Source organism: Ruegeria sp. BHSC223, assembly GCF_059613025.1.
This window is the reverse complement of record NZ_JBXWRR010000007.1, coordinates 56044-113714: the sequence shown is the minus strand read 5'-3', so window position 1 is coordinate 113714 and position 57671 is coordinate 56044. Positions and strand designations below refer to the sequence as shown.

General features: G+C 63.8%; 51 protein-coding genes (2 of these 51 only partly in view). 30 read left to right on the top strand and 21 right to left on the bottom strand.

Annotated features, from left to right (window positions below):
* Both AC2FNY_RS12980 and AC2FNY_RS12975 read left to right on the top strand, forming a co-directional pair.
* Positions 1–538, top strand: partial view of an ABC transporter permease gene (locus AC2FNY_RS12980; RefSeq protein ID WP_496802765.1) — the 3' portion only. The gene continues 404 nt to the left of window position 1, outside the view; the window shows 538 of its 942 coding nt (coding positions 405–942); the start codon falls outside the window, past its left edge; its stop codon occupies positions 536–538.
* Between the two features lie 9 nt (positions 539–547).
* Entirely contained in the window at positions 548–1840 is a 1293-nt protein-coding gene (locus tag AC2FNY_RS12975; protein ID WP_496802715.1) for an amidohydrolase family protein, read from the top strand.
* A 63-nt stretch (positions 1841–1903) separates the two neighbouring features.
* Here the strand turns inward: AC2FNY_RS12975 and AC2FNY_RS12970 are convergent, their stop codons facing one another.
* From AC2FNY_RS12970 to AC2FNY_RS12945, 6 genes are all read right to left on the bottom strand, one after another.
* Positions 1904–3067: a M20 aminoacylase family protein gene (locus tag AC2FNY_RS12970; protein ID WP_234138945.1), complete on the bottom strand. Its 1164-nt coding sequence runs from the start codon at positions 3065–3067 to the stop codon at positions 1904–1906.
* A 21-nt stretch (positions 3068–3088) separates the two neighbouring features.
* Positions 3089–4258 (bottom strand): amidohydrolase, encoded by a 1170-nt coding sequence (locus AC2FNY_RS12965; RefSeq protein ID WP_496802714.1) that lies wholly within the window; start codon positions 4256–4258, stop codon positions 3089–3091.
* Between the two features lie 14 nt (positions 4259–4272).
* On the bottom strand, positions 4273–5436 hold the full coding sequence (locus AC2FNY_RS12960; protein ID WP_496802713.1) for a M20 aminoacylase family protein: 1164 nt from the start codon (positions 5434–5436) through the stop codon (positions 4273–4275).
* 30 nt (positions 5437–5466) lie between these two features.
* The gene (locus tag AC2FNY_RS12955; protein ID WP_496802712.1) at positions 5467–6633 is read right to left on the bottom strand and encodes a M20 aminoacylase family protein; all 1167 of its coding nucleotides are present in this window, start codon (positions 6631–6633) and stop codon (positions 5467–5469) included.
* Between the two features lie 164 nt (positions 6634–6797).
* Positions 6798–7964, bottom strand: coding sequence for an acetylornithine deacetylase (gene argE, locus AC2FNY_RS12950; protein WP_496802711.1), 1167 nt, complete (start codon positions 7962–7964; stop codon positions 6798–6800).
* Positions 7965–7967: 3 nt separating this feature from the next.
* Positions 7968–9851, bottom strand: a complete 1884-nt coding sequence (locus tag AC2FNY_RS12945; protein ID WP_496802710.1) for an ABC transporter ATP-binding protein — start codon at positions 9849–9851, stop codon at positions 7968–7970.
* A 286-nt stretch (positions 9852–10137) separates the two neighbouring features.
* Here AC2FNY_RS12945 and AC2FNY_RS12940 point away from each other — a divergent pair, with 286 nt between their 5' ends.
* The 4 genes from AC2FNY_RS12940 to AC2FNY_RS12925 all read left to right on the top strand — a co-directional run bounded on the left by AC2FNY_RS12940 (position 10138) and on the right by AC2FNY_RS12925 (position 15130).
* Positions 10138–11838, top strand: coding sequence for a peptide ABC transporter substrate-binding protein (locus tag AC2FNY_RS12940; RefSeq protein WP_234138939.1), 1701 nt, complete (start codon positions 10138–10140; stop codon positions 11836–11838).
* 96 nt (positions 11839–11934) lie between these two features.
* Positions 11935–12942 (top strand): ABC transporter permease, encoded by a 1008-nt coding sequence (locus AC2FNY_RS12935; protein ID WP_234138938.1) that lies wholly within the window; start codon positions 11935–11937, stop codon positions 12940–12942.
* Positions 12935–13846 (top strand): ABC transporter permease, encoded by a 912-nt coding sequence (locus AC2FNY_RS12930; RefSeq protein ID WP_234138937.1) that lies wholly within the window; start codon positions 12935–12937, stop codon positions 13844–13846. Before AC2FNY_RS12935 ends, AC2FNY_RS12930 begins: the two co-directional genes overlap by 8 nt.
* A gap of 210 nt (positions 13847–14056) precedes the next feature.
* On the top strand, positions 14057–15130 hold the full coding sequence (locus tag AC2FNY_RS12925) for a YeeE/YedE family protein (RefSeq protein WP_496802709.1): 1074 nt from the start codon (positions 14057–14059) through the stop codon (positions 15128–15130).
* Here the strand turns inward: AC2FNY_RS12925 and AC2FNY_RS12920 are convergent.
* The 5 genes from AC2FNY_RS12920 to AC2FNY_RS12900 all read right to left on the bottom strand — a co-directional run bounded on the left by AC2FNY_RS12920 (position 15066) and on the right by AC2FNY_RS12900 (position 21272).
* Positions 15066–16346, bottom strand: coding sequence for a DUF3422 family protein (locus AC2FNY_RS12920; protein ID WP_234138935.1), 1281 nt, complete (start codon positions 16344–16346; stop codon positions 15066–15068). The two genes, AC2FNY_RS12925 and AC2FNY_RS12920, sit on opposite strands and share 65 nt — an antisense overlap.
* A 190-nt stretch (positions 16347–16536) precedes the next feature.
* Complete coding sequence (locus AC2FNY_RS12915; RefSeq protein WP_234138934.1) at positions 16537–17970, bottom strand: NAD(P)(+) transhydrogenase (Re/Si-specific) subunit beta; 1434 nt, start codon at positions 17968–17970, stop codon at positions 16537–16539.
* A gap of 14 nt (positions 17971–17984) precedes the next feature.
* Positions 17985–19556, bottom strand: coding sequence for a Re/Si-specific NAD(P)(+) transhydrogenase subunit alpha (locus AC2FNY_RS12910; RefSeq protein ID WP_234138933.1), 1572 nt, complete (start codon positions 19554–19556; stop codon positions 17985–17987).
* Between the two features lie 130 nt (positions 19557–19686).
* On the bottom strand, positions 19687–20136 hold the full coding sequence (locus AC2FNY_RS12905; protein ID WP_234138932.1) for a methyltransferase family protein: 450 nt from the start codon (positions 20134–20136) through the stop codon (positions 19687–19689).
* Between the two features lie 188 nt (positions 20137–20324).
* Entirely contained in the window at positions 20325–21272 is a 948-nt protein-coding gene (locus AC2FNY_RS12900) for an MBL fold metallo-hydrolase (RefSeq protein ID WP_496802708.1), read from the bottom strand.
* Positions 21273–21392: 120 nt separating this feature from the next.
* On the opposite strand from AC2FNY_RS12900, the gene AC2FNY_RS12895 reads away from it, so the two are divergent.
* Both AC2FNY_RS12895 and kynU read left to right on the top strand, forming a co-directional pair.
* Positions 21393–22145 (top strand): SDR family NAD(P)-dependent oxidoreductase, encoded by a 753-nt coding sequence (locus AC2FNY_RS12895; RefSeq protein WP_234143471.1) that lies wholly within the window; start codon positions 21393–21395, stop codon positions 22143–22145.
* Between the two features lie 227 nt (positions 22146–22372).
* The gene (gene kynU, locus AC2FNY_RS12890; RefSeq protein ID WP_496802707.1) at positions 22373–23566 is read left to right on the top strand and encodes a kynureninase; all 1194 of its coding nucleotides are present in this window, start codon (positions 22373–22375) and stop codon (positions 23564–23566) included.
* Positions 23567–23573: 7 nt separating this feature from the next.
* Here the strand turns inward: kynU and AC2FNY_RS12885 are convergent, their stop codons facing one another.
* The gene (locus AC2FNY_RS12885; RefSeq protein WP_496802706.1) at positions 23574–24152 is read right to left on the bottom strand and encodes a TetR/AcrR family transcriptional regulator; all 579 of its coding nucleotides are present in this window, start codon (positions 24150–24152) and stop codon (positions 23574–23576) included.
* A 112-nt stretch (positions 24153–24264) separates the two neighbouring features.
* Here AC2FNY_RS12885 and AC2FNY_RS12880 point away from each other — a divergent pair, with 112 nt between their 5' ends.
* From AC2FNY_RS12880 to AC2FNY_RS12870, 3 genes are all read left to right on the top strand, one after another.
* Positions 24265–24729, top strand: a complete 465-nt coding sequence (locus tag AC2FNY_RS12880) for a (2Fe-2S)-binding protein (RefSeq protein ID WP_496802705.1) — start codon at positions 24265–24267, stop codon at positions 24727–24729.
* A 3-nt stretch (positions 24730–24732) separates the two neighbouring features.
* On the top strand, positions 24733–26973 hold the full coding sequence (locus AC2FNY_RS12875; protein ID WP_496802704.1) for a xanthine dehydrogenase family protein molybdopterin-binding subunit: 2241 nt from the start codon (positions 24733–24735) through the stop codon (positions 26971–26973).
* 199 nt (positions 26974–27172) lie between these two features.
* On the top strand, positions 27173–29251 hold the full coding sequence (locus AC2FNY_RS12870; protein ID WP_496802703.1) for a Hint domain-containing protein: 2079 nt from the start codon (positions 27173–27175) through the stop codon (positions 29249–29251).
* 34 nt (positions 29252–29285) lie between these two features.
* On the opposite strand, the gene AC2FNY_RS12865 is transcribed toward AC2FNY_RS12870, so the two are convergent.
* Positions 29286–29609, bottom strand: coding sequence for a hypothetical protein (locus tag AC2FNY_RS12865; RefSeq protein WP_496802766.1), 324 nt, complete (start codon positions 29607–29609; stop codon positions 29286–29288).
* Between the two features lie 184 nt (positions 29610–29793).
* Positions 29794–30435: a TetR/AcrR family transcriptional regulator gene (locus AC2FNY_RS12860; RefSeq protein ID WP_234138924.1), complete on the bottom strand. Its 642-nt coding sequence runs from the start codon at positions 30433–30435 to the stop codon at positions 29794–29796.
* A 137-nt stretch (positions 30436–30572) separates the two neighbouring features.
* Between AC2FNY_RS12860 and dctP the strand changes: the two genes are divergently transcribed.
* From dctP to AC2FNY_RS12830, 6 genes are all read left to right on the top strand, one after another.
* Positions 30573–31559, top strand: a complete 987-nt coding sequence (gene dctP / locus AC2FNY_RS12855) for a TRAP transporter substrate-binding protein DctP (protein WP_234138923.1) — start codon at positions 30573–30575, stop codon at positions 31557–31559.
* Positions 31560–31634: 75 nt separating this feature from the next.
* The gene (locus AC2FNY_RS12850) at positions 31635–32153 is read left to right on the top strand and encodes a TRAP transporter small permease (RefSeq protein ID WP_496802702.1); all 519 of its coding nucleotides are present in this window, start codon (positions 31635–31637) and stop codon (positions 32151–32153) included.
* Positions 32154–32156: 3 nt separating this feature from the next.
* Positions 32157–33461, top strand: coding sequence for a TRAP transporter large permease (locus tag AC2FNY_RS12845; RefSeq protein ID WP_234138921.1), 1305 nt, complete (start codon positions 32157–32159; stop codon positions 33459–33461).
* A gap of 15 nt (positions 33462–33476) precedes the next feature.
* A complete protein-coding gene (locus AC2FNY_RS12840; RefSeq protein ID WP_496802701.1) occupies positions 33477–34286 on the top strand; it encodes a nitrilase-related carbon-nitrogen hydrolase in 810 nt (269 codons plus the stop codon).
* Positions 34287–34313: 27 nt separating this feature from the next.
* Positions 34314–35657: an NAD(P)/FAD-dependent oxidoreductase gene (locus AC2FNY_RS12835; protein ID WP_496802700.1), complete on the top strand. Its 1344-nt coding sequence runs from the start codon at positions 34314–34316 to the stop codon at positions 35655–35657.
* A gap of 27 nt (positions 35658–35684) precedes the next feature.
* The gene (locus AC2FNY_RS12830) at positions 35685–36095 is read left to right on the top strand and encodes a RidA family protein (RefSeq protein WP_234138918.1); all 411 of its coding nucleotides are present in this window, start codon (positions 35685–35687) and stop codon (positions 36093–36095) included.
* Between the two features lie 163 nt (positions 36096–36258).
* Here AC2FNY_RS12830 and AC2FNY_RS12825 read toward each other — a convergent pair whose 3' ends face one another.
* On the bottom strand, positions 36259–37038 hold the full coding sequence (locus AC2FNY_RS12825; protein WP_234138917.1) for a gamma-glutamyl-gamma-aminobutyrate hydrolase family protein: 780 nt from the start codon (positions 37036–37038) through the stop codon (positions 36259–36261).
* 134 nt (positions 37039–37172) lie between these two features.
* Positions 37173–39320 (bottom strand): malate synthase G, encoded by a 2148-nt coding sequence (locus AC2FNY_RS12820; RefSeq protein WP_496802699.1) that lies wholly within the window; start codon positions 39318–39320, stop codon positions 37173–37175.
* Positions 39321–39540: 220 nt separating this feature from the next.
* On the opposite strand from AC2FNY_RS12820, the gene pepN reads away from it, so the two are divergent.
* The 4 genes from pepN (at position 39541) to AC2FNY_RS12800 (ending at position 44685) form a co-directional block, all read left to right on the top strand.
* Complete coding sequence (gene pepN / locus AC2FNY_RS12815) at positions 39541–42093, top strand: aminopeptidase N (RefSeq protein WP_496802698.1); 2553 nt, start codon at positions 39541–39543, stop codon at positions 42091–42093.
* Between the two features lie 3 nt (positions 42094–42096).
* A complete protein-coding gene (locus AC2FNY_RS12810; RefSeq protein ID WP_496802697.1) occupies positions 42097–42837 on the top strand; it encodes an SDR family oxidoreductase in 741 nt (246 codons plus the stop codon).
* Between the two features lie 8 nt (positions 42838–42845).
* Positions 42846–43277 carry a hypothetical protein gene (locus AC2FNY_RS12805; RefSeq protein ID WP_234138913.1) on the top strand — a complete coding sequence of 144 codons (432 nt, stop codon included), beginning with the start codon at positions 42846–42848 and terminating at the stop codon, positions 43275–43277.
* Between the two features lie 142 nt (positions 43278–43419).
* The gene (locus tag AC2FNY_RS12800; RefSeq protein ID WP_496802696.1) at positions 43420–44685 is read left to right on the top strand and encodes a hypothetical protein; all 1266 of its coding nucleotides are present in this window, start codon (positions 43420–43422) and stop codon (positions 44683–44685) included.
* Here the strand turns inward: AC2FNY_RS12800 and AC2FNY_RS12795 are convergent.
* On the bottom strand, positions 44667–45530 hold the full coding sequence (locus AC2FNY_RS12795) for an NAD-dependent epimerase/dehydratase family protein (protein ID WP_496802695.1): 864 nt from the start codon (positions 45528–45530) through the stop codon (positions 44667–44669). The two genes, AC2FNY_RS12800 and AC2FNY_RS12795, sit on opposite strands and share 19 nt — an antisense overlap.
* A 141-nt stretch (positions 45531–45671) precedes the next feature.
* Here AC2FNY_RS12795 and gatB point away from each other — a divergent pair, with 141 nt between their 5' ends.
* Positions 45672–47183: an Asp-tRNA(Asn)/Glu-tRNA(Gln) amidotransferase subunit GatB gene (gene gatB / locus AC2FNY_RS12790; RefSeq protein ID WP_496802694.1), complete on the top strand. Its 1512-nt coding sequence runs from the start codon at positions 45672–45674 to the stop codon at positions 47181–47183.
* 220 nt (positions 47184–47403) lie between these two features.
* Here gatB and AC2FNY_RS12785 read toward each other — a convergent pair whose 3' ends face one another.
* Positions 47404–48312, bottom strand: a complete 909-nt coding sequence (locus AC2FNY_RS12785; protein ID WP_496802693.1) for a LysR family transcriptional regulator — start codon at positions 48310–48312, stop codon at positions 47404–47406.
* Between the two features lie 117 nt (positions 48313–48429).
* Here AC2FNY_RS12785 and AC2FNY_RS12780 point away from each other — a divergent pair, with 117 nt between their 5' ends.
* Together AC2FNY_RS12780 and AC2FNY_RS12775 are read left to right on the top strand one after the other, a co-directional pair.
* Positions 48430–48981 carry a DUF4142 domain-containing protein gene (locus tag AC2FNY_RS12780; RefSeq protein WP_496802692.1) on the top strand — a complete coding sequence of 184 codons (552 nt, stop codon included), beginning with the start codon at positions 48430–48432 and terminating at the stop codon, positions 48979–48981.
* Between the two features lie 128 nt (positions 48982–49109).
* Positions 49110–49577 carry a DUF4177 domain-containing protein gene (locus AC2FNY_RS12775; RefSeq protein ID WP_234166043.1) on the top strand — a complete coding sequence of 156 codons (468 nt, stop codon included), beginning with the start codon at positions 49110–49112 and terminating at the stop codon, positions 49575–49577.
* On the opposite strand, the gene AC2FNY_RS12770 is transcribed toward AC2FNY_RS12775, so the two are convergent.
* Positions 49574–49828, bottom strand: a complete 255-nt coding sequence (locus tag AC2FNY_RS12770) for a BolA family protein (RefSeq protein WP_496802691.1) — start codon at positions 49826–49828, stop codon at positions 49574–49576. The two genes, AC2FNY_RS12775 and AC2FNY_RS12770, sit on opposite strands and share 4 nt — an antisense overlap.
* Positions 49829–49971: 143 nt before the next feature.
* Here AC2FNY_RS12770 and AC2FNY_RS12765 point away from each other — a divergent pair, with 143 nt between their 5' ends.
* The 3 genes from AC2FNY_RS12765 to cobT all read left to right on the top strand — a co-directional run bounded on the left by AC2FNY_RS12765 (position 49972) and on the right by cobT (position 53784).
* Positions 49972–50592, top strand: coding sequence for a J domain-containing protein (locus AC2FNY_RS12765; protein ID WP_234138905.1), 621 nt, complete (start codon positions 49972–49974; stop codon positions 50590–50592).
* 255 nt (positions 50593–50847) lie between these two features.
* A complete protein-coding gene (cobS, locus tag AC2FNY_RS12760; RefSeq protein ID WP_496802690.1) occupies positions 50848–51834 on the top strand; it encodes a cobaltochelatase subunit CobS in 987 nt (328 codons plus the stop codon).
* A gap of 72 nt (positions 51835–51906) precedes the next feature.
* The gene (gene cobT / locus AC2FNY_RS12755) at positions 51907–53784 is read left to right on the top strand and encodes a cobaltochelatase subunit CobT (RefSeq protein ID WP_234219374.1); all 1878 of its coding nucleotides are present in this window, start codon (positions 51907–51909) and stop codon (positions 53782–53784) included.
* A 95-nt stretch (positions 53785–53879) separates the two neighbouring features.
* Here cobT and AC2FNY_RS12750 read toward each other — a convergent pair whose 3' ends face one another.
* Positions 53880–54056 carry a hypothetical protein gene (locus AC2FNY_RS12750; RefSeq protein WP_496802689.1) on the bottom strand — a complete coding sequence of 59 codons (177 nt, stop codon included), beginning with the start codon at positions 54054–54056 and terminating at the stop codon, positions 53880–53882.
* 139 nt (positions 54057–54195) lie between these two features.
* On the opposite strand from AC2FNY_RS12750, the gene AC2FNY_RS12745 reads away from it, so the two are divergent.
* Positions 54196–55386, top strand: a complete 1191-nt coding sequence (locus AC2FNY_RS12745) for an alpha/beta hydrolase (protein WP_496802688.1) — start codon at positions 54196–54198, stop codon at positions 55384–55386.
* 6 nt (positions 55387–55392) lie between these two features.
* Complete coding sequence (locus tag AC2FNY_RS12740) at positions 55393–56604, top strand: alpha/beta hydrolase (RefSeq protein ID WP_496802687.1); 1212 nt, start codon at positions 55393–55395, stop codon at positions 56602–56604.
* Here the strand turns inward: AC2FNY_RS12740 and AC2FNY_RS12735 are convergent.
* Positions 56582–56950 (bottom strand): hypothetical protein, encoded by a 369-nt coding sequence (locus AC2FNY_RS12735; protein WP_234143444.1) that lies wholly within the window; start codon positions 56948–56950, stop codon positions 56582–56584. The genes AC2FNY_RS12740 and AC2FNY_RS12735 overlap by 23 nt on opposite strands.
* Positions 56951–57059: 109 nt before the next feature.
* Here AC2FNY_RS12735 and AC2FNY_RS12730 point away from each other — a divergent pair, with 109 nt between their 5' ends.
* On the top strand, positions 57060–57671 hold the beginning of the coding sequence (locus AC2FNY_RS12730) for an aminopeptidase P family protein (protein ID WP_496802686.1). The gene runs 1179 nt beyond the window's last position; 612 of the gene's 1791 nt are visible here — the first part of the coding sequence; the start codon lies at positions 57060–57062; its stop codon lies off the right edge, out of view.

Below are 57671 nucleotides of genomic sequence, written 5' to 3'. Positions count from 1 at the left end.
GCTGTCCGATCTGCCCTTCCTCGGGCCGGTCCTGTTTCAGCAGACGGCGCTGACCTGGCTGGCACTGATGATGGTTGGGCTGGTCTGGTATGTGCTGAACCGCACCGCGCTGGGGGTGGCCATTCAGGCGGTGGGCGACAATCCCGACAGTGTCGATGCGCAGGGCCTGTCGGTCTATGGGCTGCGGATCGGCGCCATCGTGGCGGGGTCGGCGCTGATGGCGCTTGGCGGCGCCTTCCTGACGATGAGCGCGTTTGACGCCTTCTTTTTCGGCATGGTCAACGGACGCGGCTGGGTCTGTATCGCGCTGGTGATCTTTGCCAGCTGGCGACCGGGCAAGGCGCTGTTCGGGGCGCTGTTGTTTGGCGCCTTCGATGCGCTTCAGGTCCGTTTGCAGACCGAGATGGGTGCGCTGGTGCCGGGACAGGTGTTCCTGATGGCGCCCTATATCCTGTCCATCATGGCCCTTGTCATCGCCGCGCGCTCTGCCGACTATCCGCGCGCATTGCTGCACCCCTGGTTCAAGGGCCAACGATAGGAGCCTGCCATGTTCGACCTGATCGTCAAGAACGCCAATCTGCCCGACGGGAAGAGCGGCGTCGATATCGCCTGCAAGGATGGCCTGATCGCCGCCGTCGAACCCGGCATCACCGCCGAGGCGGGCACGGTGATCGAGGCGGGCGGCAACCTGGTCTCGCCGCCCTTTGTCGATCCGCATTTCCACATGGACGCAACCCTGTCGTTGGGCACGCCGCGCATGAACGTCTCGGGCACGCTGCTGGAGGGGATCGCGCTGTGGGGTGAACTGAAGCCGATCCAGTCGATCGATGACATCATTGCCCGCGCGCTGCGCTATTGCGATCTGGCGGTGGCCAAGGGCATCGGCGCGATCCGCAGCCATGTGGACACCTGCGACGACGAATTGAAAGGCGTGCAGGCCCTTCTGGAGGTGCGCGAGCGGGTCAAGGACCGGCTCGACCTGCAACTGGTGGCCTTTCCCCAGGACGGGGTGCTGCGCGACCCGACCGCGATGGCCAACACCGTGCGGGCGCTGGACATGGGCGTCGATGTGGTGGGCGGCATCCCGCATTTCGAGCGCACCATGGCCGATGGCGCCGAAAGCGTGCGCCTCTTGTGCGAGATCGCGGCCAAGCGCGGGTTGATGGTCGACATGCATTGCGACGAAAGCGACGATCCCCTGAGCCGCCATATCGAGACGCTGGCCTATGAGACCCAGCGTCTGGGCCTTCAGGGCCGGGTGGCGGGTTCGCACCTGACCTCGATGCACTCGATGGACAACTACTATGTCTCGAAACTGATCCCGCTGATGGTCGAGGCCGGGGTTCATGCCATTCCCAATCCGCTGATCAACATCATGTTGCAGGGCCGGCACGACAGCTATCCCAAACGGCGCGGCCAGACGCGCGTGCGCGAGCTGCGCGATGCGGGCATCACCGTGGGCTTCGGCTCGGATTGCGTGATGGATCCGTGGTATTCGCTGGGCCGCGCCTGCATGCTCGACGTGGCCTTCATGGGGCTGCATGTGGGTCAACTGTCCAGCCGCGCCGACATGGACTGGTGCTTTGACGCGGTCACCGAGAATTCGGCCCGGATCATGGGGCTCGACGGTTATGGTCTGGCCAAGGGCTGCGCCGCGAATTTCGTGCTGTTGCAGGCGCGCGACCGGATCGAGGCGATCCGCCTGCGCGCCCATCGCCTGGCCACCATCCGCAAGGGCGCGGTGATCTGCCGGTCAGCCCCGGTGACCCACGAGCTGGCTGGCACGGATGGCTGGTCGGGACTGGACGAGACCGCATTCGCACCACCGCAGACCGGGTAACGATCTGGGTGACACGCGCCTTGCGTGGCTAGGGGAGAGGCGGCGCCTCTCCCTGTTTCTTGCTCAGGCAGCAGGCATCCGCTGTTCGACGATCTCGGCCCACCAGCTGCATCCCGCCGGAATGGCCTCGTCGTTGAAGTTGTATTCGGGATGATGCACCATCGCGGTGTCGCCATTGCCGACCAGGATATAGGCGCCGGGGCGTTCCTCCAGCATATAGGCGAAATCCTCGCCCCCCATGACCAGCGCCGCCTCGTCGCAGCCGCCCGACACATCGCGCGCCACCTTGGCCGCGAACTCGGTCTGCTCGTCCGAGTTCACCATCACCGGATAGCCCCGGATATAGCGGATATCGGCGGTACCGCCGAAGGTGGCCGCGATGCCCGAACAGATCTCGTTGATACGCTTCTCGGCCAGATCGCGCATGTCCCTGGACATGGTGCGCACGGTGCCCTTGATCTGCACCCGCTGCGGGATGACGTTGAACGCCTTGGAAGAGGTCTCGAACGAGGTGACCGAAACCACCACCTGATCGATCGGGTCGGCGTTGCGGCTGGCGATGGTTTGCAGCGCCAGCACCGCCTGTGCGGTCATCACCGTGGTGTCGATCGTGTCATGCGGCTTGGCCGCATGGCCGCCGCGTCCCTCGAAGGTGATGTCGAACTGGTCGGTGGCGGCAAAGAAGGCACCGGGCCGGATCGCGAAACTGCCCACGGGCGCGCCGGGCCAGTTGTGCATGCCGTAGACCTCCTGGATGTTCCAGCGGTCCATCATGCCATCCTCGCACATCTCGCGACCGCCGCCACCGCCCTCTTCGGCGGGCTGGAAGATCACCACCACCGTGCCGTCGAAATTGCGGGTCTCGGCCAGATACTTGGCCGCGCCCAGCAGCATCGCGGTATGGCCGTCATGGCCACAGGCATGCATGGCGTTGGGTGTCTTCGAGGCATAGTCGAGCCCGGTCTGCTCATGGATCGGCAGCGCGTCCATGTCGGCGCGCAGCCCGATCACCTTGCCCTTGCTGTCGCTCTTGCCCTTGATGACACCGACCACACCGGTGCGGCCGATGCCGGTGACCACCTCGTCACAACCGAACTCTTGCAGTTTTTCGGCAACCAGCGCGCTGGTCCGATGGGTTTCGAACAGGATTTCCGGGTTTTCATGGATATCCCGGCGCCATTCGGTGATCTCGGATTGCAATTCTGCAAAGCGGTTCTTGACAGGCATAGTGTTTCCTCTTGCGTCACATCAGGGGTTAAGCGGCATTCGCTGCTCGGCCAGCGTGGCGAACCAGCTGCATCCGGCGGGAATGGCCGCGTCGTTGAATTCATAGGCGGGGTGGTGCAGATCGGCGCTGTCGCCATTGCCCAGAAAGATGAAGGCGCCGGGGCGTTCGGCCAGCATGTCGGCAAAATCCTCGCCCCCCATCACCGGGTCGATCTCCAGCGGCGCCTGGCCGGTCACCGCCCGGGCCGCCTCGGCGGCATGGGCCGCACCGGGGGCCGGATTGCTGGTGACCGGCACCAGCTGCATGTAGTTCAGTTCGGCCGTTGCGCCATGCGCCTCGGCTGTGGCACGGGCCACCTCGGCGATGCGTGCACGGATCCGCGCCTGCACCTCGGGGTGCAGGTAGCGCACCGTTCCCTTGATCAGAGCGCTGTCGGCGATGACGTTATGAGCGTCGCTGTCGGTGCGCAGCGAACAGACCGACAGCACCGCCGGTTTCAGCGGATCGACATTGCGCGCCACCACCTGTTGCAGGGCCACGGTCAGTTGCGCGGCGGCCAGCGTGGCATCGGCGGTCAGATGCGGCATGGCCCCGTGCCCGCCCCGCCCCTGCACCCGGATTTCAAAGAAATCCGTGGCCGCCATCATCGGCCCCTCACGCAGGGCGAACTGGCCCGCCGGCAGGCCGGGCCAGTTGTGCAGGCCATAAACCTCGGTCACGCCGTGGCGGTCCATCACCCCGTCGGCCAGCATCGCCTTGGCGCCGCCGCCGCCCTCTTCGGCGGGCTGGAACAACAGCACCACGGTGCCGTCGAAATTGCGGGTCTCGGCCAGGTATTGCGCCGCGCCCAGCAGCATCGCGGTATGGCCGTCATGGCCGCAGGCATGCATCTTGCCCGGATGGGTCGAGGCATGCGGCAACCCGGTCGCTTCGGTGATCGGCAGCGCGTCCATATCGGCGCGGAACGCCATCACCCGGCCCGAGCCGGTTTGGCGTCCGTGAATAACGCCGACAACGCCGGTCTGCCCGACCCCGGTTTCCACCATGTCGCAGCCAAAGGCGCGCAGCCGCTCGGCCACCAGCGCACTGGTACGGTGCTCTTCAAAGCGGGTCTCGGGATGGGCATGGATATCGCGGCGCCATTCGGCGATCTGATCCTGCAACTCGGCAAATCGGTTTCTGACCGGCATCGGCGGGGTCCTTCTCAGGTAGCGGGCATGCGGCGTTCGACCATTTCGGCGAACCAGCTGCATCCGGCCGGGATGATCTCGTCGTTGAAATCGTATTCGGGGTGATGCAGCCCGGCGCTATCGCCATTGCCGATCATGATGAAGGCGCCGGGGCGCGCCTCCAACATGAAGGAGAAATCCTCGCCCCCCATCACCATGCGCGCCTCGCCGCAGCCGCCCGAGACAAGTTCGGCCACCTCGGCGGCAAAACGGGTGGGTTCCTCGGCGTTCACGGTCACCGGCACGCCGCGTTCGTAATTCACCTCGGCCTTACCCCCAAAGGTGGCGGCGACACCCTGAACAACCTCGCCAAGTCGCCGTTCGATCAGGTCGCGCATCTCGCCGGAATGGGTGCGCACGGTGCCCCGGATGGTGGCGGCCTGCGGGATCACGTTGAACGCCTTGGACGAGGTCTCGACCGAGGTGACCGACAGAACCGCCTGCAGGATCGGGTCGGTATTGCGCGACACCACGGTTTGCAGCGCCACGATCATCTGCGACAGCATCACGGTGGTATCGACCGTGTCATGCGGTTTGGCCGCATGGCCGCCGCGCCCTTCGAGATGGATTTCGAACGTGTCAGCAGCGGCCAGCAGCGGACCGGGCCGGATCTTGAACTGACCGGCGGCCAGGCCCGGATTGTTGTGCATGGCATAGACCTCCTGCACCCCGAACCGGTCCATCATGCCATCCTTGACCATCGCCTCGGCGCCGTTTCCGCCCTCTTCTGCGGGCTGAAAGATCACCACCACGGTGCCGTCGAAGTTGCGGGTCTCGGCCAGGTATTTGGCCGCGCCCAGCAGCATCGCGGTATGGCCGTCATGGCCGCAGGCATGCATCGCGCCGGGAATGGTCGAGGCATGTGGCAGCCCGGTCTGCTCCTGCATCGGCAGCGCGTCCATGTCCGCGCGCAGCCCCACGACCCGCCCCGCCGTGTCGCTCTTGCCCCGGATCACGCCGACAACGCCGGTGCGGCCGATGCCGGTGACCACCTCGTCACAGCCGAATTCGCGCAGCTTGCCGGCCACCATGGCCGAGGTCCGGTGGGTTTCGTACAGGATCTCGGGGTGCTGGTGGATATCGCGCCGCCAGCCCGCGATTTCCTCATGCATCTCCGCCAGGCGGTTCTTGATCGGCATCTTGTTCTCTTCCCTGTCTTTTTTGGCCGCTCAGCGCGCGGGCATGCGGCGTTCGACCATCTCGGCATACCAGCTGCTGCCCGCCGGGATCGCCTCGTCATCGAAGTTATAGGCCGGGTGATGGCATTGCGCCGTGTCCCCGTTCCCAAGGAAGATATAGGCGCCAGGCCGTTCTTCCAGCATATAGGCGAAATCTTCGCTGGGCATGATGGGGTCGACGGCATCATCCACCGCGCCTGAAACGGCCAGCGCGGCCTCGGCGGCATGGTGCGTTTCGGTCTCGCTGTTGATGGTGGCGGGATAACCGGGGGTCCAGATCACCTGCGCCGTGGCACCATAGGCCGAGGCGATATCCTCGGCCACGCGGCGCACCCGCGCCTCGGCCAGGGCGCGGTATTCGGGATCAAGCGTGCGCACCGTCCCGCACAGCCGCGCGGTATGGGCGATGACATTCGAGGCGACGCTGTCCGTCTCGAACGTGCCGACGGTCAGCACCACCCGTTTGATCGGGTCCACGTTGCGCGAGACGATGGAATGCAGCGAGACCACGATCTGCGAGGCCACCAGCGTGGTGTCGACGGCATCATGCGGGGCGGCGGCATGGCCGCCCTTGCCGGTCACCACGATCTCGAACTCGTCGGACGAGGCCAGAAGCGCGCCGGGCCGGATCGCGAATTGCCCGACCGGCAGGCCCGGCGTGTTGTGCATGCCGTAAACCTCCTGGATGTTCCAGCGATCCATCATGCCATCGGCGCACATTTCGCGGCCACCACCGCCGCCCTCTTCGGCGGGCTGAAAGATCAAAACCGCCGTGCCGTCGAAATTGCGGGTCTCGGCCAGGTATTTGGCAGCACCCAGCAACATGGCCGTATGCCCGTCATGACCGCAGGCATGCATCTTGCCCGGCACGGTCGAGGCATAGTCGAGCCCAGTCGCCTCGGTGATCGGCAACGCGTCCATATCGGCGCGCAGGCCGATCACCTTGCCCGCCGTGTCGGTCTTGCCCTTGATGGTGGCGACAACCCCGGTGCGACCGATGCCGGTGGTGATGTCATCCACACCGAATTCACGCAGACGCTCGACCACGAATGCGGCGGTCTGATGCACATCGAACAACAGCTCGGGATGGGCATGCAGATGCCGGCGCCATCCGGTGATTTCTTCTTTCATGTCCGCAAGACGGTTCTTGATCGGCATTTATTGCTCTCCTTGCCGGATACATCCGGGCACCTGACACAAACGAAAACGCCGCGCCCCGGAGTTCCGGGGGCACGGCGCGTGAAAACGGGGCTTGGCGGCTGCGCCGGTGCGCCGACCTGTTGGGGTCCATCCTGTTGCGCCCGGTCGCACCTGCATTGCCGTTACTCCGACAATCGGTCGAGTAATCGCGCCATGAAACCATGGCCCGCCTCGAACTGGGCGACGGTGATGAACTCGTTGGGCTGATGCGCCTGGGCGATGTCGCCGGGGCCGCAGATCACGGCAGAGTAACCCGCCTCCTGGAACTGTCCGGCCTCGGTGCCATAGCTGACCACATGGCCCGCATTGTCGCCGGTCAGGGCGCGCACCAGCATCTCGGCCTCGCCCTCCTGCTCGGGGACCAGCGGCGGCACGTGGAACTGTTCGGAGAGATCAATCCGCGCCTCGGGATGCACCGCCTGCATCTGCGCCTCGACCTCGCGCACCGCCTCGAAATAGGCGTCGCGCCACCGCTCCTTTGCCTCGCCGGGCACGATGCGGAAATCCATCGCAAAGCGGCAGTCCTTGGCGGTGATGTTATGCGCGGTTCCACCCGAGATCATGCCCACATGGCAGGTGGTCCAGGGCGGATCGAACATCGCCGCCAGCGCCGAAGGCGTCGCCGCGCGGTTTTCGGCATTGCGGTGATTGGCCCAGTCAATCAGCGGCGCGGCGGCCATGATCGCGTTGACCCCGGTATGCATGATCGAGCTGTGCACCTCGAAGCCGACAACATGGGTGTCATAGCCAAAACCGCCCTTGTGCCCGGTCACCGCCTGCATCATCGACGGCTCGCCGACGATCACGGCGCTGCCCTTGGGCAGGTGGTTCTGCATCTCGACGATCATCGGCGGCGCGCCGGTACAGCCGACCTCCTCGTCAAAGCTGAGCGCCAGTTGCAGAGGGCGTTTCAGATCGCGATAGCGCCCCTCGACCAGCGCCCAGATCGCCAGTGCGTCGAATCCCTTCATGTCGCAGGTGCCGCGCCCGAAATACTTGCCGTCGCGCTCGACCACGGTGAACGGGTCGCTGTCCCAGGGCTGGCCGTCGACAGGCACCACATCGGTATGGCCCGAGAGCACCACCGCCCCCTCTTCCCAAGGGCCGACATGGGCAAAGAGCGCCGCCTTGTGCGGCTGGTCGGGATCGACCCAGCGATGCGCGGTGATGCCGTGCCCGGCCAGATAGGTCTCGACCCAGTCCACCAGCGGCAGGTTGGTATCGCGGCTGACGGTCGGAAAGGCGACAAGCGCGCCCATGATCTCGACCGGCGACAGGCGTTCAGTCATGGGTCAGTGTCCGCCCTGCCCCGCGTGCGACAGAGCGGTCGCATTGATCGAATCGCGGTCGACCGTATAGCCCGCCCATTCGCCATCCAGCACGTAATGGCCCGGCTCGACCTCGATATAGCGCGAGGGATCGGGGTCGTAGCCGATGGGATGGATCGGCGAGGGAATCGGTTTGAAGTTCAGGTCCTTCTCGGACTTGCGCCGGCGCGGGTCGGCGATCGGCACCGCCTTCATCAGGGCCTGGGTATAGGGATGCTGCGGGTTTTCGAACACGCGCACGCGCGGCCCGAGTTCAACGACCCGACCAAGATACATGACGCCCACATGGTGGCTGACCCGTTCGACGACGGCCATGTCATGGCTGATGAACAGATAGCTGAGCCCCAGATCGGCCTGCAATTCCATCATCAGGTTCAGCACCTGCGCCTGCACCGACACGTCCAGCGCCGAGACCGCCTCGTCGGCGACGATCAGCTTGGGGTTCAGCGCCAGCGCGCGCGCAATCGCGATTCGCTGCCGTTGGCCGCCCGACATCTCGTGCGGATAACGGCGCATGAAGCTGCGCGGCAATTGCACCCGGTCAAACAGCGAGGCGACGCGGTCCACCAGTTCCGAGCCGCTGGCAACGTCATAGTTGCGCATGGGTTCGGCCACCTGCTCCAGCAACTGCATCTGCGGGTTCAGCGAGGCGAACGGGTCCTGAAAGATCATCTGCATGTCGAGCCGGGCCTTGCGCAGCCCGGCCTGATCCAGCTGCATGATATCGACGCCGTCCAGATTGATCTGCCCCGCCATCGGTTCGACCAGGCGCAGGATCGACCGACCCGCCGAGGATTTGCCACAACCGGATTCGCCCACCAGGCTGAGGGTCTGCCCCTTGTTGAGGGTGAACGAGACGTCCTCGACCGCATGCACATTGGCCACCGTGCGGCGGAAGAAACCACCCTTGACCGGAAACCGCGTGGTCAGCCCCTTGACGGTCAACAGCGGGGTTTCGGTGCCCATGATCGGCTCGATCTTCTGATCGGCGACCCCCATCAGCTTCATCGGTTCGGGCGCCACCTTGCCGCGCATTTCGCCCAGCTTGGGTACGGCAGCCAGCAGCGCCTTGGTGTAATCGTGCTGCGGGTTCTCGAAGATTTCCTCGACCGTGCCCTCTTCGACCTTGTTGCCACGGAACATCACCACCACGCGGTCGGCCATCTGGGCCACCACCGCCATGTCATGGGTGATGAACATCACCGCGGTGCCGGTCTCGCGCTTCAACCGGTCCATCAGCGCCAGGATCTCGGCCTGGATGGTCACGTCCAGCGCGGTCGTGGGTTCATCGGCGATCAGCAGACGCGGCTCGCAGGCCATCGCCATGGCGATCACCACCCGCTGGCGCATACCGCCGCTGAGTTCGTGCGGATACTGCTTCAGCCGGCGCTCGGGTTCGGGAATGCGGACCTGCCGCAACAGCTCCAGCGCGCGCGCCTCGGCCTGAGACTGGCTCAGCCCCCGGTGCACGCGCAAGCCTTCGGTCAGCTGGCGCCCGACGGTAAAGACCGGGTTCAGCGCCGTCATCGGCTCCTGAAAGATCATGCCGATCTCGTTGCCGCGAATGTGGCGCATATAGTCCTGGTCGGCCGTGGCCAGATCCAGCTCGCCGCCGTCGCGGCGGTCGAACAAGAGTTGGCCACCGGCGATGTCACCGCCGCCGAACTCCACCAATCGCATCAGCGACAACGAAGAAACAGACTTGCCAGAGCCTGATTCGCCCACAACACAGACCGTCTCGCCCGGATTGATCTCGAACGAGACATCCTCGACCCCGACAACAGGTCCGTCCTTTGTCTGGAACTCGACTCTGAGCTTCTTGATCTGTGCAATAGGCTGATCCAGCACGCGCGCGCTCCCCTTGGTCGCCCTTTTTGGTTGTTGGCAAACGCTAAGGCCCTCGCAGGGGGGGAGTCAAACCCATTGACCGTTTTCCCGACGGCAAGGCTTGCAATTTTCCAAAACTCTGTTTCGATACGACCCGTAACCGTTCCTGGGGGAGCCTGGTTCTTTCGCGTAGCGCGAATGGATTAGGATTTGTCTTTCAAGGATTTACCCAACGGGCGGCAACACCCAAGCCACGGTTAACCGTGGAAAAAATCACGACACATCCGTGTCCAACAAGGAGTGTAGTATGAAACTCAAGGCCCTTTTGATGGGTGCAATCGCCAGCACGGCCCTCGCCCCGGCAGCCTTTGCCGAGCGTGGTGCGGACGGCAATGTCAGCATCATCTACTGGCAGGCACCCTCGATCCTGAACCCGTTCCTGTCGGGCGGCACCAAGGACGTTGAATCCGCCTCGCTGATCATCGAACCGCTGGCCCGTTACGACGAAAACGGCGGCATGGTGCCCTTCCTGGCGGCCGAGATCCCGACCGTCGAGAATGGCGGCGTGAGCGAGGATCTGACCTCGATCACCTGGAAGATCGCACCCGGCATCAAGTGGTCGGATGGCAGCGCCTTTACCGCCCATGACGTGAAATTCACCGCCGATTACTGCATGCATCCCGAAGGCGGCTGCGCGCAGCTGACCAAGTTCGAAGGCGTGACCTCGGTCGAGGCGCTCGATGACATGACCGTCAAGGTCACCTTCGACAAGCCGACCCCGTTCCCCTATGGCCCCTTCGTGGGTGGCGAAAGCCCGATCATCCAGAAGGCCCAGTTCGAGAACTGCATGGGCGCCAAGGCCCCCGAATGCACCACCGAGAACTTTGGCCCGATCGGCACCGGCCCCTTTGTCGTCACCGAGTTCAAACCGAACGACGTGATCACGATGAAGGCCAACGACAACTATCGTGACCCGAACAAACCGGCCTTTGCCACGCTGACCTTCAAGGGCGGCGGCGATGCCACCGCGGCCGGTCGTGCCGTGATGGAAACCGGCGAGTTCGACTATGCCTGGAACCTGCAGCTGGCGCCCGAGGTGATCCAGCAGATGCAGGCTGGCGGCAAGGGTACCCCGGTCGCGGGCTTCGGCCCGCTGGTCGAGCGCATCATGCTGAACCAGACCAACCCCTCGCCCGACCTGCCCGAAGGCGAGCGTTCGACCGCCAAGCATCCGCATCCCTTCCTGCAGGATCCGGCTGTCTACAAGGCGATGTCGATGGCCATCGACCGGCCGCTGCTGGTTGAGATCGGCTATGGCCAGGCCGGCAAGGTCACCTGCAACTGGGTTCCGGCACCTGCCGCGGTGAACTCGGACACTTTCTCCTGCGACACCCAGGACATCGAAGGCGCCAAGAAGCTGCTGGATGACGCCGGCATCGTCGACACCAACGGCGACGGCGTGCGTGAAAAGGACGGCGTGCCGCTGAAAGTGGTCTACCAGACCTCGACCAACGCCGTGCGTCAGGACTTCCAGGCGCTGATCAAGGAGTGGTGGGCCGAGATCGGTATCGAGACCGAACTGCGCAACATCAACGCATCCGTGTTCTTCGGTGGTGACCCGGGCTCGCCCGATACCTTCCAGAAGTTCTATGCCGACGTTGAAATGTACGCCAACACCTTCAACGGCACCGACCCGCAGTCCTACCTGGGCAACGGCCTGTGCGACAAGGCCCCCAAGCCGGAAAGCCAGTGGCAGGGTGAGAACATCAGCCGCTTCTGCAACGAAGAGTTCGACGCGCTGCATGCGGAACTCACCAAAACGGCTGGTGCGGATGCGCGCGCGGAAATCGCCAAGCGTCTGAACGACATCATGGTTGAAAACGGCGGCATGATCCCGCTGGTGCACCGTGGTCGTCTGTCGGCCCATTCCAACACGCTGGGCGGCGTCGTCCTGAACGTGTGGGACAGCGAGCTGTGGAACGCAGCCGACTGGCACCGCATCAAGTAACGCCAACACCATTCAGCCGCGTCCCGATCCAACATCGGGGCGCGGCGCTCTGGCATCCGTCCCAACAAAAAGACTCGTAAACAAAGGCGCACCCGAATGCTGACCTTCACCATCCGTCGTCTGGTCCTGGCCGTCCCGACGCTTTTGTTCATCAGTCTTGTCATCTTCCTGCTGCTTGAACTCGCCCCTGGCGATCCGATGGCGCAGGTGCCGCTGACGGTGCCGCCCGAGGTCAAGGAAAAGATGCGCGAGGCGCTGGGCCTGGGCCAGCCGCTGCATATCCGGTTCTGGAAATGGATCGTGCAGTTCTTCTGGATCGAACCACAGGTGCTGATCGACCATTACTTTGGTACAGCCCTTTCCGAGGGCAAGCTGCGGGTGATCTCGTGGCAGACCCGTTCGCCGGTGATGGACATCGTGGTGCAGCGCATCCCCCAGACCCTGTGGGTGGTCGGCACCGCCTATGTGGTGGCCATCATCATCGCCCTGCCCATCGGCATCTATTCCGCCTATCGGCAATATAGCTGGTTCGACCAGCTCGGGACCTTTGTCTCGATGGTGGGCTTCTCGGTGCCCCCCTTCTTCTCGGGCGTGCTGGTGATCGTGATCTTCTCGGTGCAGCTTGGCTGGTTCCCGTCGATCTATGACACCACGCATGTGGTCAACAGTTGGGACAGTTTCGTCTATCAGCTCAAACAGATGATCATGCCGGTAATGGTGCTGGCGCTCCAGATCACCGCGCAGCTTTCCCGTTTCATGCGCGCCTCGATGCTGGACAACCTGAACCAGGATTACGTCCGCACCGCCCGCGCCAAGGGGCTCAGCGAATATGTCGTCGTGATGGTCCACGTGCTGCGAAACTCGATGATCCCGGTGGTGACCGTGATCGCGCTGGGCATTCCCTCGATCTTTGGCGGCGCCATCATCACCGAGCAGGTGTTCAAGGTGAACGGCATCGGCCAGCTGCTGATCGGTGCGCTTCAGGCCAACGACCTGCCGATGGTGCAGACCCTGACCTTTATCTTTGCCGTGCTGATCGTCCTCTTCAACCTGATCGCCGACGTTCTTTACGGCATCCTTGACCCGCGGATCCGCTATGACTGAGTTGAGCCAACCCCAACCCACCAAACCGCCGCGCAGCCAATGGTATGACGTGTGGGACCAGTTCCGTCAGCACAAGGGCGCGATGATGGGGGCGACCCTGTTCTTCCTGATCGTGGCCGCTGTCTATCTGGGTCCGTATCTTTGGGATCTCGACCCGACCAAGACGGCGATCCGGGAACGCAATCAAGGGCCCAGCCTGGCCCATCCCTTTGGCACCGATCAGCTGGGTCGCGACCTGTTGGCCCGGATGATGGCGGGCGGCGCCACTTCTGTCTCGGTGGGGATCACCGCGATGCTGCTGGCGCTGTTCCTCGGCTCTTTCGTCGGCGTGCTGGCCGGGTTCTTTCGCAAGCTCGACGGGCCGCTGATGCGCCTGACCGACCTGTTCCTCGCCCTGCCCCTGCTGCCGCTGCTGCTGGTCATGATGCTGCTGTTCCGCGAGCCGCTGAACGCCGCCTTCGGGCTGGAGCGGGGGATATTCATCCTTATAGTGTCGGCCATCGGCATCACATCGTGGATGCCCACGGCGCGGATCGTGCGCGGCGATGTGCTGGCGCTGAAAGAGCGGGAATTCGTGCTGGCGGCCCGCTCGATCGGGACCACGAACACGCGGCTGATCACCCGGCATATCCTGCCCAACGTGCTGTCTCCGATCATGGTCTCGGCAACGCTGGGCATCGCCACCGCGATCATCACCGAAAGCGCGCTCAGCTTCCTGGGCCTCGGCTTCCCGCCCGACTTCCCGACCTGGGGGCGGTTGCTGTTCGATGGCGTCGACTATCTGCAACAATTCCCCGAACGGGTGATCTGGCCCGGTATGGCGATCTCGCTGACGGTGCTGAGCGTCAACTATCTGGGCGACGGCCTGCGCGACGCACTCGACCCGCGCATCCGGGGCCGCTGAGGTAAAAAAAGAACGAAAGATAGGCCGCTCCGATCCGGGGCGGCCTTTTGGTTTCCTGCAACCGGCAAGGCCGGAACAGCATTTTCGAAGCCCCCCTCGCGGACGGGAGAATCTCCCACAAGAGAACGTCAGCACACATTCTGATGTGCTTGATTGTCGTGCATTTTGCCCGCATCTGGGAAAATATTCTCAATTCTCCGTGAGGCTGCCATGTTCGAGTCCCTTGGTTTCGAAGAGACCACCGCAAAAGAGATCAGCGTTCTTCTGGGCCTGATCCTGGGCGTTCTGTTTGGCCTTCTGGCCGAGCGGACGCGGTTCTGTTTCCGCCGCGCCGTGGTGGGTGCGGATGCGCGCCAGGCCGCCGGTGTCTGGTTCACCGCACTCGCCACCGCCATCCTGGGCACTCAGGCCGCCGTGGCGTCCGGGCTGATCGGCTTTGCCGATCACCGCCTCCTCGCATCGGACCTGCCGGTTCTGGCGGTGGTGCTGGGCGGGCTGATGTTCGGCGCCGGCATGGTGCTGACACGCGGCTGTATCTCGCGGCTCACCGTGCTGGGCGGAACCGGCAACCTGCGGGCGCTGACGGTTCTTCTGGTCTTTGCCGTGGTGGCCCATGCGATGCTGAAAGGCGCGCTGGCACCGCTGCGCACTACGTTGGGCACCTTCACCATCGACCTGGGCGAGACCGTCTCGCTGGCCGCCCTGCCCGGCGGCGCTGCGCTCTGGACCGCCGCGCTGGCGCTGGCCGCGCTGCTGGTCGCGGCACGCTCGGGCAATCGGGCGCTCCCCTTGCTGGGCGCCGCCCTGATCGGTCTGCTGGTGCCGCTGGGCTGGGTCGGTACCGGCTATGTCCTGTTTGACGAATTCGACCCCATCGCGATGGAGAGCCTTTCGTTTACCGCCCCTGCCGCCGATACGCTGTTCTACACCATCGCCTCGACCTCGATCGCGCCCGGTTTCGGCACCGGGCTGGTGGGTGGCGTGCTGCTGGGCGCGCTGGCGGCGGCGCTGCTGTTCGGCAGCTTCCGCTGGCAGAGCTTTGACAGCCCACGCCAGACCGGCCGCTATCTGGCCGGGGCGGTGCTGATGGGCATGGGCGGCGTGCTGGCGGGTGGCTGCACCTTGGGCGCCGGTCTGGCCGGTATTCCCACGCTCAGCCTTGCCGCGCTGCTGGCGCTCGCTGCCATCGCGCTGGGTGCAAAACTGACCGATGCGGTGCTTAATGCAGCTTCTTCCGGATCCTCTGAATACCCAGCCACACCAGCCCAACAACCGGCAGAGTGACCAGCGCGATCAGCGTCTTCTTGTCGATCCCGTACCACTCTGACAGCGGCAGCAGAAAGGCCGAGACCAATGAGACCGCATAGTAGCTGACCGCGACCACAGACAGGCCCTCGACCGTGTGTTGCAGACGCAGGGCCAGGTCGGCGCGGCGGTCCATGCTCTCCAGCAGCGCCTGGTTCTGGGCGCTGCGTTCCACATCCACGCGGGTACGCAGCAGGTCGCCGGCCCGGATCGCCCGGTCCGACAAACGCTTCAACCGTTGTTCGGTCGATTTCACCGTCCGCATCGCCGGTTCATAACGGCGCAGCATGAAATCGGCAAAGGTCTGGCGTCCGCCGAACCGCTCCTCTCGCAAGGAACTGATGCGCTGCCCCACGATGGCCTCATAAGCCCCGGTGGCGCCCAGACGGAATTCCGCCCGCGCGGCCATGGTCTCCAGTTCGGCAGATGTGGACAACAATTGCGGCAGCAATTCCTCGGCCGGGTGGTCGCCATCTGTCATCTTGACCATCAGCGCGGTCAACGCGGCATCCAGTTCACCCAGCTTCGGCCCCAGCGCCTTAACCCGGGCAAAGCCCAGCATCGACATCGCCTTGTAGGTCTCGATCTCGCACAGGCGCTGGATGATGCGGCCAATCCGGCGCTCGCCGGTGTCCGGCGCCACAAAGACGGCAAAGCGCATGTGGCCCGCCGGGTCGATGCGGAAATCGCCCGCCGCCACCGCGGCCCGGTCCAGCACATGCGCGGCGGCCAGGCTTTCAGGCACGAACCAGTCGGCCAACGCGGCGATGATATCCGCCTCGGGCGGCTGTTCCTCGACCCTGAGAAGGGCCGAGGTCACCCGTTGGCCCGGCGCGGCGGCCAGCCAGTCAGGCGGGAAAACTTCAAAGTCGACCGGATCGAAGGGACGCGCGCTGACACCCGTGGCAAAGGCCGTATAGGTCACGAACTCGGTATGGCTTTCCCATTTCAGCCAGTGCCGCCCGATCTGGCCCGCATAGTGCGTGGCCCCCGGCTGTGGATGCGCCGCGCCATGCCGGTCGAGCAGGTCGATCAGATGCGCCCGGTCCGCCTCGCGGTCGCGCCCCACAGCCGCATCCGGCTGTTTCACTGCCAGATAGGCCACCGTGCAGGGCGCGCGCGAAATGGGAAAGGGGCGCGCGTGCAGCTCGTTGGCCAGCGCAAAGCGCAAGGGATGGTCCTGAATGGGCGTCATTGGGGGCTCTCCGGTATGCGCGCACTATACGCGAGCAAGGCGAGACAGCAAATATTTATTTATTTCAGGCAGTTACAGGATACATTGGCATACATGCCGCCTCTTGAGCAAGAAAACCCACCGCATGGCCGGCCCGGAAACGAAAAGGGGCGCCGCATGGACGCCCCTTTCCCCAACTGTTTCAGCCGGATCAGTCGATCATCGGCAGCAGCTTGTCCAGCGACTGTTTGGCGTCGCCATAGAACATGCGCGTGTTCTCCTTGTAGAACAGCGGGTTCTCGATGCCCGAATAGCCGGTGCCCTGCCCGCGCTTAGAGACAAACACCTGTTTCGCCTTCCAGCATTCCAGAACCGGCATGCCGGCGATGGGGCTGTTGGGGTCTTCCTGCGCGGCCGGGTTCACGATGTCGTTCGAGCCGATCACGATGGCCACATCGGTATCGGGGAAGTCCTCGTTGATCTCGTCCATTTCCAGCACGATGTCATAGGGCACCTTGGCCTCGGCCAAGAGCACGTTCATGTGCCCGGGCAGACGGCCCGCCACCGGGTGGATGGCGAAACGTACATTCTTGCCCTTGGCGCGCAGCTTGCGGGTCAGTTCGCTGACCGATTGCTGTGCCTGCGCCACCGCCATGCCGTAGCCGGGGATGATGATGACCGAGTCGGCATCGTTCAGCGCCGCGGCCACGCCCTCGGCGTCGATGGCGATCTGCTCGCCCTCGACCTCCATCGCCGGGCCCGAGGTGCCGCCAAAGCCGCCCAGGATCACCGAGATGAACGACCGGTTCATCGCCTTGCACATGATGTAGGACAGGATCGCACCGGACGAGCCGACCAGCGCGCCGACCACGATCAACAGGTCATTGCCGAGGCTGAAACCGATGGCCGCCGCCGCCCAGCCCGAATAGCTGTTCAGCATCGACACCACCACCGGCATGTCGGCGCCGCCGATGCCCATGATCAGGTGATAGCCGATGAAAAGCGCGGCGATTGTCAGGATCAGAAGCGGGAAGAACCCACCCGAGTTCAGATACCAGATCAGGCAGATCAGCGACAGGATGGCCGCGCCAGCGTTCAGCGCATGACCGCCCGGCAGTTTGGTCGCCGCCGAGGTCACCTTGCCCGAGAGCTTGCCATAGGCGATCACGGAACCGGTAAAGGTCACCGCCCCGATCCAGATGCCCAGCGCCGCCTCGACCCGCAGGATGTTGATTTCGACGGCGTCCTTCTTGGCAAGAAGCGCCGCAAAACCTTCCAGTGCCTTCTTTGCACTGTCATCCATGAGCAGAACGCGGCCCAGCTCGAAATGCGCATTGAAGCCCACGAACACGGCCGCCAGACCGACCAGGGCGTGCATACCGGCCACAAGTTCCGGCATCTGGGTCATCTCGACCTTTGACGCCAGCTGAAAGCCGATCATGCCACCAAGCGCGACCAGGATGATCGACAGCCACCACAGGCCCGCGCCGGGCCCGATGAGGGTTGCGAACACCGCCAGTCCCATACCGACAATGCCGTACCAGACGGCGCGCTTGGCGCTTTCCTGGCCCGACAGGCCACCCAGCGAAAGGATGAAGAGAACAGCCGCCACGACATAGGCGGCAGTGGTGAATCCAAAGTCCATAGCCCTCTACTCCTTTAGGATTTCTGGAACATGGCGAGCATGCGCCGCGTCACGAGGAAGCCGCCGAAGATGTTGATCCCGGCCATGAAGACCGACAGACCGGCCAGCAGGATCACCAGGAACGACCCCGACCCGATCTGCATCAGCGCGCCCAGGATGATGATCGACGAAATGGCGTTGGTCACGGCCATCAGCGGCGTGTGCAGCGAATGCGAGACGTTCCAGATCACCTGGAAGCCCACGAACACCGCCAGCACGAAGACGATGAAATGCTGCATGAAACTGGCCGGGGCCACCAGACCCACCAGCAGCAGCAACAGGCCACCCACGGTCAGCAGCGTCACCTGGTTCTTGGTCTGCGCCTTGAAGGCCGCAACCTCTTGCGCGCGCTTCTCCTCGGGGGTCAGCTCTTTCGGCTTTTCCTTGGACTTGGCCGCAATCGCCTGAACCTTTGGCGGCGGCGGCGGGAAGGTGATATCCCCCTCAAACGTCACCGTGGCGCCCCGGATCACGTCATCTTCCATGTTGTGGTTGATCTGGCCGTCCTTTTCGGGCGTCAGATCGGTCATCATGTGACGGATATTGGTGGCATAAAGCGTCGAGGCCTGCGCCGCCATGCGGCTGGGGAAATCGGTGTAACCGATGATGGTGACGCCGTTTTCGGTAACGATCTTCTCGTCCTTGACGGTCAGCTTGCAGTTGCCGCCCTTTTCCGCCGCAAGGTCCACGATGACCGAGCCGGGCTTCATCGCCGCGACCATGTCCTCGGTCCACAGCTCCGGCGCCTCGCGGTTGGGGATCAGCGCGGTGGTGATGACGATGTCCATCTCGGGCGCCAGTTCGCGGAACTTGGCCAGCTGCGCGGCCGCGAATTCCGGGGACGAGACCGAGGCATAGCCGCCGGTTGCCGCGCCATCCTGCTGCTCTTCCTCGAAGTCGAGATAGACGAATTCGGCGCCCATCGACTCGACCTGCTCGGCCACTTCGGGCCGCACGTCGAACGCATAGGTGATCGCGCCCAGGCTGGTCGACGTCCCGATGGCGGCCAGACCGGCCACACCGGCGCCGACGATCAGCACCTTGGCTGGCGGCACCTTGCCCGCCGCCGTCACCTGACCGGTGAAGAACCGGCCAAAGTTGTTGCCCGCCTCGATCACCGCGCGATAACCCGCGATATTGGCCATCGACGACAGCGCGTCCATCTTTTGGGCGCGGCTGATACGCGGCACCATTTCCATGGCGATCACATTGGCGCCCTTGGACTTGGCCGCTTCCATCCCCTCTTCGTTCCCCGCCGGATTGAAGAAGGAGATCAGCGTCTTGCCCTTGCTCAGCCGCTTCAGCTCGGTCGCATCGGGCTGGCGCACCTTGGCGACGATATCGACCTCTTTCCACAGCGCCGCCGCGGTCTTGACGATCTGAACGCCAGCCGCCTCGTACAGCGCGTCCGAGAAGCCCGCGGCCGCACCGGCCCCGCTCTCGATCGCGCAGTCATAGCCCAGTTTCTGCAACTGCACAGCGGAATCCGGTGTCATCGCGACGCGGTTCTCGCCCTCGAAAATTTCCTTTGGTGTGCCTATTTTCACCAGTCAGGTCCCCCTATTCGGCCCGGAGATCGGACGCGCCACAGTTAGGTTTGCAAAGCAAAGATGTATCTTGCGCAATTTTATTTCGCAAGCGCAGCATGCGCGACGTTGGGTCCGAACCTGTCATGTCCTATATCCAACGCCGCGTTTTCTGTGCGTATCGGGCAAAATCCGCCCGGAATTGCCGTCGGAGGCGGTTCTCCTCGGGAACAATGAAGCGTTTTTCCAGCAGCCAGGCAAAGACCGGCACCAGCACCAGCGACAGAACTGCATCAAGATGCAGAATCACGCCGGCCAGAACCAGCACGTCACCCAGATAGATCGGGTTGCGGCTGCGTTTGTAGATGCCGCTCTGTACCATGGCCGAAGGGGCGCGATGGGGAATGATGGTGGTCCGGTGGCGACGGAACTCGACCGCTGCCATCAGCATCAACAGCACCCCGCCCCCGATCAACAGACCGGCAATCAGGTCGGCAAGTCCGCTGTCCAGCGAGAGACCAAGAGAGAAATAGCGCTGTTGGAACCAGGCCACGGCAATGAAGGCCGCCAGCCATATCGGCGGCAGGTCAATGCGGTGCATGGCCGTTCCTTTCCGGGCACTCGCCCGAATATCCCCAAGCGTTCATGGCGCACCTCTACCCGGTTGCGACGGGATTTGCAAAAAAACCGACCCGCCTGCGACAATTAGGGAGGCAGCGGCGGCAGCCGTGCCACAACCAGGGCAGATATTCCCGAATTTAGGTCGGATCGGAACGATTGTTCCGCCCCTTACTCCCATTCCATCTCGGCAAAGACACGGCCCGCGTTCTTGGTGGCCAGTTCCTCGAACGTGTCCAGATTGCGCCAGCGCTCCTGATCCACGTAATAGGCGCTGGCCAGGTCACCGCCCTCTTCGATATGGGCGCCGATCTTTTCGCGCAGGTCGGTCAGATAATCGTAGGTATAGCGCCGCACCTGATCCAGATTGGTCGGATGCCCATGGCCGGGGATCACATAGGTGGGGGCCAGCGGCTCCATCCTGGTTTCCCAGGTCTCCAGCCAGCAACTGGTGCAGGTATGTTCAAAGATCGGCAGCATCCGCTCGTGAAAGGCGATGTCGCCCGCGATCAGGATCTTCCATTCGGGGATCCAGACCTGGATATCGCCCGGATCATGCGCCGGTCCCATATGCATCACCTCGATCGCCACACCGCCCAGCGTCAGGTCATAGCGATCCTCGAAGGTCAGGTTGGCGTGCTCCACCCGCGTGCCCTCGGCCCGGTCGCGGTTGTACCGCTCCATCCCCATCAGGATGAAATCGCCGTTCTGGGTGGTTTCCTCGACCGCGTCCACATGGGCCAGGACATCGACCCCAAGGTCGCGCCAATAGCTGTTGCCCAACATGGCATGGCCCTGCCCGTTCTCGTTGATGACCAGAACCACGGGCTGATCGGTGACCTGCTTGATCTCGTCATGAAGCGCAGCGGCCAGCCGGGCCGAGGCCCCGGCATTGATCACCACCACCCCCTCATCCGTCACGATGAAGGACAGGTTGTTGTTGTGCCCGGCATTCTCATAGGTCGGCGGCGCGGTGGCGCCGATGGCCGAGAAGACATGCGGAATGACCTCGACCGGTTTGGAGTAAAGCTCGGACTGCGGATACTGGTCGGCGATATCCTCGCTGGCAACCGCCGCGGTGGCGGCGAGTATCAGCGTCGTGGCCAGAAATCGTGTCATGTCACTCTCCTCCCAGTGAATCATTCATATATGTGCATAAGACGGAACGGAACGATACGGAACCCCTTGTCACAGGGTGGCGCGCCGATAGGCTGATCCGGCGAACAGGGAGGACCCGCAATGCATCTGAACGGCAAACATGCGCTGGTGACCGGTGGCGGCACCGGCATCGGTCTGGCGATTGCGCAGGCGCTGGCCGCCGAAGGCGCCCAGGTCACCATCACCGGACGCCGGGCCGAGGTGCTGGAGCAGGTGGCAACCGAGGGGCTGCATCCGCTGGCAATGGACGTGCGCCACGAAGAGGAGGTCGTCACCGGCATCGCCCGCGCGGTCGAGGCACGCGGCCCTGTGCAGATCTGCGTCGCCAATGCCGGCATCGCCGTGGGCAAGACCCTGCAAAAGACCGATATGGCGTTCTGGCGCGATATCATGGCGACCAATCTCGATGGCGCTTTCCTGACCATCCGCGAAAGCCTGCGCTCGATGCTGGAAACCGACTGGGGCCGGGTGATCACGGTCGCCTCGATTGCCGGACTGCGCGGTGCCCCCGGCGCGGGCGCCTACGCGGCCTCCAAACACGGCATGATCGGGCTGACCCGGACCTACTCGGAAGAGTTCATGGGAACGCCCTATACGTTCAACGCGCTTTGCCCCGGATATGTGGACACGCCGATCGTCGAGCGCAATACCGCCTCGATCTCGCAACGCACCGGCATGGCAGCCGACGATGCCCTGCAACTGATGGTGAACCAGAACCGGCACAAGCGGCTGATCGCCCCCGAAGAGGTGGCCGCCGCCGCCCTATGGCTGGTGCGCCCGGGTTCACAAAGCATCAACGGCCAGTGCATCGAGATCGCCGGCGGTCAGACCTGAGCCGGTATCGCAATTTGGCGCGGGCGGTTTCCAAAACAGAATAGCGCCCGCACAGATCACTGTAACCGTCTGTTTTCAAAAACATCCCTTCGACGCAGGGCAGAGATGCCCCGCGCCCCTGCCCCCTTGCGCATGGGCAATTTCCCCAACAAAAGCTGGACAGACCGGGCGGCGATGCGTATCCCTGCCCCAGATGCTTTAGGCTTAAAATATCCATGTGAGGACTCATGACCGACTTTGCCGCCACCAAGGCCATGTTCGACCTGCCCCAGGGGGTGCTCTATCTCGACGGCAATTCGCTGGGACCGCTGCCGCGGGCCGCGGCCGCGCGGGTACAGCAGGCGGTGACCGACGAATGGGGCCAGATGCTGATCACCGGTTGGAACAAGGCCGGATGGATGGCGCAGCCCAGCGAGCTGGGAGACCGCATCGGTCGGCTGATCGGCGCCGAACCGGGCCATGTGGTCACCGGCGATACCCTGTCGATCAAGGTCTATCAGGCGGTTGCCTCGGCGCTGGAACTGAACCCGGACCGCAAGGTGGTGCTGTCGGACAACGGCAACTTTCCCACCGACCTTTACATGGTCGAAGGGCTGCTGCGCTCGATGGGTCCGGGATACGAGCTGCGCGTGGTCGCCCCCGAAGCGGTCGAGGCGGCGATCACCGACGAAATCGCAGTGCTGATGCTGACCGAGGTCGATTACCGCACCGGGCGCAAGCATGACATGGCGGCGCTGACAGCACGCGCCCATGCGGCGGGCGCGTTGACGGTCTGGGATCTGGCCCATTCCGCCGGGGCGCTGCCGGTTGATCTGGCCGGATGCGGCGCCGATTTCGCGGTGGGTTGCACTTATAAATACCTCAACGGCGGCCCCGGCGCGCCCGCCTTCATCTATGTCGCCCCCCGCCATGCGGAACAGGTGCGTCCGGCGCTGTCGGGCTGGCTGGGCCATCAGGCGCCCTTTGCCTTTGACCTCGATTATCGCCCCGGCGCCGGGATCGAGCGGATGCGGGTCGGCACCCCGCCGGTGATCCAGATGGCGGCGCTGTCTGCGGCACTGGATGTCTGGGACATGGCCGATATGGCCGACGTGCGCGCCAAATCCATCGAACTGACCGAGATGTTCATCGCCGGGGTCGAGGCCACCTGCCCCGATCTGGAACTGGCCAGCCCGCGCGACCCCGCCCAGCGCGGCAGTCAGGTCTCGTTCCGCTTTGCCGATGGCTATGCCGCCATGCAGGCGCTGATCGCGCGCGGCGTGATCGGCGATTTCCGGGCGCCCGATATCATGCGGTTCGGCTTTACCCCGCTGTTCATCGACGCGGATGATGTAAAGGCCGCCGTGGCGATCATCGCCGATGTGATGCAGAACCGGCTGTGGGACAAACCGGAATACAAGACCCGCGCCCGTGTGACCTGAGCGCGGATTACCCGCGCATCAGCCCGGCGCCGAGGATCTGCGCCAGTTGCGCGATGCGGGTCTGATAGGTCGCAAAATCGGGGGTCGTCATCTTGACCCCTTTCAGCGCGGCGGCGATGGTCGCCGCCACCTCTGGCGCCGGCCCCGACAGCATGACCCGCCCGGCGGTCGCCTCGCGCGTCAGCCAGTCGGCATAAAGCGCGCAAAGCCCGGCCTCGCCCGCTTCGACGATATCGGGCGCGGTCGAGCTGCCGGCATCCAGCAACTCCACCCCATGCGGGGAGTCGAGCAAGGCCATCACCTTTTGCCCATGGGCGGCAAAGGCACGTTCCAGCACCTCGGGCACAGCGCCGCCCGCGCCCAGCGCATCGGCCACCGCCTCGGCGGTCAGGTCATAGCAATACTGGACCACGGCGCGAAAAATCGCCTCTTTGTTCTTGTAATACAGATAGACCGCTGGCCGCGACATGCGGGCGCCGCGGGCTATGTCGTCCATCGAGGTCTTGCGGAACCCATAGGCGGCAAAGACCTGCCAGGCAGAGTCGAGGATCGCTTGTTGCTTGGGGTCGATAACGTCGTCTTTCATGTCCGACCTCTGACAGTTTTTCGCGATTTTGTCAATTGACACTCTGACAAATAGCGCTAATTTTGTCAGAGGCTCATCTGACAGCCATCAGCACAGCAAAGCGAGGACCACCATGGCCACTTCCCTGACCGTCAACGGAGAAACGCATCGGGTCGACCTGCCCGACGATGTCCCGCTCTTGTGGGTGCTGCGCGACGAGATCGGACTGACCGGTACCAAATTCGGCTGTGGTGTCGCCGCCTGTGGCGCCTGCACCGTGCATATCGACGGCGAGGCGGTGCGCAGTTGCCAGGTGTCGCTGGGCGATGTCTGGGGCCAGGTCACCACGATCGAAGGCACCGGCACGCCCGAGGCACTCTCGATCCTGCAACAGGCCTGGGTCGAGCATCAGGTGGCGCAATGCGGCTATTGCCAGTCGGGCCAGATCATGCAGGCCGCCGCGCTGCTGGCGGAAAACCCCGCCCCCAGCGACGCCGAAATCGACGACGCGATGCAGGGCAACCTGTGCCGCTGCGGAACATATCCACGCATTCGCGCCGCCATTCACTCGGCCGCCGACAAACTGAAGGAGGCCTGATCCATGGCAAGTATCGGCAAGATCGTCCGCCGCACCTTTCTGATCGGCTCCGCCGCCATTGTCGGCGGCGTGGCCTTTGGCGCCTATTACGTCTCGCGCCCCGCCCCCAATCCGCTGAAGCCCGGCCCGGGCGAGGCGGCGCTCAACCCCTTTGTGCTGATCGACCAGCAGGGCGTCACGCTGTTTGCCCCGCGCGCCGAGATGGGTCAGGGGGTGATGACCACCTGGGCCGCGCTGATCGCCGAAGAGCTGGACGTGATCCCCGATCAGGTGCGGGTGCTGCACGGCCCGGCGGCAGCGGCCTATTACAACAGCGCCCTGATGGGCGACGCGCTGCCCGGCAAGGGTTATGACACCTCGAATTTCCAACACAGCCTGGGCGAGGCGCTGGGGGTGATCGGCAAGGTGCTGAGCCTTCAGGTGACCGGTGGCTCGACCTCGATGAAGGACGGGTTCGTGCGCATGCGCGAGGCCGGCGCCAGCGCCCGCGAGACCCTGAAACAGGCCGCTGCCAACCGGCTGGGCGTGGCGCGCGATACCTTGCGGACCGAGGCGGGCGCGGTGATCGCCCCCGATGGCAGTCGCATCCCCTATCCTGACCTTGCAGAAGAGGCCGCCAAGCTCGACCCGGTCGAGGTCGCGCTGCGCGACCCGTCCGAATGGCGCTATCTGGGCCGCAGCCTGCCCCGGCTCGACATGGTGGCCAAATCCACAGGCACCGCCGAATTCGGGGTCGATGTGCGCCTTCCAGGGATGAAATTCGCCAGCGTGCGGATGAACCCCAATCTGGGCGGCGGCATGAAAGGTTTTGACGACAGCGCCGCCCGCGCCATGCCCGGGGTGGAACAGGTGGTCGATCTGGGCACCGGCGTCGCGGTCATTGCGTCCAACACCTGGCTGGCGATGCAGGCGGTCGAGGCGATCGCGGTCGAGTGGGAAACGGCGCCCTATCCGCCCGAAACCGACGCCATCTTTGCTCAGATTGCCCGCGCCTTTGACGACAGCCCCAACTCGACCATGCGCGACGACGGCGATGTCACCACCCTGCCCGAGGGCGCGACGGTGATCGAGGCCGAGTACAGCGCCCCCTATCTGGCCCATGCCACGATGGAGCCGATGAACGGCACCGCGCTTTTCACCGGCGACCGGGTGGAATTCTGGGGCGGCAACCAGGCGCCGACGATCATCCAGAGCAAGATCGCCGAGACCGCGGGCCTCGAGACCGAGGCGGTCGAGGTGCACACCACCTATCTGGGTGGCGGTTTTGGCCGCCGGGCCGAGTTCGATTTCGGCGTGATCGCCACCCGCGTCGCGATGGCCTTGCCCGGCGTGCCGGTGCAGACCACCTGGAGCCGTGAAGAGGACATGCGCCACGATTTCTACCGCCCCGGCGCGCTGGCCCGGATGCGCGGCGCGGTCAAGGATGGCAAGGCAGTGATGATCGACGGGCGCCTGGCCACGCAATCGCCCTCGCGCCAGGCGATGCAGCGGGTCACGGGGATGCCCGGCGCCGGCCCCGACAAGGTGCTGGTCGAGGGGTTCTTCAACCAACCCTATGCGGTACCCAATTACCGGATCAGCGGCCATATCGCCGAACTGGCGGTTCCCGTCGGCTTCTGGCGTTCGGTCGGGAACAGCCATAACGGGTTTTTCCACGAGACCTTTGTCGACGAGATGGCCCATGCGGCCGGGCGCGACCCGCTGGAGTTCCGGCTGGAGCTGATGCGCGCCGAACACGCGCCTTCGGCCGGGTGCCTGGAGGCGGTGCGCGAGATGTCGGGCTGGACCGGCAAGACACCCGAGGGTGTCGGGCGCGGCGTTGCCTTTACCTATAGTTTCGGCACCTCGGTCGCGCAGGTGATCGAAGTGGTCGACGAAGACGGCACCATCCGCATCGCGCGCGCCTGGATCGCCTGCGATATCGGTCTGGCACTCGACCCCGAAACGGTCAAGGCGCAGATGTTCGGCGGCATGGTCTATGGCCTGTCGGCGGCGGCCCATGGCAAGATCACCTTTGCCGGCGGCGCGGTGGAACAGGGCAATTTCCCCGATTACGACGCCCTGCGCATGCACAACACGCCGCTGGTCGAGGTTCGCGTTCTGGAAACAAACCGCCATATGGGCGGCGCGGGCGAACCCGGCACGCCCCCCGCGATGCCCGCCCTGGGCAATGCCTTGTTCGATCTGACCGGCAAACGTGTGCGCAGCATGCCCTTTGCCGAGCATTTCAACCTGCTGGTCTGACCCTGCACCTCGCCCGTATCCGGTCGGATACGGGCGAAACTCACCACAATTTTACCCAAATTTGTTTCCAGATCGGACAAAATCCGACCCCGGATTTGCCACGCCCCCTCTCTATTCCTGACCGTGGCGGCAAAGGTTTCGACCCAGCCGCAGCATGAACAAGGAACAGGCGGTCCCAGGCCGCGATTGAGGTGAACCCATGCCCAGCGGCTATCTCGTCACGCTCGGAGTCGATCAGGACCTGTCGCTTGCCGCCAGCATCGGCGGCGCGCTGGTCAATTTCACCACCGCCCAGTTGATCGGTTCTGGAGAATGGGCCTGGTCGGGAACCTTTGGCAGCACCACCTACAACAACGAACTGGAAACCGGCCAGTATTACCTGGCCACGGACGGGAACCTGTACTTCGTGCCCGACCTGGGACCGGTCGGCACATTGTCCGGCGCCGAGGCAGTGGCAGCCCCCTATTTCTCGCCATTCAACAAGGTTCAGGGCACGACCAACGACGACCTGATCGACGATACTTATGTCGGTAGCAACGGCAACTCGGTCGACAGCGGTGAGGGTACCGGCCCTGACGGCAATGGCGATCAGGTCTTTGCCTCCAAGGGTAACGACACCGTCGATGCGGGCCTCGGGAACGATATCGTCTATGGTGGCAGCGGCGATGATGACATCCAGGGCGGCGACGGCGATGACCTGCTGTATGGTGACGGTCAGGCTGGCAGCACCGAATCCCTGAACTGGTTCGCCGAAGGCACCGACGGCACCGACCTTTCGGCCGGTTTCACGCAGTCGACCGGGCGTATGAACGTATCGGTCAGCTTTACCGATGATGGTAATAACAACCCGGTCTTCGAGGTCGATACCGGTGAGGAAAGCTATGTCCGCAGCGGCGAGACGCAGTCCGAGTTCTCTTCTCTCTATCTTGCCGGACAAGGCCGCGGAGCAACCTCAACGACCCGGATAGAGTTTGCAGCCCGTACCGATTTCGATGTCGAAAACGAAGTCGAGAACGTGATGTTCCGCATCAACGATATTGACTGGGCCAACCGCAATCACCGCGATATTCTCGAGGTCAATGCATATGACGCCAACGGCAATCCGGTTGCCGTCACCCTTACCCCTACCGGCGCGGGCACCAGCCCCGACACTGTCTCGGGCAATACGATTACTGCCGGGAGCCAGTCCGACAGCGCCCTGGACGAATCCGGGTCCGTCCTCGTCGAGATTACCGGACCGGTTCAAGCGATCGAGATCGTCTACTCAAACACACTCAACGGAACTCAGGCCGTTTGGGTCAGTGACGTCTACTTCGACACGCGCGTCCCACAGGACGGCAACGACACGATCGACGGCGGCAGCGGCGATGACACGCTTTCGGGCCAGGGTGGTGACGATCTTCTGCTTGGCAATACCGGTTCCGATCAGGTGTTCGGCGGCGATGGCAACGATACCATCGAAGCCGCACAAGGAGACGCAGCCGAAGGCGGTGCGGGCGATGACCTTTTCATCCTCACCGAGCTTGGCGAAGCGGGCAGCGGCACCATCTCGATCATCGGGAACGAGGAGGACGAGATCAATGGCGACACGCTCGACCTTGGAGGCGTCGCCGACCGTAACACCCTGAACCTGACCACCAACCTCCCCGGCGAACTGGCCGGCACGGTTGAACTGACCGACGGCACGCTGGTCACCTTCTCGAACATCGAGAATATCATCTGCTTTACTCCCGGAACGCTGATCGCCACCGCCCATGGCCCGCGCGCGATCGAAACGCTGCGTCCGGGCGACCTGATCGTCACCCGCGACAACGGCCTGCAACCGCTGCGCTGGGTCGGCAGCCGCGCCGTGGCCGCCAAGGGCAAACACGCCCCGATCCAACTGAACCCGACCCTGTTGCAGGGCGCCAGCGCCCCCCTGCTGGTGTCGCCCCAGCACCGGATGCTGTGGACGGGATCGCGGGCCCAGATGTATTTCGGCGAGAGCGAGGTTCTGGTGGCCGCAACCCACCTGCTGAGCAGCCCGGCAGCACGCCGGATCGAAGGTGGCAACGTCACCTATATGCATCTGATGCTGGACCGGCACGAGGTGATCTATGCCAACGATGCCGCGACCGAGAGCTTCTTTCCCGGCGACGAGGGTCTGGACGCACTCAGCGACCGGTCCCGGCAGGAAGTGTTCGACCTGTTCCCCGAACTCCGCAGCCACGCCAGCGCCTTTGGCGATACCGCGCGGCTCTGCCTCAAGGCGCATGAGGCGCGCATTCTGGCGGCGTAAGCGGTGATGCGCTGCCTAATCCGGTAAACAAGGATCAGAGCAGCAGCCAAGCGCAGAGCAAGCACACTGCAAGCTTCGCAAACGGGCCGAAGCTGCCGTCCGACCGTGGTTGCCGTTGCTGCGGGTGCCGCTCGTGAGAGAAGCCATCCGCTCCGGCGGCAAGGTGCAACAGCACTTGCAGGTTGGCAACGCGCCAAGGGCATACAAATCGACTTGGCGTCAAAGGCCCGATGGCCAGCAAATCTTCAACCTCACGCGGGCTCAGCGCAAACCGATGGTTCGCCCAGACTGCATGGCCGATAATCGAGCGTGGGAAACCGATTTCCATGAAGCTGGAGAGATCAGACAGATTCAGCAAGGCTCGCCGCCATGACCGAACGAAAGTGCCGACAACCTGACGATACCTACCAAGCTACAGGTATTGGCACCTCTGGACTTCTTGGTGCCTCTGGCGGGCGGAATGCTCGGGTGCTGTCGCGCGCCATACAAGCGCGGCGAGCCAATGACGTTCCTATGGGGCTGCGCCCCTGAATGCCGGGCGTTCAGGTTTCGCTGTCCCTGGCTGCAAAATGTTCTGAAACGGCCTCAGCTGTCTGCAAGTCGAGAAGGTCGGCCCTGTCGGCAAGGACCTCGGCATAGTAGGGAATGTTCAATAGCCGTTCTTCCCTTGGCTCAGACACCTGCATCGCATTGTAGCCGGTCTGATGGAAATAGGTGACATAGGCTCGAACCTGGGCGGCCCGACCAGTGAATCCCATTGCCAGAAATACCTGATGCAGTTGCTGTATCCTGAGCGTCTCGATTTCTTTCAGTACTTCGGCCGTCCGCTTTGAGCTATGTGCCCAGTCCCGGATCGCGTTGTCATATTGGGGTATGTATTCTTCCTCTTTCAGCAGCACGCCCACATAGGCGAGGTACTGCTCCCAACCGTCATCGCCTGCGGCCTCGATCGCTCTCGTGAACGGTGCGGTATTGCGTTGTGCCCAGTCCTGCCGCACGTCTTCCAGAAGCTCTTCGAGATTGGCGAATTGCCAGTAGAAGGCCCCGGTTGTTGCGCCCAACTCTTCTGCAAGTTGGCGCAGGCTGATACCGGCGATGCCCTTTTCTATCAGCATCTTGCGCGCAGCCGCGATCCAGCTTGCCTTGTCTAGGTTCCTGTCTTTCCTCGGTTTTCGCTCCGCCATGCCAGCTCCTGTTGCCGGACATGGGGGCGCCCGGAAAAATTTATTGACTCACCTACAGGACATAACGCATGTTACGCAATATACGTAACACCTGTTATGTAGAAGCGCCGTAGAACAACCCAACAAGGAGGATTGAGATGTTTCGAAGCTTTTTTTCGGCTGTCGTGTTCGGAACCGCGCTGGCCGCAACGGCCGCCTCGGCGGAAATCGAACTGAAGTTTGCCACCGATTCCGGGGACCGCGAATCTCCGTCGGGCGTCGCTCTTGCCGCCTGGGCGAATGCCGTGAAGGAAGGGTCCAACGGTGAGATCGACGTCAAGATCTTCTACCAGAATGAACTCGGCGGCCAGCTTGAGGTGTTCGATCTGTTCGTCGCCGGCGAAGTCAATGCCATGATTTCATGGCCTTCGACCTCATATGACAAGCGGATCGGTATTCTGAACACCCCATACATGGTCACCTCTTGGGAAGAGGCGCTGGACGCCTACAAGCCCGGCGGCTGGGCCAATGGCGTGCTGAACACGGTGTTCAACGACATCGGGCTGAAGTATTTCGGCGCCTGGCCCGAAGGTTTCAGCGGTGTCGCAACCCGCGGCGCCTATGCCACCGATGTCGCCGGTGCCGCGAACATCAAGGTGCGGACGCCGCCGCTGTTCCCCTTCCCGCAGATTCTGGAATCGATGGGCTACCAGACCGCCGCGATCGACTGGGGCGAAGTATACACCTCGATCCAGACCGGTGTGGTCGACGGTGACGCAGGCAACGTGATCTACTGGGACTACGAATATTTCCGCGACGTGCTGGACTACTATGTCCGCACGAAACACACCTTTGTCACCGGAAACCTGCTGGTCAACCTCGAGACCTACGAGGGCCTCTCGGACGAACACAAGAAGCTGATCGAAGACGCCGCTGTCGCCGTCATGGAGGCGCGTTTCAAGGCCGCCCGTGACGAAGACCAGCACTATGTCGATCTGGCCGTCCAGTCGGGCATGGAATATTTCGAACTCACGGACGAGCAGATTGCGCCGCTCGCCGAGAAGGTTCGTGCCGAAGTCTGGCCGCAAATGGAACCCGATGTCGGCAAGGACATCATGGACCTGATCCGCGCCCAGGTGAACTGACCTGCACCGTGGCCGGGATCTGACGGTTCCGGCCGCCCTCCTATCAAACATGCTGCGAACCGGGAGAAACGCGACATGGTCGACCTTCTCAGAAAGCTCGATGCCGGGCTGATCGGCATTCTCAACCTCATCGTGATTGTGACAAGTCTCGCGATCACCGGGCTGATCCTGTTTCTAGTTCTCGCCCGTTTCGTGCTTGGCTGGTCGGTCGTGGGCGTGCTGGAGCTCGCCACCCTTTCGGCAATGTGGCTTTACATGTGCGGCGCCGTCGTCGCGGCCCGCAACCACGAACATCTGGTGGTCGATTTCCTTGCCCTGTCTTTGAAAACTCCAAAGCACAAGGCCCTGCACACATTCGCCGTATCCCTTATCATGGTCGTGCTCAGCCTGTTCTTTCTGAGCCTGGCCAATGACATGGTCGCCTGGTCGATCAAGCGGCCGCAAACAACCGCCGCTCTCAGCATTCCCCTCATCGTTCCACAGTCTGCGGTCGTCCTCGCTGCCGTGCTCTGTGCTGTCTATGCCGTCCGGGACGCCATCGTCGCCGCTGCTGCCGTTTTTGGCAAAACCGATCAAGAAACAGGAGAGGTCTGAACCATGGAAGCTCTTTTTGGTATCTTGCTTCTGATGGCCCTGATGATCTTCGGGGTACCGGTTGCATGGTCTTTCGCGGGCGTCCTGATGTTTCTGGTTTGGGCCTATGATGTCAGCACGTCGACATTGCTTTTGCAGGGGTTCCGGTCGCTCGACTCGGTTATCCTGCTGGCGCTGCCGCTGTTCGTTCTGGCCGGCTATCTGATGCAAAGCGGCGGGGTTGCCGCACGTCTGATCAGCTTCATGTCCATGGCGATGCGGGGCCGAAAGGGTGGCTTGGGTGCAGCCCTGATCGGATCCTCCGGAGTATTCGGTGCGATTTCAGGAACGGCGACCGCCGCCGTTGCCTCGATCGGCACCATCATGGGCGATCCGCTGGCCGCTCGCGGCTATCCCCGCGGTTACACCAGCGCCCTGCTTGGCGTGTCCTCGCTTCTGGGCATCCTGATCCCGCCGTCGATCACGCTCATCCTTTTCGGTGTCGTCACACGTCAGTCCATCACCGCCCTCTTCGCGGCGACGATCGTGCCAGGTCTGCTGCTGATGTTTGGCCTGATGCTCTTCAACAAGATCGTGACCGCACGCATGCTGGTCGACACGCCCGAACGCATGGCGGCGATTTCGGCACAGAAATCACCCCATGGCCCGCTGCGCGCCACGCTTCAGGCCCTTCCGGCCCTGATGATGCCGGTGGTCATTCTGGGCGGCATCTATGGCGGCGTGTTCACCCCGACCGAGGCCGCAGCGGTTGCCTTGTTCATGGCGATCCTGATCGGGTTCTTCATCTACCGCGATCTTACCTTGTCGCGCTTCCGTCAAAGCCTGGTCGAGGCCGGCGAAACGACGGGCACGATCATTCTTATCCTGCTGTTTTCCTTCATGATCGGACGCATCATGGTGGCCGAAAGCGTGCCGCAGGAACTGACCGAAGCCGTCACGCACCTGACAGAGAACAAGATCCTGATCCTGCTCTTGGTCAACGCCTTCCTGATCTTCGTCGGAATGATCATGGACGACCTGTCGGTGACCGTGGTGATCGCGCCGCTGATGATGCCCCTGATGGTTCATCATGGCGTCGACCCGGTCCACTATGCCTCTATCGTGGCCTGTTCGGTCGTGATCGGTGCCAACAGCCCGCCGGTCGCCCCGATCCTTTACATGGCCTGCCGCATCGGCAAGGTTTCTATTCATGAAGCGGTCAAGCCAGCCTTGCAAATCATCTTCTACGTGGCACTTCCCGTGATGCTTCTGGTTACGTTTTTCCCGGAGCTGTCGCTTTTTGTCCCGCGACTGTTGGGCTTGCACTGAGAACAGAGAACCAAAATGCCACTGCTCACTCTTGCCCTTTTTCAAGCTCGCCCAGCGTTTCGTTCCGCTGACGATGCTCTCACCGATCTAGATCTGGCAATGTCGCGTGCCGCAGCAGCAGGCGCCGGCATGCTGATCACACCAGAGTTGTACCTTTCAGGCTATGGCTCTGCTGGCGCCGTGCGAGCAACGGCCCAGGTTCAGGGATCGCAATTTCTACGCGCTGCCGGACAGCTTGCGGCACGGCATCGCGTCGGGCTGGTTCTCGGATACCCGGAACAAAGCGGCTGCGCGCTCTATAACAGCGCCGCCGTCTTTGACCGGGCCGGGCACCTGATCAGCAACTATCGCAAGGTGGCGTTGCCGAACGACTTCGAAAGGGACTGTTTCACGCCGGGGGCCGGACCGGAAGCGTTCGACTTTGAAGGCATCCGCTGTTCGGTTCTGATCTGCTATGACATCGAATTCCCTGAACTGGCGCGGCGGGCTGCGCTGTTGGGAACTGAACTCTTGCTCGTGCCGACAGCGCTTCGGGCCAAGTGGCGCTTTGTCTCGGATGCCATCGTGCCGTCGCGGGCGTATGAAAACGCCATGTTCATCGGCTATTGCGATTTCGCGGCCGACGAAGCCAATTCACAATTCAGTGGAACCAGTTCGATCTGCGCCCCGGATGGCCAGCACCTTTGCCGCGCGTCCGGCCGGGAGGACATGGTGTTGGCGACAATCGACACCTCCGCCGTTCATCTGCGCAAGTCCGACTTCGACTTCTTGCAGGATCTAGAGCGGTTTGACCTCGCAACACCGCCGTTCTCGAAGATCGCTTGAACACCCGGCTAGATAGAAAGCATCGCGATGGCCTATGCAAGCCACACTCCGGTAATTCCGCCACTTGACCGACCGTCCGGCTGGCGCCCGGCAGATGAAATCGTCCCCATCAACGAAGTTTCCGAGATCGGCGCCAACTATGACTGGCTCATCGTTGGCGCTGGCATCACCGGGCTGTCCGCGGCGCATCGTCTGGGTGAACTGGTGCCGCAGGACCGCGTTCTGCTCGTCGATGCGCGCCCGGTCGGCTGGGGGGCATCGGGGCGAAACTCTGGTTTTCTTCTCGATCTGCCGCACAAGTTCGACCTGGATCACCCCGATGCCACGAGGCTTCGCAAGATCATGGCTCTGAACCGCAGCGCGATTTCGGTGCTTGGGGAGCAGACCGAGCGCTTGGGAATCGATTGCGACTGGTCGCCCGTCGGCAAGCTGCAAGGTGCGGTACGTGAGCGCGGAACGGGCATGATGCGCAAGTTCTGCGCGGCGCTGGACAAGATTGGCGAACCTTACGAGGTTCTCGACCGGCAAGGATGCGCTGCCATCATGGGAACGGAATACTACGCTGGCGCCGTCTTTACCCCCGGCGCTGTGCTGGTGGACCCTTTCCTGCTGGTCAGAGGATTGGCGCGGCAGCTGCCCGAAAACGTGACCCTGCGCGACGATGCGGCAGTCGTCGAGTTTTCGGAAAAGGCCGGGGGATTTGCGGTCAAGCTGCGTTTGGCCGATGGGAGCACAGTCTCCGTTTCGACCAATAAGGTCATTCTCGGGACCGACCCCTACACGCCGGAATTCGGCTATATGAAAGACCGGATTCTGCCAACGATCACCTATGCAAGCATCACGCGGGCGCTCACTCCAGCCGAGCGCAAGCGCTACACCGGCAAGATGAACTGGGGACTGACCCCGGCCGATGCGGGTGGAACCACGCTCAGGATGACATCGGACGGGCGGCTCCTGATCCGTAACCACTATGGCTTTGCCCCGAACTACAAGGCGTCTTCGCGCGACCTCGGCAAGGTGGCCGAAGCGCACCGGCAGGGGCTCGACAACCGGTTCCCGGCCTTGGCCAACGTCCCGATCACCTCGACCTGGGGCGGGGTCGTCAGCCTGTCGCGGAACCATGCGACATTCTTCGGCGAAATGGCTCCAGGGGTCTATTCGGCGAACTGTTACAATGGTGTCGGCATGACGCGCGGCACCAGCTCGGGTCGTCTTCTGGTCGATCTCGCGCTCGGGAGATCCTCGCAGACGCTCGAAGACATCATCGCCGTCAGTGGCCGGCCTTCGACGATTCCACCGGATCCATTCCGTTCGCTCGGTGTCAGCGGACGCATGAAACTGGTCGAGTGGGAAAGCCGCTCCGAAATCTGAGATTCGGCAAATCTGAAAGAAAACGAAATGAAGGCAGTCCGTCACAAGATTGGTCCGCGCATGAGTCAGGCCGTGCGCGCGGGCGACATGGTATACTTCGCCGGGCAGATTCCCGATGATCGGACGGCCGACATCATGGGACAAACTGCCGAAACTCTGGGCAAGATTGACGCGCTGTTGGCCGAGATGGGCGGCACCAAGTCCGACCTCGTCTCAGTTCAGATCTGGCTGAGCGACATGACGGATTTTGCAGGGATGAACATCGTCTGGGAGTCTTGGGTAGACTCGGAAAACCCGCCAGCCAGAGCAACAGCAGGAGTCGCGCTGGCCAGCCCGGGTGTACGTGTAGAGATTATAGCGATCGCTCACATCCAGACGGGCGCAGAAACCGCTGGCACTGATGGTCCAACAATGTCCGCATCCTCAGATACGCGGTGACCAGTTCGCACCAACGGCAAACGGCTGCTCCGCGCCCCGAACGACAATTTGCAGGAGCAGGTGCGGGCTTGCAGCCGTTGTTGGACAACCTTGTATCGCCCCAAACGCCCATGTGCCCGCCAGGTGGCTTCCAGTTGCGCGGGTTGCCGTCAGGTGAAAAACTCTAGCCCGTTTTCTGCAAAACGGGCCCGGTTCCGCGCGCGGCCCAGGCGCGCACGGCGTCGCCGAAGGCGGTGAACAGCGGCCGCGAGACCGGATCGCTGGCCGCGTCCCATTCGGGATGCCATTGCACCGACAGGGTAAAGCCCGGCGCGTCGCGCACATAGATCGCCTCGGGAGTACCGTCCGGGGCATGACCGTCGATCTCGATGCGGGCACCCGCGGTCTTGATCCCCTGCCCGTGCAGCGTGTTGGTCATTACCTCGCGGGCGCCGAAAACACGGTGGAACACGCCGCCTTCGGTCACGCTGACGATATGGCGCAGGGCGAACTTCTCTTCCAGCGTGCCATCCGGCGGCATCCGGTGGTTCATCCGGCCCGGCAGGTCGCGGATCTCGGGGTAGAGCGTGCCGCCCATCGCCACGTTCACCTCTTGAAAGCCGCGGCAGATGCCCAGAAAGGGCTGGCCCCGCTCGACACAGGCGCGCACCAGCGGCAGGGTGATGGCATCGCGGGCACGGTCGAATTCGCCATGCGCGGCGGTTTCGCTCTCGCCATATTCCTCGGGATGAACATTGGGGCGACCGCCGGTCAGCAGGAACCCGTCGCAGACCTCAAGCAGTTCGGAAACCGAAACATAACGCGGATCGGCCGGGATCAGCAGCGGCAGACAGCCCGAGACATTGGCCACCGCGTCCGAATTCATCGTCCCGCCCGCATGGGTCGGATACTGATCGTTCAGCAGATACGAGTTGCCGATGATCCCTACGACTGGCCGCGTCATCCCGTCCCCTTGCGCTTGCCCCTTTCGACGCAGCCTAGCCGCGCCTCACAAGCGCTGCAACAGCGGCCGCATCGCAGCAAGCGCGCAGGCGCGTGTTCACTTGCGCACACAGGGGCGTGACCGGCTTGGCGGGATCAGGCGCCAAGGCTGGCCTTCAGTTCCAACCGCCGGGCATGCAGAACCGGCTCGGTATAGCCCGAGGGCTGCACCCGCCCCTTGAACACCAGATCGCAGGCCGCCTGGAAGGCGATGCCGTCGAACCCCGGCGCCATCGGGCGATAGGCCGGGTCGTCCGCGTTCTGATCATCGACCACCGCCGCCATCTTGCGCATGGCCGCCATCACCTCCTGCGCGTCCACCACGCCATGATGCAGCCAGTTGGCGATATGCTGCGCCGAGATGCGGCAGGTGGCGCGGTCCTCCATCAGGCCCACGTTGTTGATATCCGGCACCTTGGAGCAACCAACGCCCTGATCGACCCAGCGCACGACATAGCCGAGAATGCCCTGCGCGTTGTTCTCGACCTCGCGGCGGATCTGATCGGACGACCATTTGCGGAAGCTGGCCAGAGGGATTTCCAGGATCCCGTCCACATGCGCCCGCCGTCCGCCCGCGCGCAGCGCGGCCTGTACCGCGAACACGTCGACCTTGTGATAATGCAGCGCATGCAGGGTGGCCGCCGTCGGGCTGGGCACCCAGGCGCAATTGGCGCCTGCCTTGGGATGCTCGATCTTGGTCTCGATCATGGCCGCCATCCGGTCCGGCATCGCCCACATGCCCTTGCCGATCTGCGCCTTGCCCGAGAGGCCGCATTCCAGACCGATATCGACATTCAGGTTCTCATAGGCGGTGATCCAGGATTTGCGCTTGATGAAATCCTTACGGCTGAACGGCCCCGCCTCCATCGAGGTATGGATTTCGTCGCCGGTCCGGTCGAGGAACCCGGTGTTGATGAAGCAGACCCGCGATCTGGCGGCACGGATACATTCCTTGAGGTTGACGCTGGTGCGCCGCTCTTCGTCCATGATGCCGATCTTGACCGTGTTGCGCGGGAGGCCAAGAATATCCTCGACCATGTCAAAGGTCCGGACGGCAAAAGCCACCTCTTCCGGCCCGTGCATCTTGGGCTTGACCACATAGACCGAGCCGGCAAGCGAATTGCCGCCCGCCCGGTTCAGGTCATGCATCGCGATGGCGACGGTGACCAGCGCGTCCATTAAGCCTTCGAAGATTTCCGCCCCATCCGCATCCAGCACCGCCGGGTTGGTCATCAGGTGACCGACATTGCGCACCAGCATCAGCGCCCGGCCCTTGACGCTCATCGCGCTGCCATCGGGGGCAAGATAGTCCAGATCGCCGGCCAGCGCGCGGGTGAAGGTGGCACCACCCTTGGTCACCTCCTCGCTCAGGTCACCACGCATCAGGCCCAGCCAGTTGCCATAGGCCAACACCTTGTCCTCGGCGTCGACACAGGCCACCGAATCCTCGCAATCCATGATCGCCGAGACCGCGCTTTCCAGCCGCACATCGGCCAGACCCGCCTGATCGTGGCAGCCCACCGGATGGGTGCGGTCAAAGACCAGCTCCACATGCAACCCGTTGTTGCGCAAGAGCACCGCGTCGGGCGCCTTGGGGTGACCGCGATAGCCTGCGAATTTTGCCGGGTCGATCAGCGGCTGACCATCGACCAGCAACGCGCCTTCACGGATGTGATAGCGGCGGGCATCGGCATGGCTGACGCCCTGTACCGGAAACGCCTCGTCCAGAAAGACACGCGCGCGCGCCACCACACGGGCACCACGACCCCGGTCGTAGCCACCCGCCGGTATCGGCCCGGCCATGGCGTCGGTGCCATAAAGCGCATCATACAGGCTGCCCCAGCGGGCATTGGCGGCGTTGAGCGCGTAGCGGGCATTGGTGATCGGCACAACCAGCTGCGGCCCCGGCACCGATGCGATTTCAGGGTCGGTATCGGCCGTTTCGATCTCGAAGGCCGCGCCTTCGGGCAGCAGATAACCGATCTGGGCCAGAAACGCCTTGTACGCTTCGTGATCATGCGGCCGGTCGCGATGGGCGACATGCCAGGCGTCGATCTGCTCCTGAAGCGCCTCGCGCCGCGCCAGCAATGCGCGGTTTACCGGTGCCAGTTCGGCCACCATCCGCGCCATCCCGGCCCAGAAATCGGCGGGTTCCACCCCGGTACCGGGCAAGGCGCGCGTCTCGATGAAATCCGCCAGTTCCCCGGCGACTTTCAGCCCGTTCCGTTCCACTCTGCCGCTCATCATCGCGCCTCCGCCTTGCCGCCTGTGTACAATCGCATACTCCAGTTATCGCGAATGCAGCGGTCAAACAACAAAATGGCACGCTGGATTTACCAATGAAGCCGAAGGCAGTTTCCACCATTCCCGAACAGCGCAGACCATGAACGGCAAAGGAGCGCCGCTTGCACCCCCGGCGTGTTCTACCTAACGTCTCGCCAAACCGACAGCAGCCGAGGTTCCCATGCGCGACGCCGCCCCGAAAACCATCCACCTCAAGGATTACACCCCGTTCGGCTATCTGGTGGACGAGGTGCGCCTGACCTTTGACCTGGCGCCCGACGCAACCCGCGTCACCTCGCGCATCGCCTTTCGCCCCAATCCCGAGACGACCGACCGCCGGTTCTTTCTGCATGGCGAGGAACTGCGCCTGCTGCGCGCCGCCATCGACGGTGCCGAGATCGCGCCCGAGATCACCGACGAGGGTCTGACCTGCGCCGTTCCCGATGCGCCCTTTGTCTGGGAAGCCGAGGTCGAGATCGCCCCTGCCGCCAATACCGCGCTCGAAGGACTTTATCTCTCGAACGGGATGTACTGTACCCAATGCGAGGCCGAAGGCTTTCGCAAGATCACCTATTACCCCGACCGCCCCGATGTCATGAGCACCTTTACCGTGCGTATAAACGGCACGCATCCGGTGCTCTTGTCCAATGGCAACCCGGTCGATAGCGGCGAGGGCTTTGCAGAATGGCATGACCCATGGCCAAAACCGGCCTATCTCTTTGCACTGGTGGCGGGAGACCTGCTGGCTCATTCCGACACGTTCACCACCGTTTCGGGCCGCGAAGTGGATCTGAACCTCTGGGTCCGTCCCGGAGACGAGGGCAAATGCGCCTTTGGCATGGAGGCGCTGAAGAAATCCATGCGCTGGGACGAAGAGGTCTATGGCCGCGAATACGATCTGGACGTGTTCAACATCGTCGCGGTCGACGATTTCAACATGGGCGCGATGGAGAACAAGGGGCTGAATATCTTCAATTCGGCCGCCGTGCTGGCCAGTCCCGAGACCTCGACCGACGACAATTTCGAACGGATCGAGGCGATCATCGCGCATGAGTATTTCCACAACTGGACCGGCAACCGCATCACCTGCCGCGACTGGTTCCAGCTCTGCCTCAAGGAAGGGCTGACCGTGTTCCGCGACGCGCAGTTCACCTCGGACCTGCGCAGCGCCCCCGTCAAACGCATCCGCGACGTGATCGACCTGCGCGCCCGCCAGTTCCCCGAGGATCAGGGCCCGCTCAGCCACCCGGTGCGGCCCGAAAGCTTTCAGGAGATCAACAACTTCTACACCGCCACCGTCTATGAAAAGGGTGCCGAGGTGATTGGCATGCTGAAACGGCTGGTGGGCGATGCCGCCTATGCCGAGGCGCTGGACCTCTATTTCGCGCGCCATGACGGGCAGGCCTGCACCATTGAGGACTGGCTCAAGGTGTTCGAGGATGTCACGGGGCGCGACCTGTCTCAGTTCAAGCGCTGGTACAGCCAGGCCGGCACCCCGCGCCTGACGGTCGAGGAGGCGTGGCAGGACGGCACCTTTACCCTGACCCTGTCGCAAGAGACCCCCGCCACGCCCGGCCAGCCCGACAAGCTGCCACAGGTGATCCCGGTTGCCGTCGGACTGCTCAACCCCAATGGCGACGAGGTGCGCGCCACCGAGATGCTGGAACTGACGCAGGCGCGTCAGAGCTTCTCGTTTGACGGGCTGGCGACACGTCCAGTGGCCTCGGTGCTGCGCGATTTCTCGGCGCCGGTGGTTTTGGACCATGACCTCTCGCCCGAGCAGCGCGCCTTTCTGCTGGCCCATGACACCGATCCCTTCAACCGTTGGGAAGCGGGCCGTGCGCTGGCCGGGCAATGCCTGCTCGACATGATCACCGAGGACGCCGCGCCCGATACCGCCTATCTGGACGGGTTGACGGCGGTGCTGCGCGACGATGGGCTGGGCCCGGCCTATCGCGCGCTGATGCTGGGCCTGCCCAGCCAGTCGGAACTGGCCGCCACCCTGCATCAGCGCGGCCTGATCCCCGATCCGCAGGCGATCTGGGAGGCGACCGAGACCCTGCGCCAGACCACCGCCCAACACATGCAGGACCTGCTGCCACGGCTCAGGGCCGAGTCACAGATCGAGGCACCGTTCCGGCCCGATGCAGACCAGGCCGGCAAGCGCGCATTGGGCAGCGCCGCGCTGGCACTGCTGTCGCGGCTCGATAGCGGTACGCAGGCGGCGGCGGATTATGCCTGCGCCGACAACATGACGCTGCAACTTTCGGCGCTGTCCTGTCTGCTCAAGGCGGGCAAGGGCGAAGTCGAACTGGCCGCCTTTTATGACCAGTGGCGCGGCGACCGGCTGGTGATCGACAAATGGTTCGGGCTTCAGGTGGCACTGGCGGCGCCCGAACAGGCGGCGGAAACCGCCCGGCGCCTGAGCGCGCATGCCGAGTTCAACTGGCGCAATCCGAACCGGTTCCGTGCCGTATTCGGCGCGCTGGCCATGCACCATGCCGGCTTCCATCATGCCTCGGGCGCGGCATACCAGCTGTTGGCGGACTGGCTGATCCGGCTCGATCCGGTAAACCCGCAGACCACCGCGCGGATGTGCTCGGCCTATCAGACCTGGCGACGGTATGACAACGACCGGCAGCTGCTGATCGGCGCCCAGCTGGATCGCATTCTGGCCCAGCCGAACCTCAGCCGGGACACCACCGAGATGCTGACCCGCATCCGGGGCAGCTGAGCCATGCGCCGAACCCTGCTCATCACCGGGGCCAGCGCCGGGATCGGCGCCGCCATCGCCCGCCTTGCCGCCATGCGCGGCTATGATCTTGCACTCAACTACCGGCAGGACCGGGCCGGGGCCGAGTCGGTGGCCGAGTCCGCCCGCCTTGCAGGCGCTACTGTGATCCTGTGCCCCGGCGACGTGGCCGATCCCGAAGACATCCGGCGCATTTATGCGCGGGTGGATGAGGGCTTTGACCGCCTCGACGGGCTGGTCAACAACGCTGGCATCGTCGACCGCGCCGCCCGTGTCACCGACCTGACCCATGCGCGGCTGAGGCGCATGTTCGATGTCAACGTGATCGGCGCCATTCTGGTCGCCAAAGAGGCGGTGCTGCGGATGCAGGCCCATGGCCGGGGCGGCGCCATCGTCAATCTTTCCTCTGCCGCTGCGCGTCTGGGCTCGGCCAACCAATATGTCGATTACGCCGCCAGCAAGGCCGCGATCGACACCTTTACCAAGGGCCTCGCCGACGAGGTCGCCGCAGAGGGGATCCGCGTCAACGCGCTCCGCCCCGGTCTGATCGAGACCGGGATCCATGCCAAGGGCGGCGAACCGGATCGGGCGCAACGGTTGGCGCCGGGTGTCCCGATGCAGCGGACCGGCACCGTGACCGAGGTGGCCGAAGCGGCGCTTTTCCTGCTCTCGGACGCGGCGTCTTACATCACCGGCACCACGCTCGACGTCAGCGGCGGGCGGTGACCCTCGCGATGACCGAACCGCTCCGCTATGTCCGCCATGCCCGCAGCCCCCGCAATGTCGTGCTGCTGCTGGCGGTCTGGACTGGGCTTGCGACGGTGATGGTTCTGTTTCAAGCGGCCTGGTGGCTGATCGCGCTGTGCGCCCTGCCGACCCTGCCGCTGTTGTCCGAGATCATCACCGACCGCCGCGCGGGTCTCGATCTGGACGCCGCTCGGCTCAGCTGGTTCTCGGGGCGCCTGGACGGGTCTGTCGCGCTGGACGAGATCGCGCAGGTACGGCTGGATACGCGCTGGGATTTCAGCATTCGCGCCACGCTGTGCCTGCATTCAGGCAAAGAGATACGGCTGCCACAAGAGTCTCTGCCCCCGCATCGTGAGTTCGAAGAGATCCTGACCGCGCGTGGACTGGCCGTGGTTCGGCATCATTTCGCCGGTCGTTAGCGGATTGATGCCAGTCCGGGCGCAATCCCCAGAGCCCGCCGCAAAACCTGTCCCGAAACACCCCGCTCCAGCCTTTTTTGTGCCGCAAATCAGCGTCAGCCTGAAGCCAATACGACACCACACAGGCCAAGCATTAATCAGTATGCTGAAAAGATCCCGCACCGTTCTGAGTTCTTTGCCTGATCTGACCGCGCGACTGTTCGGTCGCGCGGTCGACTTCTCGGCTCAGACAGAACCGCGCCCTCCGATCCGGCTCGAAGATTTCCTGTCGATCCCGATCGCCGAGCACGGACAGGACGAAGACATCCGCGCCAGGCTGCGCGCTCATGGCCAGTTCCTGGCCCGGCAAGAGCGCTGGCAGGACCTGTCGGATGAAATCCGCGCCGCCGATGCCACTCGCGAAGCCACGCCGGGCGGGACCCCGGTTGCCGACCTGCTGGCCTTTGGTGCCCGGTCCGACGTGGTGCTGGCCGTCGAAGAGGCGCTGATGGACAGCCATCGCACCGATCAGGCCCCGTTGATCAACGGGATCCGGGCGCTGGAATTCGTGCGTCAGGATCATGCCGACGATCCCTATATCGCGCTGATCGTGGCGCTGACCCATATCGACCTGGCCTGGGCCTGGCGCGGCACCGGATGGGACACGATCGTGCCCCGACTCCACCGCGAGAAATGCGCCGCGCATTTCGACCGCGCCATCGAGATCCTGTCACCCTGGTGCGGCGTCAGGATGGACAGCCCGGTCCTGCAATCGGCCTGCTGCGCCTTGCTGGCCGGTCGCCGGACGCCGCAACGCAGGGTCGCGGATTCCTACGAGGCACTGATCGACCTCGATCCGTACAATCCCCGCCACATGCGCGCGCTGGGCAACCACCTGTTGCCGCGCTGGTTCGGCTCCTACGCGGAATTGGAACTGGAGGCCCGCCGGACCGCCGCGCGGACACAGGATATCTGGGGCGCCGGCGGTTATACTTGGGTCAGCCTGGACGCCATCGCCCAGGATGAAGAGGCCTGTGCCCGCGTCGATGTCGACTTCTTTGTCGACGGGTTGCGGGACATCGTGCGCGCCCGCCCCGAGCAAGAGACCATCAACATGCTGGCGTCCTATTGCGCGGTGACCCTGCGCGGCAATCTTGGCCTGCATGAAGAAGCGGATCTGAACCGCATCCGTATCTGCAACGCGGCCGACTGGTTGATCCGCGACCACCTGACCGAAGTGCATCCGATGATCTGGGCGCATGCCGCCGATGGCTTCGACAACAACATGCGCGTCAGTTCACCCAGCCGGTTCGCCGCGCGCGGTCGGGCCGATGCCCTGCAGGTCATCGCCAATCTGTTCCGCGACGAGATCCGCGAGGGCAACCGGGTCGTTTTCACGCCCGAGGGGCCTCAGCTGCACGGCGCCTGAGGTTCCCCGCTTCGGGTGACATCGTCGAACCGGGGGCGCCAGCCCAGCGCGGTCAGGCGCGGTGCAGCCAGCCTTTGATCCAGCATCGGCCCCAAGGCGCTGTCGCCATAACGCACCAAGGCCTCGGCCCGGTCCAGCACCCTGATAGACGCATCCGGCCCGGCGATGGCGCGCGCGATCTCGCCCACCGGGCGGCCCGGTTCGGCGGTGGCGAGGAAATCTCCGCCCTGCCCCGGCAGCCCCGCCAGCAGCAGATAGGCTTGTGCCAGGTCATCGGCATGCACCAGTGGCCAGCGGATCGCCGGGTCGCCCAGGATCTCGACCTCGGGCGCGTGGAACCGTTCCAGCATGCCACCCGCGTTGCTATCATAGACCGCACCCGGATGCAGCACTGCCAGATCGGTGGCATCGCTGGCCTTGAGCATCGCCACGGTATCAAGCATCCAGCCCCAGGGCGTGGCAGGATCAAAGGGCGCGGTTTCATCCCTGACCTGCCCGCCGGTATCGCCGTAAAGCCATATGCCGCCTGTATAAATCAGGCGCGGACGGCGCCCGGCCCGGCGCGCTGCCGTTACCAGTGCCTCCATCGCGGCGCGGTCAACTTCGCCCATATCCGGGCCGAATGTGGCCGCGGCATGGATGATGGCATCCGCCGCCACCGCCTCTGCCGCCCAGACCTCGGGTTGACGCAGATCGCCGCGACGGACCTGCCCTCCGTCACCCTCTACCTGCGCGGCCGCGTGGCCGGACCGGGCCAGCCCGGTCACCTGGTGCCCCGCCGCGACGCCAGCGCGCAGAACCGCCCCCCCGACCAACCCGCTGGCCCCTGTCACAAACAGCTTCATTTCCGTGCCTCCCTTCTGGATTCGTCCCAACCTGCCGCCTCAACCATGGTTGAGATCAAGCCCCTTTCCCCGTGCCCCCTTGCCCAACGCCGCGCACGCGCCTAGAAGGCGGTTTGAACCAAGCGGACAAGAGGCACACCCATGCTGGACCTGACCTTCGAGACCCCCAAACCCAAGACCATCGCCGGTGCCAAGCACGACTGGGAACTGGTGATCGGCATGGAGGTGCATGCTCAGGTCGCGTCGCAGGCGAAACTGTTCTCGGGCGCCTCGACCGCTTTTGGCGCCGAGCCCAATTCCAACGTCTCTTTCGTGGATGCGGCGATGCCGGGCATGCTGCCTGTCATCAACGAATTCTGCGTCGAACAGGCGGTGCGCACCGGGCTGGGGCTGAAGGCCGAGATCAACCTGAAATCGGCCTTTGACCGCAAGAACTATTTCTACCCCGACCTGCCACAGGGATACCAGATCTCCCAGCTTTATCATCCCATTGTGGGCGAAGGCGAAGTGCTGGTCGAGATGGGAGACGGCACCGCGCGCCGGGTCCGGATCGAACGTATCCACATGGAACAGGACGCGGGCAAGTCGATCCATGACATGGATCCGAACATGTCCTTTGTCGACCTGAACCGGACCGGCGTCTGCCTGATGGAGATCGTCAGCCGTCCCGATATCCGTGGCCCCGAAGAGGCCGCCGCCTATATCGCCAAGCTGCGCCAGATCCTGCGCTATCTGGGCACCTGCGACGGCAACATGCAGAACGGCAACCTGCGGGCCGATGTGAACGTGTCGATCTGCCGTCCGGGCGCCTATGAGAAGTATCAGGAAACACAGGACTTTTCGCATCTGGGCACGCGTTGCGAGATCAAGAACATGAACTCGATGCGCTTCATCCAGGCGGCCATCGAATATGAGGCGCGCCGCCAGATCGCCATTGTCGAGGCGGGCGGCAAGGTGGATCAGGAAACCCGGCTCTATGACCCGGACAAGAACGAGACCCGCTCGATGCGGTCCAAGGAAGAGGCGCATGATTACCGCTACTTCCCCGATCCCGACCTGCTGCCGCTGGAGATCGAGCAGGCCTGGGTCGACGATATCGCGGCCAACCTGCCCGAACTGCCGGACGACAAAAAGGCACGCTTTATCAAGGATTTCGGCCTGACCGACTATGACGCATCGGTGCTGACCGCCGAGGTGGAATCGGCCGCTTATTTCGAGGAAGTGGCCAAGGGCCGCAACGGCAAGCTGGCGGCCAACTGGGTCATCAACGAGTTGTTCGGACGGCTGAAGAAAGAGGACCACGATATCACCGACAGCCCGGTCAGCCCGGCGCAGCTGGGCGGCATCATCGACCTGATCGCGTCGGATGCGATCTCGGGCAAGATTGCCAAGGACCTGTTCGAGATCGTCTATACCGAAGGTGGCGATCCCGCCGAAATCGTTGAGAAACGTGGCATGAAGCAGGTGACCGACACCGGCGCCATCGAGGCCGCGCTGGACGAGATCATCGCCGCCAACCCGGCGCAGGTGGAAAAGGCCAAGGTGAACCCGAAACTGGCGGGCTGGTTCGTGGGTCAGGTGATGAAGGCCACCGGCGGCAAGGCCAATCCGGGTGTCGTCAACCAGATGGTTTCGAAGAAACTGAATGGCTGACACACCCGCGCGGCAGCATGATCCAAGGGATCGTGCGAGCGCGCGCCAAGGCCGTCTAGGATCTGGCCACGGCCAAGCTGGGCTTGTGATCTGTACAAGGTTTTGACCGTTTTGTACGCGGTCCAAACCCCGGATTGACCGTTTTGCACCGGAGATCAAGGGCGCCCTCGGGCGCCCTTTTTGCTGCGCCAACGGATACAGCAAGGGGGTACGGAGCGGATCAACCCACCTTGCTCTCCACCGGTTTCACTCTCTGATCGCGGACGTGATCCAGAAACGCCACCACGTGATCGGCCGGTCGCCCGGTGCCTGACCATGCCCAGACATATTCGAACCGGGCCGGAGCGCCGTCGGCGCGCAGCAGCGGAACCGCGCTCGTGGCATCGGCCAGCAGCTTGGCCCGGGGCAAAATCCCCGCCCCCAGCCCCAGCCAGGTCCATTCCTGGATCACCTGATAGCTGAGCGCATAGCCCGGATAGGCGGGCGGTGAGATGCCTTCGGCCTCGAACAGCACTTCGAGCGAGCGATTGAGACCGCACCCGCCCGCTGTCATGATGACCGGATCCTGGGGCAGATGGGCCAGATACAGGGCCGCAGGCGGCTCGGCCGAGTGGCCCGATTGCGGCAGGTAATAGAGCGGATCGGAATAGAATGGTGCCTGTTGCATGCCGTCCGGGACACTGTCGCGCGGCAGGATCGTCAGGTCGATGGCACCGCTCTCCAGCCGCCCGGCCAGATCGTCCAGAAGACATTCCTTGAAAAACACCTCGACCCCTTGGTGCAGGCGGCAGAACGGATCGGTCACGCCAGTCAGCATCCGCATGTCCACCAGCGGCGAAAATCCCAACCGCAGCAGTTTGCGCGCCGGGTTGTGAAAGGCGGCGGCGGCAGCTGTGACCTCGTCACGCGCAGACAGGACGCTTTCGAGATGGGGCAGGATATGCCGCCCGAACGGGGTCAGCGTCACCTTGCGTGTGGTCCGGGCAAAGAGTTTGGCGCCCAGTTCCTCCTCGATCTGCGCCACCGCGCTGGACAAGCTGGGCTGGGTCGCGTGGCAGAGATCGGCGGCCCGGCTGAACGATTGCTCGCGCGCCACTGTCACCACAAATTCGATCTGTCTGAGTTTCATGCCGAACCCCGCCCGATTAATACACAAAATCTATCAATGATATCCATTAATGCAATTTCTCTTTTGAAGCAGCCAGAGCGACAGTGCCGGGGAAAGCCAAACAGAAGGGACAATGAAATGGCATTTGATTTTCGGAACAAGCTCTTGGGCCAGATTTCGGGCGCGGCACTGATGCTGGCCGTGACAACCGGTGGGGCAATGGCTGGGGACCTGAGCGACGCGCAGATCCTTGGCATTTATTCCCAGGTCAACAGTTTCGACATAGAAACCGCGCTGCTGGGGCAGCTCAAAGGCGTCTCGGACGAGGTGCGCGCCATCGGTGCCATGGTGTCGTCGGACCATACCGGCGTGCGCGCGGCGGCGCATGAGCTGGCCGCCAGCATCGGCGTGACCCCGGAACTGCCGCCGGCACGCATCGACGCGGCGCGCGACCATGACGCGGTGATCCTGAGCCTGCACAAGCTGGAAGGCGCCGAGTTCGATGCCGCCTATCTGCGCCACGAGATCGCCTTTCACACCGCTGCCATCAGCGCGGTCGAGGGATTGCTCTTGCCCAGCGCCGACAGCCCCGAGCTGAAGGCGCATTTCGATGCGGTGCTGCCTGCCTTTCAGCATCACCTGCAAATGAACCTGGACGCCGCCGAAACACTGGGTGTCGCTCTGGAGTAACCCCCTGGCGCGCGCGCTCCTGCCCACGCTCAGGTGGTGCCGGCGGGACGTCGCTGTCCTGTCCGGCACCTCTGGTCTTTTTGCATCCGCCTGGAGTAGTCTGCGCGCGATCCAAAGAGGCTCTGAGCATGATCCGCTACGAATACAAGGTTGTCCCCGCCCCGGAGAAGGGCATCAAGGCCAAGGGCGTCAAGACCGCGCCGGCGCGGTTCGCGCTGTCGGTGGAACAGGCGCTGAACCAACTGGCCGCCGAGGGCTGGGAATATCAGCGGGCCGAGTTGCTGCCCAGCGAGGAGCGCTCGGGCCTGACCGGCTCGACCACCAACTGGCGCAACGTGCTGGTGTTCCGCCGCCCCCTGCCCGCAGGTCCCGAAGTATTGCCCGAGGCCGAGGTCGCGGCAGAGCCCGTGGCCGAGGCGACCGCGCCCCTGAGTGCCGACAGCCCGCCGCTGGCCCGGCCCGTACCCGGCCCGTCCGAGGCGGATCGCCGCGCGCCCGCGCCCATCGCGGCGCCGGTCAACGATCCGCCGATGCATGGCGCCAAGACCACGGACGCCGCCAGCACAGAGCCCGAGGCCAAGGCCGAGAAGGACTAGGTGCCGATATCCAGTGCCAGCGCATGGATGCGCGGCACGATATCGCCCAGCGCCTGATGCACCGCACGGTGCCGCGCCACCCGGCTTTGCCCGGCAAAGGCGGCGGCACGGATGCGGATGTTGAAATGGCTCTGACCGCCCTCGCGAAATCCGGCGTGGCCGCGATGGCTTTCGCTGTCGTCCACCACCTCCAGCTCGGTCGGCGCGAATGCCGCCTGCAACCTTGCGCGCATTTCCTCTGCGATCGTCATGCCCGTCTGCCCTCACATTCCCGCGCAATCTGCGCTCTTTTCCGCGCGGCCGCGATTTTCTTGCCGCCGCCCTCTTCTATCTGGCGTCACTTAGACTAAACTCCTGCCTCCGAGTCGAGAAGCCGCAACCGAAAGGGCCCGCCATGAGCAAATCAGATCCGTTCGGATTCGATATGTCCGTCTCTTCCGCCAAGAAAAAGAACCCGCGCGGGCGCCGGGGCATGTCGGGCGCGTCCGAAACCTCGGTCCGGGTCTGCGAGCACGAGGGTTGCACCGAGGCGGGCAAGTTCCGCGCGCCCAAGGCCCCCGATGTGCTGGACGACTATTTCTGGTTCTGCCAGCAGCATGTGCGCGAATATAACCAGAAATGGAACTTCTTCGACGGCACCACCGAGGCCGAGATGAACGCGCAAATGTCCAAGGACAAGGTGTGGGAACGCAAGACGCGGCCGATGACCGACCCCGAGGCGCGCGCCTGGGCACGGCTGGGCATCGAGGACCCGCATCAGGTTCTGGGGGCCAACGCCACCCAGAATCCGGGCCGCGTCAATACCGGCCGCCGCCTGCCGCCGACCGAGCGCCGCGCCATCGAGATTCTCGAAGCCAAGGACAGCTGGACCAAGGCCGAGGTGCGCGCCGCCTACAAGAAGCTCATCAAGGTGCTGCACCCGGACATGAACGGCGGCGACCGCAGCCAGGAAGAGCAGTTGCAAGAGGTGGTCTGGGCCTGGGACCAGATCAAGGACAGCCGGAACTTCAAATAGGCGCCGGCTCCGGCGCCGACCGGCCCCATCAGCGCCTGTCCGCGCGTTGGGGGCGTGATACGGCCGTGACAATCCGTCGATAGGGCTCATTCGGATGCGCGCGGCACTGCTCGACTGATGCCCCCGAGATCGTGACGGCAAAAAGCGCCCGCGCGGCGCTTTTCGCCTTTTCCTTGCGGCTGGGGGCGATATGGTGCACCCCGACAAGATTGGCCCGCCCCGACGCGGCGCGGCAAGGCGATAAGGACGATTGGTATGGCTGACGGAACGATCCCGATGAACGCAAAACCCACCGAGGAGATTTCCGTCCGCGAAGTCTTTGGCATCGACACGCCGATGGTGGTCAAGGGCTTTGCCGAGCGCAGCGACCGGGTGCCCGAGATCGATCAGACCTACAAGTTCGATCCCGATACCACGCTGGCCATTCTGGCGGGCTTCAGCCACAACCGCCGCGTCATGGTGCAGGGCTATCACGGCACCGGCAAATCGACCCATATCGAACAGGTCGCCGCGCGGCTGAACTGGCCCTGCGTGCGCGTCAACCTCGACAGCCATATCAGCCGGATCGACCTGATCGGCAAGGATGCGATCAAGCTGCGCGACGGCAAGCAGGTTACCGAGTTCCACGAAGGTATCCTGCCCTGGGCGCTGCGCAACCCGGTGGCCATCGTGTTCGACGAATACGACGCGGGCCGCGCCGACGTGATGTTCGTGATCCAGCGGGTGCTGGAACATGACGGCAAGCTGACCCTGCTGGACCAGAACGAGATCATCACGCCGAACCCCTTTTTCCGCCTGTTCGCCACCGCCAACACGGTGGGACTGGGCGACACCACCGGCCTCTATCACGGCACCCAGCAGATCAACCAAGCCCAGATGGACCGCTGGTCGCTGGTGGCGACGCTGAACTATCTCAGCCATGACGCCGAAACGATGATCGTGCTCAGCAAGGCGCCGCATTACAACACCGAGAAGGGCCGCAAGCAGGTCAGCCAGATGGTGACCGTGGCCGACCTGACCCGGACCGCCTTCATGAACGGTGATCTGTCGACCGTGATGTCGCCCCGGACCGTGATCAACTGGGCGCAGAATGCCGAGATCTTCCGCGATGTGGGCTATGCCTTCCGGCTGACCTTCCTCAACAAATGCGACGAGCTGGAGCGCCAGACAGTGGCCGAGTTCTATCAGCGCTGTTTCGACGAGGAACTGCCCGAAAGCGCGGCAAGCACGAGCCTGGGGTGATCCGGGCGGCCGCCATATCCGCCTTGCTGCCCACCATGGGACGCGACCGCCTGTTTGCAGGACCGAAGTGACATGAGCAAACCGACCGACAATCCCGCCGATCCGTTCAAGAAGGCGCTGGCCGAGGCGACCAAGGTGATGGCCGACGACCCGGATCTGTCGGTCAGCTATACGGTCGACCCCTCGGGCGTCAGCGGCGACGCCATGCGCCTGCCCCAGGTCAGCCGCCGGATGACCCGCGACGAGGTGTTGCTGGCGCGCGGCACGGCGGATGCGCTGGCGCTCTATCGCCGCTATCACGACGACGCCACCCACAGCCGCTATGCCCCGCCGGGCGACATGGCGCGCGATCTTTACGAGGCGATGGAGACCGCCCGCTGCGAGGCGATGGGCGCCCGCGACATGCCCGGCACCGCGTCCAACATCGACGTGAAGATCACGCATGAGGCGCTGCGGCGCGGCTATGACCAGTGCAAGCAGCCCTCCGAGGCACCGCTGCCGGTGGCGGCGGGCTATCTGGTGCGGCATCTGGCCACCGGGCGCGACCTGCCCCCGGCAGCCGCCAATGTGATGAACCTGTGGCGCGGCTTTATCGAGGAACAGGCCGGTGGCACGCTGGAAAACCTGAGCGATATCCTCTCCGATCAGGCCGAATTCGCCAAGTTCGCCCGCCAGGTGATCAAGGACCTGGGCTATGGCGACCAGCTGGGCGATGACCCGGACGAGATGGACGAGGATCAGGAGGATCAGGCCGAGGACGACGCCGACGAGCAGCCCGATCCCGACAGCACCGGCCAGGACGACCAAGACGATCAGGACGCCGACGCCGATCCCGAGCAGAGCCAGGAACAGCAGCAGGACGAAAGCCAGGCCCAGGTCTCGATGGACGAGCTGGCCGACGAGGAGCTGGCCGAAGAGACCGAGATGCCCGATGGCGAGGCGCCGCTGGAGCCGCCCCCGCCGCCGCCCGCCTCGGAGGCCGATCCGAATTACAAGGTCTATCTCGATACCCATGACGAGGAGATCGCCGCCGAGGAGCTGGCCGAACCGGCCGAGCTGGAGCGGCTGCGCGCCTATCTCGACCAGCAGCTGGAGCCGCTGAAAGGCGCGGTGTCGCGCCTTGCCAACAAGCTGCAACGCCGCCTTCAGGCGCAGCAGAACCGCAGCTGGGAATTTGACCGCGAAGAGGGCATTCTGGATGCCGGCCGACTGGCGCGGGTCGTGGCCAACCCGACCACGCCGCTGTCGTTCAAGGTGGAGAAGGATACCGAGTTCCGTGATACGGTGGTGACGCTGCTCTTGGATAACTCGGGCTCGATGCGGGGACGCCCGATCTCGATCGCGGCGATCTGCGCCGATGTGCTGGCGCGCACGCTGGAACGCTGCAACGTCAAGGTCGAGATCCTGGGCTTTACCACCCGCGCCTGGAAGGGCGGGCTGGCGCGCGAGGCCTGGCTGAACGAAGGCCGCCCGCAGCAGCCCGGTCGCCTCAATGACCTGCGCCACATCATCTACAAGGCCGCCGACGCGCCGATGCGGCGCACACGGCAGAACCTGGGCCTGATGATGAAAGAGGGCCTCTTGAAGGAAAACATCGACGGCGAGGCGCTGGAATGGGCGCATCGCCGGATGCTGGGCCGCCGCGAGCAGCGCAAGATCCTGATGGTGATCTCGGACGGGGCGCCGGTGGACGATTCCACCCTGAGTGTGAACCCGGCGAATTACCTGGAAAAACACCTGCGCGACGTGATCGCCATGGTGGAAAAGCGCAAGCAGGTCGAACTGCTGGCCATCGGTATCGGCCATGACGTGACCCGCTATTACCAGCGCGCGGTGACGATCACCGATGTCGAGCAGCTGGCCGGTGCCATGACCGAGCAGCTGGCGGCGCTCTTTGACAGCGACCCGCGCGCGCGCGCGCGGGTGATGGGCATGAAACGCGCCAGCTGACCCGGATCGGTGGCGCCTGCCTTGCTTTCGGGCGCCTCCGGCGGGAGTATTTCCGACCAGAAAGAAGCACAGGGTCCGTCTCCCCCCACAGCCCGTCAAGACAGGCTGACAAGACGCCGAAAGGCGAACAGTCGGGCGATCCGTCCTGCCCGCCAAGCTTTCGCAGTCCGGCGCGGTGTCACGTATCGGGCGGCCATCCTTTCTTCCTCACTCTGCAGTTGCAGGTGGACGGGGCGGTGGCTGAGAAGCGCGGTATCGGTATGCAGGATCATGTCAGGTCTCCTTGTTGTGTTTCCAGAATGGCAGCGTCGGGCGCGCGGCGCTTTCAGACAGCCTTGGGAAACCCCTGCCTGAATCCTTATTTTTTGCTTGGGGCTTGCCGAAACACCGAAAGCGGGGTGTTAATTCACCATGCGCTATGTGTTTCGCGATTGCGTTCTGGATACCGGGCGGCATGTCTTGATGCGGGGCGATGCGCCGGTTGCCGTCGAGCCGCAGGTATTCGACCTGCTGCACCTGCTGGCGCGCAATGCCGGGCAGCTGGTCACCCGTGACGAAATCCTGGCCGAGGTCTGGAACGGGCGCATCGTCTCGGAAAGCGCCATCAGCGCCCGCATCGCCGCCGCGCGCAAAGCCGTAGGCGACGACGGCAAGGCACAGCGGGTCATCCGTACAATCGCCCGGCGGGGGTTGCAGATGGTGACCGAGGTCACGGAACGAACCCACGAGACCGCCCCCATGGCGACCGGGGACAGGACAGACGAGCCGCGCATTCGTTACATCATCCTGCCCACCGGGCATTCCATGGCCTATTCGGTTTCGGGTGCCGGCCCTCCTGTGATCCTGCTCGGCCAAACACGTTCGGATATAGCAGCGGAGTGGCGGCTGCCATTCGAACGTCACCGTTTCGAAGCCTTGTCACGCCAGAACGCGCTGATCCGGTTCGACGCCATTGGTTCGGGGCAATCCGACCCCCGGTCCGATCGGTCCACGATTGATGAGCAGGCCGAAGATGTCCTGTGCCTTGCCGACGCGCTGGGGCTCGACCGGTTCGCGCTCTATTCCCAATCCGGTGGTTGTGCTCAGGGCCTTTACATCGCAGCGCATCACCCTGAACGCGTAACCCGTCTGGCCATGATGGGCGCCTATGCCGAAGGGCGCGCGGTGCGCGACAATGCGGATGGCAAGGAGGCCGAACCCTTGCAAGCCATGTTGCAAACCGCGCGGTCGCGGTCGGATAGCACCTTTTTCGAAGCCTTCTTGCTGGCATATCAGCCCGAAGGGCCATTGGACTCCGTCCGGGCCTATGCCCGGATGATGCTGGATTCGGCGACCAGGGAACATGACCTGCGCCACCGCCACGTGATCAATCATCATTCGAGCCTGGACTTCCTGTCACGGATCACTTGTCCGACGCTGATCCTGCATTCCCGCCACGATGCGGTTCATCCACTCTCCGAGGCCCGCAAGCTGGCCGCTGGCATCGCGGATGCGGAAATGGTGGTGCTCGACTGCGCCAATCACATTCCCTGGCAGGGCAATGCGGCCTATGACACCTACCTGGAAACGCTGACCCGGTTCCTTGCGGCGGGGGTGGGCTAGACCGCCATGCGCTATGCTTTCGCCAATTGCCTGCTGGATACCGACGAGTTGACGCTGGTTCGGGACGCCGAGGAGATTGCCGTCGAGCCGCAGGTGTTCGACCTGTTACACCTGCTGGCGCGCAATCCCGGACGGCTGGTGACCCGAGATGAAATCCTGGCCGAGGTCTGGAACGGGCGCATCGTCTCGGAAAGCGCGATCAGCGCCCGCATCGCGGCGGCACGCAAGGCGGTGGGTGACGATGGCAAGGCGCAACGGATCATCCGTACCATCGCCCGGCGGGGGCTGAAATTCGTGGCCGAGGTGACGGCGGACACGCCGCCTGCCCTGCCCCGGCCTGCCCCCATGGTGCAGCGCATCCGGTACACACGCACGGCGGAGGGGAAGTCTCTGGCCTATGCCGTCATCGGAGCCGGCCCACCGGTGGTGCGCGGCGGCTACAACACCACCGATCTGGAAGCAGAGTGGAACACGCCCTCGGAACGGGCGATGTTCGATGCAATCTCGGAACACCACAGCCTGCTGCGTTTCGATCCGATCGGGTTCGGGCGGTCGGACCGGGCGCTGGAGGAATTCTCGTTCGATACCCTGGCCGAGAACCTGAAGCTGGCAGCGGATGCGGCGGGGTTCGAACGGTTCGCGCTCTACAGCGAATCCGGCGGGGTTCTGTCGGCGCTGCGCTTTGCGGTCAAGTACCCCGAGCGGGTCAGCCGACTGGCGATTGTCGGCGGCTATGCAGAGGGGCGCGGGCGGCGAAACCCCGAACTGAAGTCCGACGTAATGCAATCGCTGGTCACCGAGGGCTGGGCCGCGCAGGAGATCAGTTTCGTCTCGGCGATGATGCTGAGCTATTTTCCCGAAGGTCCGCTGGAGGCGATCCACGACATGGCGCGCAACATGATCAATGCTTCGTCGCGCGAGACCATGCTGAAGGTTCGGGCGGCGATCCACGATGTCTCGCTGTTGCCGCTGTTGCCCCAGGTGCGATGCCCGACCCTGATCATCCATGCCCGGCATGACACTGTGCATCCGCTGTCCGAGGCACAGAAACTGGCGGCTGGCATTCCAGGGGCCGAACTGATGGTGCTGGAAACCGCCAACCACATCCCGATACCGGGCAATGCGGTCTGGGACGAGTATCAATCGACCTTGTTGGGTTTCCTTGGGGAACGGGAACGGTCGCCCGCCCAAGGGGTCACTCGCCCAACATTTCCCTGAAGGGTTTGTAATCGGCCCCATAACAGTGGGACAACAGGCCGGTAACGTTCCGGGTCCTCAATACGGTCTCGCCATCCGCGCTGAGCGTGACCTCCCAATAGTCGCGACCGATATAGGTACCTCGGGCATTGCGGGCATCCGACGTGGCGCAAAGCTTGATCGTATCGCCTTGCTTGACAAGCCGCGAGACCCGCGCCTGTCCGGGGTTTGCCGGGTTTGCAAGCTTCTTGCCGATGGCATCGGCCGCATTGCGGCGGGCGATCTCGGGTGTTGGCCGCTTTTCCTCCTGCGCGGCAAGCGGCAGGGCAAGGCTGGCAAGGACAATCAGGGCAGGCAAACGGATCATGCCGGCATGATAGGCCAAGTCGCGCGCATCACAAGAGCGTCGCGGAGGTGCTGGACATTTCCGGTTCCACGCCGCACCTTTCGCGGCAACAGCAACACGGAGGCGCAGCATGTACCAGAGCTTCGAGGTGACCGCCCGCCCGGAACAGGGGCCACCGCGGCTGGAGCGCCTGCGCGCCGAAATCGAGGCCGAGGCTCTGAGCGGGTTCCTGGTGCCGCGCGCGGATGCGCATCAGGGCGAATATGTCGCCGCCCATGACGAGCGTCTGGCCTGGCTTACCGGCTTTACCGGCTCGGCCGGGTTCTGCGCCGCGCTCAAGGATGCGGCGGGCGTGTTCATCGACGGGCGCTATCGTACTCAGGTCAAGGCGCAGGTGGCTGATGTCTTTACACCCGTTCCCTGGCCCGATGTAAGCCTGACCGACTGGCTCAAGAAGCAGTTGCCGCAGGGCGGGCGTGTGGGGTTCGATCCCTGGCTGCATGCAGCCGGTCAGATCCGCACCGCGGTAAGCGAGTTGAAGGGCAGCGGGATCGAATTGGTGCGCTGCGACAATCTGGTGGATCGGATCTGGCCGGATCAACCCAGCCCACCGATGGAACCGGTCAAGGTGCATCCGCTGGAATTCGCAGGTGAAGCCGCCGCCGACAAGGCGGCGCGACTGGCCGAGGACCTGCGCAGCGCGGGTCAGAAGGCGGCTGTGATCACCCTGCCGGATTCGATC

Coding starts and splice junctions, on each gene's coding strand:
- AC2FNY_RS12870 (WP_496802703.1), top strand. CDS start 27,173: ATGCCCAGCGGCTATCTCGTCACGCTCGGAGTCGATCAGGACCTGTCG.
- AC2FNY_RS12915 (WP_234138934.1), bottom strand. CDS start 17,970: ATGGACTTTGGATTCACCACTGCCGCCTATGTCGTGGCGGCTGTTCTC.
- gatB (WP_496802694.1), top strand. CDS start 45,672: ATGCTGGACCTGACCTTCGAGACCCCCAAACCCAAGACCATCGCCGGT.
- AC2FNY_RS12810 (WP_496802697.1), top strand. CDS start 42,097: ATGCGCCGAACCCTGCTCATCACCGGGGCCAGCGCCGGGATCGGCGCC.
- AC2FNY_RS12830 (WP_234138918.1), top strand. CDS start 35,685: ATGAAGGCAGTCCGTCACAAGATTGGTCCGCGCATGAGTCAGGCCGTG.
- AC2FNY_RS12825 (WP_234138917.1), bottom strand. CDS start 37,038: ATGACGCGGCCAGTCGTAGGGATCATCGGCAACTCGTATCTGCTGAAC.
- AC2FNY_RS12840 (WP_496802701.1), top strand. CDS start 33,477: ATGCCACTGCTCACTCTTGCCCTTTTTCAAGCTCGCCCAGCGTTTCGT.
- cobT (WP_234219374.1), top strand. CDS start 51,907: ATGAGCAAACCGACCGACAATCCCGCCGATCCGTTCAAGAAGGCGCTG.
- AC2FNY_RS12770 (WP_496802691.1), bottom strand. CDS start 49,828: ATGACGATCGCAGAGGAAATGCGCGCAAGGTTGCAGGCGGCATTCGCG.
- AC2FNY_RS12745 (WP_496802688.1), top strand. CDS start 54,196: ATGCGCTATGTGTTTCGCGATTGCGTTCTGGATACCGGGCGGCATGTC.
- dctP (WP_234138923.1), top strand. CDS start 30,573: ATGTTTCGAAGCTTTTTTTCGGCTGTCGTGTTCGGAACCGCGCTGGCC.
- AC2FNY_RS12875 (WP_496802704.1), top strand. CDS start 24,733: ATGGCAAGTATCGGCAAGATCGTCCGCCGCACCTTTCTGATCGGCTCC.
- AC2FNY_RS12750 (WP_496802689.1), bottom strand. CDS start 54,056: ATGATCCTGCATACCGATACCGCGCTTCTCAGCCACCGCCCCGTCCAC.
- cobS (WP_496802690.1), top strand. CDS start 50,848: ATGGCTGACGGAACGATCCCGATGAACGCAAAACCCACCGAGGAGATT.
- AC2FNY_RS12920 (WP_234138935.1), bottom strand. CDS start 16,346: ATGACGCCCATTCAGGACCATCCCTTGCGCTTTGCGCTGGCCAACGAG.
- AC2FNY_RS12900 (WP_496802708.1), bottom strand. CDS start 21,272: ATGACACGATTTCTGGCCACGACGCTGATACTCGCCGCCACCGCGGCG.
- AC2FNY_RS12780 (WP_496802692.1), top strand. CDS start 48,430: ATGGCATTTGATTTTCGGAACAAGCTCTTGGGCCAGATTTCGGGCGCG.
- AC2FNY_RS12850 (WP_496802702.1), top strand. CDS start 31,635: ATGGTCGACCTTCTCAGAAAGCTCGATGCCGGGCTGATCGGCATTCTC.
- AC2FNY_RS12905 (WP_234138932.1), bottom strand. CDS start 20,136: ATGCACCGCATTGACCTGCCGCCGATATGGCTGGCGGCCTTCATTGCC.
- AC2FNY_RS12860 (WP_234138924.1), bottom strand. CDS start 30,435: ATGGCGGAGCGAAAACCGAGGAAAGACAGGAACCTAGACAAGGCAAGC.
- AC2FNY_RS12820 (WP_496802699.1), bottom strand. CDS start 39,320: ATGAGCGGCAGAGTGGAACGGAACGGGCTGAAAGTCGCCGGGGAACTG.
- AC2FNY_RS12795 (WP_496802695.1), bottom strand. CDS start 45,530: ATGAAGCTGTTTGTGACAGGGGCCAGCGGGTTGGTCGGGGGGGCGGTT.
- AC2FNY_RS12970 (WP_234138945.1), bottom strand. CDS start 3,067: ATGCCTGTCAAGAACCGCTTTGCAGAATTGCAATCCGAGATCACCGAA.
- AC2FNY_RS12765 (WP_234138905.1), top strand. CDS start 49,972: ATGAGCAAATCAGATCCGTTCGGATTCGATATGTCCGTCTCTTCCGCC.
- AC2FNY_RS12960 (WP_496802713.1), bottom strand. CDS start 5,436: ATGCCGATCAAGAACCGCCTGGCGGAGATGCATGAGGAAATCGCGGGC.
- AC2FNY_RS12785 (WP_496802693.1), bottom strand. CDS start 48,312: ATGAAACTCAGACAGATCGAATTTGTGGTGACAGTGGCGCGCGAGCAA.
- AC2FNY_RS12835 (WP_496802700.1), top strand. CDS start 34,314: ATGGCCTATGCAAGCCACACTCCGGTAATTCCGCCACTTGACCGACCG.
- kynU (WP_496802707.1), top strand. CDS start 22,373: ATGACCGACTTTGCCGCCACCAAGGCCATGTTCGACCTGCCCCAGGGG.
- AC2FNY_RS12775 (WP_234166043.1), top strand. CDS start 49,110: ATGATCCGCTACGAATACAAGGTTGTCCCCGCCCCGGAGAAGGGCATC.
- AC2FNY_RS12955 (WP_496802712.1), bottom strand. CDS start 6,633: ATGCCGATCAAGAACCGTCTTGCGGACATGAAAGAAGAAATCACCGGA.
- AC2FNY_RS12740 (WP_496802687.1), top strand. CDS start 55,393: ATGCGCTATGCTTTCGCCAATTGCCTGCTGGATACCGACGAGTTGACG.
- AC2FNY_RS12800 (WP_496802696.1), top strand. CDS start 43,420: ATGCTGAAAAGATCCCGCACCGTTCTGAGTTCTTTGCCTGATCTGACC.
- AC2FNY_RS12925 (WP_496802709.1), top strand. CDS start 14,057: ATGTTCGAGTCCCTTGGTTTCGAAGAGACCACCGCAAAAGAGATCAGC.
- AC2FNY_RS12965 (WP_496802714.1), bottom strand. CDS start 4,258: ATGCCGGTCAGAAACCGATTTGCCGAGTTGCAGGATCAGATCGCCGAA.
- AC2FNY_RS12975 (WP_496802715.1), top strand. CDS start 548: ATGTTCGACCTGATCGTCAAGAACGCCAATCTGCCCGACGGGAAGAGC.
- pepN (WP_496802698.1), top strand. CDS start 39,541: ATGCGCGACGCCGCCCCGAAAACCATCCACCTCAAGGATTACACCCCG.
- AC2FNY_RS12935 (WP_234138938.1), top strand. CDS start 11,935: ATGCTGACCTTCACCATCCGTCGTCTGGTCCTGGCCGTCCCGACGCTT.
- AC2FNY_RS12845 (WP_234138921.1), top strand. CDS start 32,157: ATGGAAGCTCTTTTTGGTATCTTGCTTCTGATGGCCCTGATGATCTTC.
- AC2FNY_RS12885 (WP_496802706.1), bottom strand. CDS start 24,152: ATGAAAGACGACGTTATCGACCCCAAGCAACAAGCGATCCTCGACTCT.
- AC2FNY_RS12735 (WP_234143444.1), bottom strand. CDS start 56,950: ATGATCCGTTTGCCTGCCCTGATTGTCCTTGCCAGCCTTGCCCTGCCG.
- AC2FNY_RS12805 (WP_234138913.1), top strand. CDS start 42,846: ATGACCGAACCGCTCCGCTATGTCCGCCATGCCCGCAGCCCCCGCAAT.
- argE (WP_496802711.1), bottom strand. CDS start 7,964: ATGACTGAACGCCTGTCGCCGGTCGAGATCATGGGCGCGCTTGTCGCC.
- AC2FNY_RS12940 (WP_234138939.1), top strand. CDS start 10,138: ATGAAACTCAAGGCCCTTTTGATGGGTGCAATCGCCAGCACGGCCCTC.
- AC2FNY_RS12930 (WP_234138937.1), top strand. CDS start 12,935: ATGACTGAGTTGAGCCAACCCCAACCCACCAAACCGCCGCGCAGCCAA.
- AC2FNY_RS12895 (WP_234143471.1), top strand. CDS start 21,393: ATGCATCTGAACGGCAAACATGCGCTGGTGACCGGTGGCGGCACCGGC.
- AC2FNY_RS12880 (WP_496802705.1), top strand. CDS start 24,265: ATGGCCACTTCCCTGACCGTCAACGGAGAAACGCATCGGGTCGACCTG.